Origin of the sequence: Pseudomonas sp. 20P_3.2_Bac5 (assembly GCF_025466035.1) — a bacterium.
In the GTDB taxonomy this organism is placed as follows: domain Bacteria; phylum Pseudomonadota; class Gammaproteobacteria; order Pseudomonadales; family Pseudomonadaceae; genus Aquipseudomonas.
The window spans coordinates 1-57,671 of record NZ_JANLOA010000026.1 but is presented as its reverse complement, the minus strand read 5'-3'; the positions used below and the strand labels follow the sequence as shown (position 1 = coordinate 57,671).

Below are 57,671 nucleotides of genomic sequence, written 5' to 3'. Positions count from 1 at the left end.
CATGCTGTGCTCGGCTTCCGAACTGCAGATCAGCGACGACAATGACGGTTTGCTGGAACTGGCGGCTGATGCTCCGGTTGGTCAGGACATTCGTGAATACCTGGACCTGGATGACGCCAGCATCGAGGTCGACCTGACCCCGAACCGCGGCGATTGTCTTTCCCTGGCGGGTCTGGCACGTGAAGTTGGCGCGCTGTATGCCGCTCCGGTCACCCGTCCAGTCGTTCCTGTTGTGGCGGCGGTCCATGATGAGGTCCGTCCGGTCGACGTGCTGGCGCCAGCCGCTTGCCCACGTTACCTGGGGCGAGTGATTCGCAACGTCGACCTGTCGCGTCCGACCCCGCTGTGGATGGTTGAACGCCTGCGTCGCGCCGACGTTCGCAGCATCGACGCCGCTGTCGACATCACCAACTACGTGATGCTTGAGCTGGGTCAGCCGCTGCACGCTTTCGATCTCGCCGAAATCAACGGTGGCATTCGCGTGCGCATGGCTGAAGAGGGTGAGAAGCTGGTTCTGCTGGATGGTCAGGAAGTCACCTTGCGTGCCGACACCCTGGTCATCGCAGACCACAGCCGTGCCCTGGCCATCGCGGGTGTGATGGGTGGCGAGCACAGCGGCGTGTCCGCTACAACGCATGACATTTTCCTGGAAAGTGCGTTCTTCGAGCCGATTTCGGTTGCTGGCAAGGCTCGTTCCTACGGCCTGCACACCGATGCCTCGCACCGTTACGAGCGCGGCGTTGACTCGCAACTGGCTCGCGAAGCCATGGAGCGTGCGACTGGCCTGCTGCTTGAAATCGTCGGTGGTGAAGCCGGCCCGGTCATCGAGACACTGAGCGAGCAGCACCTGCCACAGGTTGCGCCGATCACTCTGCGTGCCGAGCGGGTGACCCAGATGCTGGGCATGGAAATGCCTGATGCTGAAGTTGAGCAACTGCTCAACGCGCTGGGCCTGAAAACCACCGCCGGAGAAGGGCAGTGGCAGGTCGAAGTGCCAAGTCACCGCTTTGATATCAGCCTGGAAGTCGACCTGATCGAAGAGCTGGGTCGCCTGTACGGTTACAACCGCCTGCCGGTTCGCTACCCGCAAGCGCGTCTTGCTCCGCAGGCTCGCGCGGAGTCCCGCAGCGAGCTGCCAATCTTGCGCCGTCTGTTGGTTGCCCGTGGCTATCAAGAAGCGATCACCTATAGCTTCATCGATCCGAAGCTGTTCGAACTTTTCAGCCCTGGCGTCGAGCCGCTGCTGCTGGCCAACCCGATCTCCAACGACATGGCGGCCATGCGTGCGTCCCTGTGGCCGGGTCTGGTCAAGGCGTTGCAGCACAACCTGAACCGCCAGCAGGATCGCGTGCGTCTGTTCGAGAGCGGTCTGCGTTTCGTTGGTCAGCTCGACGGTCTGCAACAGCAGCCGATGCTGGCAGGTGTGGTGTGCGGTAGTCGCCTGCCGGAAGGTTGGGCAAATGGTCGCGATGGCATCGATTTCTTCGACGTGAAAGCGGATGTGGAAGCGCTGCTGAGCTCGTCGGGTTCGTTGGGTGACTTCACCTTCGTTGCCGGCAAGCATCCTGCGCTGCACCCTGGCCAGACCGCACGCATCGAGCGCAATGGTCATGAAGTGGGTTATCTGGGTGCGCTGCATCCTGAGCTGGTCAAGACTCTCGGCCTGGACCGTACTGTCTACGTCTTCGAACTGGTGCTGGATGAAGTAGTGGAAGGGCGCCTGCCGAAATTCCACGAACTGTCCAAGTTCCCGGAAGTGCGTCGTGACCTGGCCCTGGTGGCAGGTCGTGATGTGGCGTCGAACACCGTCCTGGAAGTTATCCGTGATAACGCGGGTGAGTGGCTCACGGACCTCAGGCTGTTTGATGTCTATCAGGGTAAAGGCATTGATCCTGATAGAAAAAGCCTGGCCGTCGGCTTGACCTGGCAGCATCCATCGCGCACTCTTAACGACGATGAGGTGAATGCCACTACCCAGAATATCCTCACCTCGCTCGAACAAAGGTTGAACACCACGTTAAGGAAATAGCGGATGGGTGCTCTGACGAAAGCTGAGATGGCAGAACGGCTGTACGAGGAGCTGGGCCTGAACAAGCGAGAGGCCAAGGAATTGGTCGAGCTGTTCTTTGAGGAAATCAGGCACGCTCTTGAAGACAACGAGCAGGTCAAATTGTCCGGTTTCGGCAATTTCGACCTGCGCGACAAGCGCCAGCGTCCGGGACGCAACCCGAAAACGGGTGAAGAAATCCCGATCACTGCACGTCGCGTCGTCACCTTTCGTCCAGGGCAGAAACTGAAGGCCCGGGTTGAGGCTTATGCTGGAACCAAGCCATAACGACGAACTCCCGCCTATCCCGGGAAAACGCTACTTCACCATTGGTGAAGTGAGTGAGCTTTGTGCGGTAAAACCGCACGTGCTGCGTTACTGGGAGCAGGAGTTTCCTCAGCTCAACCCGGTCAAGCGCCGTGGAAACCGTCGCTATTATCAGCGCCAGGATGTGCTGATGATCCGTCAGATCCGCGCCTTGCTGTACGACCAGGGCTTCACCATCGGCGGCGCGCGCTTGCGGCTGTCCAGTGATGAGGCCAAGGACGACACCACTCAATACAAACAACTGATCCGGCAGATGATTGCCGAGCTGGAAGATGTACTGGTGGTTCTGAAGAAGTAATCCTGAGTTGAATGCGGAAGGTGTTGTGAAAAATAATCCTTCCAAAATTCAAAAGCTTAAGGTAGATTCTTCAACGTTCTCAGCAATATCGAGAGCATCGTCGGGGCGTAGCGCAGCCCGGTAGCGCACTTGCATGGGGTGCAAGGGGTCGAGTGTTCGAATCACTCCGTCCCGACCAAAATACCTCAAGAAATCCAGTCACTTAACGGTGACTGGATTTTTTTATGCCTTGTGGTTTTTGAGCACCTCCCAATTTTGCCCCACTTTTTGCCCCACCGGGGATTTTTGCCGCAATCTAGCGTTGAGAGAAGAGGTCATCAATCAGTTATTTCTGTAAAGCTTTGATTCTGCTGAGAGGTGTCTCAGCAGGGGCTGAGAATGCTTGTCTGCAAAACTGCGCCTTTACCATCCGACGCCGCATTCACTTCCAGTGCTCTCGACCGCAGGTTGCCCGCTTTTCAAACTCTACCGGCGACAGCTGATTGTTGAAACCATGACGACGTTTCGCGTTGTAGAACATCTCGATGTATCAAACACATCACTACGTGCACCTTCCCGTGTGGGGTAGATTTTCCGCTTGATCCGTTCCCGTTTCAGAAGCTGGAAAAAGCTCTCGGCCACGGCATTGTCATGACAGTTGCCTCGACGACTCATGCTGGCAACCAAATTGTTCGCCTTCAAAAAGCTGCGCCAATCGGAGCTGCAGTATTGGCTGCCCTGGTCGGAGTGAACCATCACCTCCTGTTTCGGTTTCCGCCTCCAAACCGCCATCAATAACGCATCAATGGCCAAATCACTGGTCATCTGCGACTTCATTGACCAGCCAACGACCTGACGAGAAAACAGATCCAGCACCACTGCCAAATACAGCCAGCCTTCATACGTACGAATGTAGGTGATGTCGGTGACCCAAACCCTGTTGGGTTCTACGACATCGAACTGGCGCTTCAGCAAGTTGGGTGAGGCTACCGCTGGCTTACCCCCGTACTTTCCAGGGCGACGTCGATACCCTGTCTGAGAGCGCAGCCCTTCAAGACGCATCAGCCTCGCCACACGATGGCGACCACAGTCTTCTCCGACCTCGCGCAGATCATCATGGATTTTTCGATACCCATAAACGCCGCCGCTCTCCAGCCATGAGTGCTTGATCAAACCCAGCAGTCGCTGATCGTCTTTAGCTCGTGCAGATTGCGGCTCAGACAGCCAGGCGTAATAACCGCTGGGATGGACTTTCAGCGTCAGGCAAAGCCGTCGAATCGAATAGTCGCCCGCGCGCTGTTTGATAAAGGCGTACTTCAGCCGCACTCCTTGGCAAGGTACGCGGCGGCCTTTTTTAATATGTCTCGCTCTTCAGTCACCCGCTTGAGTTCCGCTCGAAGACGACGCAGCTCAGCGTGCTGATCATCATCCTGCTGCCGCTCTTCTTGAGGTTTACTGTAGCGCTTTATCCAGGCATAGAGGCTATGCGTCGACACGCCGAGACGAGCCGCTACATCAGCGACAGGCAGCTTCTTTTCGGTCACTTGATTGACCGCTTGGATTTTGAATTCTTCGGGGTAACGCGGGTTGCTCATGGCACCTCCTAATTGGCCTCAGTTTAAGGCAAAGAGGTGTCTACGAAACCCGGGGCGATTCAAACATGTCACTTACTCGTCGGGATGAGGATGTGAGACGATCCCGCACCCGGATTTCGGGGTTGCACACGACAGTCAATTCACTTCAAGGAAGAAACATGCTCCGTCACACCCTGCTCGCAGCAGCAACCCTCTCACTTTGTGCCTGTGCAGGTATTGCCCACGACACGCCAGAAGCAAGACAGCAAATCAAACACGATCTGAAACTTCAGCAAATCGATGCCACGGCCACGATGAGCTACTGCCTATTCCCAATCGGTAGCATCGCCTTTTGCAAGGCTACGCCTGGTATTGGGGTACTGACCGCGAACAAGCTCCTCATGGTCGATTACGCCAAGGGGGCTTACAAACAGGATGGTGTCCTCACAACCCAAGATGTCCGCTGTATTTCGGACAGCGACGGCCACTGGTTTTATGTCTTCACTGAAAACCAGGCGATTGCACTTATTCCCTATACCAATACAGGCGCAAAAAAGAACCCGGCGTTCCGCAACCGCGCCATTAAAACGTTGCTTGCCAACGGTCAGCCCATGCTCACGGGAGCAGAAAGCAATTTCATACGTGAAACAGATCGGCGCCATTACAGCGTGTCGACCTTGAATGTGAGTGGTACGCCGGTGCCGATTGTCAGCTCGGCATCGTACGGAGAGATATTCAGCCCCTGCGCAGAAAGCAAACAGTGAACCGACACCGACGAATGACGGGCCACGCTGGCGGCCCGCCAATCATCGCTTCAGCCAGTCGTTGAGGATCTCCCGGGCCTGCGGCGTAAACCGGTAGCTCTTGTCCGGATAGAGCAAGAGCACCTGCTCGTCACACAGGCGCTTCAACACTTCACGCACGCTGATAAACAACAGCCCTTCAGACCGGGACTGCACGTAACCATGAACTGCCCGGGCAGTAAGCATCCACCCAACTCAAATTGTGTAAGTCAGACCGGCATCCACTGATGTGGTAGCAGTAGCCGATCTCGCTGGCCCGCTGCGTTGGCAGCCGCGCCAGCACATCCTTGAGATAGACATACGGATCATGCCCATTCATGCGTGCCGACTGGATCAAACTCATGATTGCCGCAGCCCGTTTACTGCTGCACAGGGATCTAGCAAACAGCCAGTTCGAGCGACCGAGAGCCCATGGCCGTATCTCGATCTCAACCTGATTGTTGTCGATAGGCACAGCGCCATCGTCCAGGTAGCTCGTCAGCGCTACCCAGCGTTTCAGGCTGTAATCGAAGACGGCCCATCTTGCTCACCCTGCTCACCTAGGTTCTGTACGAAATCCCGAGAAACCCAATCGGCGCTCCTCGGAAGCTGAAGTTTTGTGGAGTTTCCAGCCATCTACGGAATGGAATCCTATGATGGCAAAGCGTTACGAACTCTCGGATGAGGCTTGGGCTGTGGTTATTGATCTCTTCACCGAACCCATGGCCGGGGGGGGGCCCGCCTGAGCGACCGCCTGATGCTCGATGGCGTGCTCTGGGTACTCTGTTCGGGCGCTGCGTGGCGAGATATGCCGGAACGCTTCGGCCCATGGTCAACGGTGTATCAACGGTTCCGGGGTTGGCGAAACCAGGGCACCTTCGATCAGATGCTCAAACGCTTGCACCTGAGATTGAATGAGCAAGGCTTGATCGATGTGCAAACCTGGATGATCGACTCAACCGCAGTACGTGCAACCCGAGCCTCTTCTGGCGCCGGGAAAAAAGGGGGCCTGACGAGCCTGCCGATCACGCTCTAGGCCGCAGTCGCGGTGGCCTGACAACCAAAATCCACATGCTCTGCGACGCCAACGGGACACCGTTGCGCTTCCTCCTCTCTGGCGGTCAAGCCAGTGACATTAGTTACGCCCAACCACTGCTGGACGACGTCAGCATTCCATCAGGCCAACGAGGTCGCCCACGCAAGCGCTGCAAATGGCTGCTTGCCGACAAAGGCTATGACGCCGAAGCGCTTCGCCGCTACTGCGACCAATATCGAATGCAGCCCGTCATCCCGCTACGCTCAATGAAACGCAAACCCAAGCCCGGCTTACCCAGACTGTTTGATCGGCCCAAGTACCGACAGCGCAACATCATCGAGCGCATGTTTGGCTGGCTGAAAGACAACCGACGCATCGTGACGCGCTTCGACAAGCTCGCGAAAGGCTATGCCGCCATGGTCTCGCTGGCTTGTTCCATGCGGTGTTTGCGACATCTCTTTTCGTACAGAGCCTAGTGTGGTGTTTCAGAAATAACGCTCATATTTTTCTATTCAATACCTCGGCCGCCCGGCCAACACATCGCCAAGATGCCCTCGGCCTTTCGATACCAGCGGAAGGGTCGAGGGTTGGCATTGTGGGTGGTCAGGTAGTACTCGATAGACTCTTCCAGATCTTTCACGCTGGTGTGCGCCTGGTGCTTGATCCACTTCTCACTCTTGCTCGTCGGGATGCAGACGTCGTCCAGTAATGGCTGTGCGTAGCTGATATCGCTGGCCTGACCGCCAGAAAGAAGAAAGCGCAATGGCACGCCGTTGGCGTCGCAGAGCATATGAATTTTGGTGGGGAGGCCACCGCGACTGCGACCTAGAGCAGGGTCGGCGGGTTCATCAGGCCCCCTTTTTTACCTGCGCCTGATGAAGCGCGGGTAGCACGAACAGCAGTTGAATCTATCATCGAAGTCTGCAGATCAATGAGCCCTTGATCGTTGAGCTTGAGATGTAGTCGCTTGAGCATCTGATCAAATGTTCCCCGGTTCCGCCAAACCCGGAAGCGGTGATAAACCGTCCGTCAAGGCGCGAAACACTCGGGCATGTCCCGCCATGCAGCACCTGAACCCAACAACCAAAGCACGCCATCGAGCATCAGGCGATCACTTGATGGCGGCCTACCCCTTGTGTGGGGTGGGGTGAAGAGATCCGCGACCACATCCCATGCTTCATCTGAAAGTTCGTATCGCTTAGTCATCATAGGATTTCTTTCCATAGATGGCTGAAAACCTTACAAAATCTCAGCGCTCGCGGTACTGGAGTCCGGTTTCTCCGAATTTCAGACAGAGCCTAGTTGGGGCTGGTCGCACCCGGCACCAGAATCTCCTGAATGGCCGGCCCGATGATCGACACCAGTTCCTCGGTCTGCGCTGCAACCAACAGCGGTACACCGATGATCCGGCGGCTGACGATCACGCCCACCAGCAACGCCGAAGCGATACCCGCCCGCAACGAGGCATCCGGGCCGAGTTCTTCACGGAAACCCGCCAGCAGTCTGGACTGAATGAAGTCGCGCAGTTGCTCGCGAGCCTGTTCGTTCACCACCGCACCGCGGAGTGTGGCCATCAGCGGGGCCGATTGCGCCTCGTCACCCTCCCAGGCATTGAGAAACGTGCGTACAACGCGCTCGCCAAGCTGAGCGTCACGGACCTCGAACACCGTGCCGAGCTGATCCAGTGCCTCCTGGGGAATGTGCATCACTGCGGCGAACAGGTCGTTCTTGGAGCCAAAAAACTGCATCACCTGCGAGACGTCGACGTTGGCATCGGCGGCCACCAGGCGAATCGTCGTGGCAGCAAATCCATCGGTGGAAAAACGCTCGCGCGCCGCGTCGAGTACAGCCTGGCGCGTGCTGCCAGGGCCAGGGCGGCGACCGCGGCGTGGCGGGGGAGTGGTGGGCTCTTTCACAGCGTGTCCTTTTGCATTGGTCGTAAATATATCAACGTCTATTGAGTTTATGATTGCGAAACCCTACGCTTCAACCGTCAAGTTCGCGTGCCACAACAATAAAAAGGTCACAAGACATGAAGCGTTGGTCCGTATTGGTTGGCTGTTTTCTTGGGATGAGCATCGCGTCGCCAGCGATTCTACTGATCCCGCTTGGGCTGTTCATGAAGTCGGTGACCGGTGAGTTCGGTTGGTCGCGGACCGAGTTTTCCATCGTCATTGCTACCGCGTCGGTGTGTAACGCGCTGGTCCTGCCGCTGGCAGGTTGTCTGGTTGACCGCTTTGGCGCCCGTCGGGTTGCTCTGGTTGGCACGCTGCTGGGGTGTGGCAGCTACATGTGTCTGTCGCTGACCCACTCATTTTCCGCCTTCGTCACAATGACGGCGCTGAGTGTAGCCTTGGGTAATTTGGCCAGCTACCCCGCATTCCTGTTCCTGACTCAGCGTTGGTTCGACAAGCACCTCGGTCTGGCATTCGCCATCACCTCTTCGGGTCTGGCGGTGGGCACCGGTGGTTTCTCCTATCTCATTTCGCAAAGTATCGAATTGCACGGCTGGCGGGAGGCGTTCCTGGTGGCGGGTGGTGTGGCGATGGCCATCGGCCTGGTCAACCTCGCGGTGTTTGTTCGCGACAACAAGGGACCGATCCCTGAGGCCGAGCGCCGCAGCGAGCACGTAGAGGCGAGCCAGCAAGGCTTGACCCTGCGAAGCGCCATGGCCACGCGTGACTTCTGGCTGTATGCATTGGCATTTGCCGTGGTGCTTTTCGGCGCGGTGGGGTGCAACGTGCATCTGCCGGCGATGCTTTCGGACTGGGGCGCCAGTGGCCCTCAGATCGCCGGAATCGTCGCGGCGGCTTCCGCCGGGTCGCTGTTTGGTCGTCTTGCGGGTGGGGCGTTGCTGGACCATCTGCACACACGCACCGTCACCGGCGTCTTCCTCCTCTGCCAACTGCTGGGTTTCCTGCTGTTGCTGGAAGGCTTGAAGTGGGCGCTGCCCGCCAGTTTTCTGATTGGCGCGATGCAGGGCGCAGAGATCGACATTCTGGGTTATCTGATATCCCGCCGCTTTGGGCGTCTGGCCTATGCGCGGATCTTTGGCTGTGCGTTTTCCGTCACCTTGCTGGGGGCCATCCTCGGCCCGATCGTGCTCGGCCTGGCGTTCGATAAAAGTGGCGCATACAACGTCGGCTTGATGATTTTCCCGATCCTGCCGGTGATTGCGTTCGGGATGTTTTGTCTGACCGCCAAGTCGCCGCAGCCGGCCCCAACGGTTGCAGTTGTGAACCTTGCGTGACGTTGCTCTGAGCTACTGCTGAAAAACAAAAATAAAAGGAAAGACCATGCAATCCAACCCTGCCGGTTCGACCCCGAACCGTAAGCGTGCGCCTGAATTTCTTCGTGTAACCCTCGCGGCGGCCGTGGCCATCTGGGCAGCCCAGGCTTTGAATGCGCGTGCCGATACGCCGCCTCCCGACAGCGCCTTGCTCGGCCATATCATCGAACGTAAACAGCAGTTCGCCAAAATCGACGCCCTGGTTGAGCGCGGTCAACTGACCGAGTTGCCTCCGCCCTCGGAGAGCATCGTCGGTGACGCAGGCGGGCTGCGCTCTGACCTGGCCGAGCATGGCATCGGGTTCAGCCTTCTGAACATGAGCACGTTTACCAACAACTACCTCTCTCATGACCGCCACAAGCCGCAGGCCTATGCCGGCGAAAGGCCAACATATTCGTCCAACTTGATGGCGGGTTTGACTTATGACCTCGGCCAGGTAGGGCTGGATAACGGGCAGTTCATTTTCGGCGTCGGCAGTTATTACTCCAGTTGGGATGAGGTGAATCCGTCGTCCCGCTTCAGTTTCACCCGCATCGCTTATTACCAGAGCCTGTGGAACAAGGCGGTCGAACTCAAGATCGGCGTGCTTCCCAACGATCTGGAGTTCATCGGTCCCTTTACCGGCGGCACATTGGTCGGTGGCACCCAGGGCCTGCAGGCCGTTATTCCGTTTCAAGTGGGCTTGAGCCATGCGCCGGTTTCCAGCCCGGCTGCCAACGTGACGGTGAACCTGGGCAATTTCTATAACAAGTTCGGTGTCCAGCGCAGCATCAGCCCGGATGGGATGGGGCCAGAAATCGATCGCCATTTAGGCGAACTCGACCTGCACGGTGAGCACACCGGCCCGCTGTATATCGATGAATTGGGCTACAAGCGCGATGCCAAACCGGGCCGCCCGTATGCCTGGTTGCGAGCGGGTTACATCTACAACACCTCGGACTACACGCAGTTCCTGAGTAACGAGCGCAGCGACGACAACTATGCCGCGTATGTACTGGGCGATTACCAGTTCTATCAGTTCGACAGCGCCATCGCTTCGCGCGGGCTATATGCCGGCTTGACCTGGATGTCAGCGCCGGAAGATCGCAACCTCTTCGACCTGTATTACGGCGTGCGGGTGTTCGCCAAAGGGCTGCTGGACTCGCGCCCATTCGACATGCTGATGCTGGAGTACGGCTACACCAGCTACAGCGATGACGCCAACAAGAAACTCGATCAGTTGCATGTCTCGAACGCCGACGACTCCCGCTCGACAACCCTCGCTTACAACATGCGCGTGGCCGCCGGGACTTACTTCCGGACAGGGCTGAGCTACGTGGAAAAGCCGGCCTTCAGCCCGGATGTCAAAGATGCGCTGAACCTTCAAGCCAGTCTCACGCTGTTCTTCTGATAGGGAAACCCAACCATGAACACCCGACCGATCATCCTGGTGACCTCAGCCAATGGCAACCAGGGCAAACGGCTTGTTCCCCGCTTGTTGGCGGGCGGTCATCGCGTTCGTGCCTGCGTGCGCAGCAGTGCCTCCGCCGAGGCGCTGCGCAACCAGGGCGTACAGGAAGTACTGGTGGGTGACCTTGCCGACCCGGCCTTTATTCATGAGGCTGTTCGGGGCGTTTCAAGCCTCTACCACATCGGTCCGACGCTGCATCCGGCCGAGCGCGCGATGGGCTTCAACATCATCGATGCGGCGCGTGAGGCGGGGGTCGGGCACTTCGTTTTCAGCTCGGTCCTGCATGCCATCACCACCGATCTGGTGCAGCACGAAATCAAGCGCGATATCGAAGAACACCTACTGTCCTCCGGCCTCGAATTCACCATTCTGCAACCGGCCAACTACATGCTGCCGCCGCGCTTGAAACCGGTTTTCGAGGAGCACGTATTCCGCTTGTCGTGGGCATTGGAGCGTTATCAGTCGATGGTGGACCTGGACGATGTCACCGAGGTGGCGTTCAGCGTTCTCACCGATCCAGCCCGCCATTTGGCGGCCACCTACGAGTTGGTGGGGCCTGGGCGCTTCACGGCGTACGACATAGGCCAGGTGCTGACGAAGGTCCTCGGTAGCGAGATTCGCGTTGAAAGGATTGATATGGCCGCCTTTATCCGCGCCCGCTTTGGCGAAGGCGATCCCGTCACCTTCGCGCACCAGTCACAGGTGAGCGCCTCCATCGAGAAGCGCTACAGCAACCACGATTTCCTCGGTAACCCGAACGTGCTTGGTTGGCTGCTGGGCCGCGAAGCGACCAGCTTCGAAGCCTTTGTGCGCAAGGAATACGAGGCCTATCAAGCACTGAAATAACGCTCGGGGTTTGCCCATCAACAGTTCAGCTAGCCCCCATCAGTATTGGCCATTGGCCGGGCCGCGCGTAGTCGGGATAGGCTTTGATTGCAATCGACGCCAACGTCGAAAATCGAAGAACAATAAGAAGATCCCCTATGCGCAGCTTGCCTCCGTATTCCATGCCTTATCCGTTCTTGACCCCTTTTGCCTGCGCGCAAACAGTGCCGCGCAACGGGTGGCCTCAGTGATTGCCCGGGTGCTGGGCAACCTGTCGGTCGGCGCCAAGCTGTCGCTGGGTTTTGGCGTGGTGCTGTTATCGACCTTGGGTGTTGCCGCCACGGCGTTCTATGCCTTCGGCTTGCTCGAAGCGCGTGCCGAGAAGATGAACGACGTCGCGGCGGTGGAATCCTTGATGTTGCGCGCACAGGTTGCGGTCAAGGCGTTCGGCCTGGAGTTGGCGGAGGACGAAGCGAGCAAGGTTGCCAGCCTCACCGGGGAGCTTGTGGCGAAATTGGGGCAGTCCCAGGCGCAAACTGGCCAGGGCGACGCCATCGAGGCGGCGAATATTTTCCTCACCCAGTTCCAGCGTTACGCCCAGGCCCAGCGGGAAGCGCGGGAAGCGCGCCTGCGCATGCAGCAACTGGCCCAGGTGGTGGGCGAGCGCTTCACCGTGGTGATGCTCGATCAACTCGATGCCGTCAACCTGCTCTCCGCGCAGGCGCAGCCGGCGGATTCGGTGCGCATGCTGCAACTCGAGCAGGCTTCCACCCTGCGCGACAAGCTGGCGAACCTGCGCGACAGCGAGCTCTATTTCACCCTGGAGGGCAGTACCGAGGTGCATAACGCCTGGGAGGCCCGGGTCGTCGAATTGCGCTCGTATATGGAAAACCTCGAGCTTCGCCTGGAAGGCGCGGAGCGCGACTCGCTCGCCCAGGCAAGGGCGGCGCTGGCGGAATACAGTGCCGCGTTCAATGGCTACGCGGCGAGTCGCGAGCAAGCCAGCGACAGTCAGGCGGCGATGACGAGCGCGGCGCAAAAGGTCAGTGCATTGCTCGCAGACGTTCGCTCCGCTCAGGTGCAAGCCTCGCAGTCGATGAGCCAACGGGTAACGTTCCTGCTGGCGGCCATCATGCTCTTGGCATTGGGCTTGGGTACCGGTGCCGGATTGCTGATTCGCCACCTGATTCTGCAGCCGCTGCGCCAGGCCGTTGACCTGACCCGACGGGTGGCCTCGGGTGATCTCAGCGCCCAGATCGATGCCGACGGGCGACGGGACGAGCTCGGCCAGTTGCTCGGCAGCGTCGGGATGATGCTCGACAGCCTGCGTGGGCTGATCGGCCGTATCGGTCACGGTGTCGGGCAACTGAACCAGGCGGCTGATGGCCTGGTGCAGGTGACCGATCGCACGCGTCAGGGTGTCGGCTCACAGTGTGAAGAAACGGAATTGGCCGCCACCGCGATGCAGCAGATGGCCGCCACCGCACAAGACGTTGCGCGCAGTACCAGCCAGACCCGCGATGCCGTCGAACAGGCCAACACCCAGGCGCGCAAAGGCGAGGAATTGGTGCGCCAGGCGACGTCCAAGATCGACCACCTGGAACGTGAGATGAGTGGCTGCTCCGAAGCCATGGGCTTGCTGCTGGATGAGAGCGCGGCGATCGGCAAGGTTCTCGATGTGATCAGTGCCCTGGCCGGCCAGACCAACCTGTTGGCGCTCAACGCGGCGATAGAAGCAGCACGTGCCGGCGAAAATGGTCGCGGCTTCGCGGTGGTCGCGGACGAGGTCCGTAACCTGGCGCGGCGCACCCAGGCGTCAACCGATGACATTGCCACGATCATCCAGCAGTTGCGCACGGTCGCCGAGCAGGCAGCCAGCCGCTTGCGCGGCAGCCAGGCGCTGACGGGCGAAAGCGTGGTCCTGGCCGCCCAGGCGTCCAGTGCGCTGCAGGAAATTGCCGCAGCGGTATCGACCGTGGAACAGATGAGTCAGCAGATCGCCGCGGCAGCCGAGCAGCAAAGCACGGTGGCTGAGCAGGTCGGTCAAAGCATGCAGCGAGTGCGTTTGGTGGCTGAGCAAAGTACGGCTGCAAGTGGCTTGCTGGAATCATCGGTACGCGGACTGGAACAGGTGGGTGGCGCACTTAACGCAGCCGTTGGAGGTTTTCGCACTGCCAGTTGAAGTTGGCCAGTCTCTAAGTTACGGAACTTCAAAGTTGTCTGGTTGACGCCATTCAAGTTCAAGTCTGACGCATAAGAATTCATGACGGCATTCTATGCCGAAACAGCAATGATGAAGCTTAGTACGGCGGCAAGTTCTGTCGGTTTATCTCTAAGCTAAGCGCACTAAGAGTGGAGGCAGATATGAGTTCGCTAAACGATAACGCCGTGGCCGGATCAATAGTGTCTGTGGACAGTGACCGGAATGAAACACAGGAATGGCTGGAGTCGTTGGAGGCTGTCGTGCGCGAGGGCGGTTCCGAGCGCGGTCAGTTCCTGCTTAAACAATTAGAGCAACACGCAAGAGCACTTGGCATTACCTCGCACGTGCACCCGTACTCGGCCTACCGGAACACAATTCCGATTGAAAGACAGGGCGCCTATCCCGGTGACCTTGCTGTCGAGGAACGGATTACTTCGATAATCCGTTGGAATGCATTGGCCATGGTAGTGCGCGCAAACCAGGCCTACGGTGACCTGGGCGGGCATATTGCAAGTTATGCATCTGCCGCCGAAATATTCGAAGTCGGCTTTAACCACTTTTTCCGCGCACGTGATGAGAAACATGGCGGCGATCTGGTGTTTTACCAACCGCATTCGGCGCCCGGCGTTTATGCCCGCGCGTTTCTTGAAGGGCGCTTGTCGCAAGAGCAATTGGCCAACTATCGGCAAGAGGTCAGCGGCAATGGACTGAGTTCCTACCCGCACCCATGGTTGATGCCGGACTTCTGGCAGTTCCCGACCGGCTCCATGGGTATTGGCCCGATCAGTGCGGTTTACCAGGCGCGTTATATGCGCTACCTCGAGAACCGCAACCTGGCCGATACCGCCGAGCGCCATGTCTGGGGCGTATTCGGTGACGGTGAAATGGATGAGCCAGAGTCGATTGCCGGCCTCACCCTGGCCGCCCGGGAAAAGCTCGATAACCTCACGTTTATCGTCAACTGCAACTTGCAGCGCCTGGACGGGCCGGTTCGCGGCAACGGGCAGGTCATCCAGGAACTGGAGGCGCTATTTACCGGCGCCGGCTGGAATGTGATCAAGGTGATCTGGGGCTCCGATTGGGACCCGCTGTTCGCCCGCGACAGTAACAACGCCCTGCTGCAACGCTTCGCGCAAACCGTCGATGGCCAATACCAGACCCTCGGTTCCAAGGACGGCGCTTACAACCTGCTGCACTTCTTCCAGCAGGACCCGGAGATCCAGGCGCTGGTCTCGCACATGTCCGATGCCGACATCGATGCCCTCAAGCGTGGCGGGCACGACTTCCGCAAGCTGTATGCCGCGTTCGCGGCGGCCAAGGCGCACAAGGGCCGGCCGACCGTGATCCTGGCGAAAACCAAGAAGGGCTACGGCATGGGCGGCGCCGGCGAGTCGCGGATGACCTCGCACCAGGCCAAGAAGCTGGATATCGATGCGCTCAAGGCGTTCCGCGATCGCTTTGCCTTGCCGTTGTCGGACGACGACGTGGCGCAGTTGCGCTTCTATCGCCCGGCCGAGGACAGCCAGGAAATGCGCTACCTGCAATCGCGCCGGACGGCGTTGGGCGGCTACATGCCGGCGCGGCAGAAAGGCGATGAGCCGATCGCCGTGCCGGCCCTGGCCGATTACGCGCGGTTTGCCTTCGAAGCCGACGGCAAGGAAATGTCCACCACCATGGCGGTGGTCCGCATGCTCGGCGGCCTGCTCAAGGACAAGGCCCTGGGCCCACGCATCGTGCCGATCGTTGCTGACGAAGCACGCACCTTCGGCATGGCCAACCTGTTCCGCCAGATCGGTATCTACTCGCCGCAGGGGCAACTGTACGAACCGGAAGATGCGGGTTCCATGCTGTATTACCGCGAAGCCAAGGACGGTCAGTTGCTGGAGGAGGGCATTACCGAGGCCGGTGCCCTGTCTTCCTGGGTCGCGGCGGCGACGTCTTACAGCGCCCACGGCAAACCGATGCTGCCGTTCTACATCTACTACTCGATGTTCGGTTTCCAGCGGGTCGGCGACCTGATCTGGGCCGCGGCCGACCAGCGTGCCCGCGGCTTCCTGCTGGGCGCAACGGCCGGGCGGACCACCCTCGGCGGCGAAGGGCTGCAACACCAGGACGGCAGCAGTCATGTGGTGGCGGCCACGGTACCCAACTGCCGCGCCTATGACCCGGCGTTCGCCGGCGAGCTGGCGGTGATCGTCGACCACGGCATGCGCCAGATGATGGAGCGCGGTGTCGACGAGTTCTACTACATCACCGTGATGAACGAAAACTACGCCCAGCCTTCGCTACCGGCGGGCGTCGAGGATCAGGTCATTCGCGGCATGTACCGCTGTGCAACGACCGACGCAGCGTCGTCGCGCGGCATTGTGCGGCTACTGGGCAGCGGCACGATCCTGCGTGAAGTGATCGCCGCCGCCGAGTTGCTGGCGACGGACTGGCAGGTGTCCAGCGAGGTGTGGAGCGTGACCAGTTTCAGCGAGCTGGCCCGTGAAGCGCGGAGCGTCGAGCGGCACAACCGGCTCAACCCCGCTGAACCCGAGCAGGTCAGCCACCTGTGTGCCTCCCTCGCTGGCAACGCCCCGGTGGTTGCGGCCACCGACTATGTGCGCGCCTGGCCGCAACTGATCGCCGGTTACGTCGATGCGCGCTTCGTCGTGTTGGGCACCGACGGTTTTGGCCGTAGCGATACCCGCGCCGCCCTGCGCCGCTTCTTCGAAGTGGATCGGCATCAGGTGGTGCTCGCCGCGCTGGACGGGCTGGTGCGTGACGGCACGCTGCCGCGCCAGGTGTTGGCCGAGGCCGTTGAGCGCTACGGCTTGAGCGATCGTCCGGCGCCGTGGACTTGCTGACGGCTTCGCTCTTCGCATGCGCTCGATGAGCGCTCCCTCCGTTCCATGCAGGTGGAACGGACCCCTTTCCTGACGGCGTTTAGTCATGAGTGAAATCAGAGAAATTCAGGTCCCTGACATCGGGGACTTCAAAGACCTCCCGGTGATCGATGTATTGGTGAAACCGGGCGATACCGTGGCGTTCGATGACCCCTTGCTGACCCTGGAGTCGGACAAGGCATCCATGGACGTACCGAGCCCGGCTGCCGGCACCGTGGTGTCGATCAGCCTCAAGGTGGGTGATCGGGTATCCAGGGGCAGTGCCATGCTCACCTTGCAGATGGCCGCAAATGAAGCGCCAGTTGCGCCGGCAAGCAGTGCCCCGGCTGTGCCTGCGCCGGCACCTGTAGCCGCAATACCCGCTGCGCCCGTAGCGCCCGTTGCCGCCGTGCCTGCGCCGGCAGTGACCACCCTCGGCGTGAAGCCTCATGCCAGTCCATCGGTTCGCGGTTATGCGCGCAAATTGGGTGTGGATGTCACGCGGGTAGCGGCTACCGGCAAGGGCGGGCGAATCCTGCGCGAGGATGTCGAGCGCTTCATCAAGGACGCTCTGGTTCGCCTGGAAAGCGCTGTTGCCTCGGGTTCGAGCGGCGGCGGGAGCGGGCTCGACCTGTTGCCATGGCCGAACGTCGACTTCTCCAGGTTCGGCGCCATCGAGAAGGTCGCGCTGTCGCGGATCAAGAAGATCTCCGGCGCCAACCTGGCGCGCAACTGGGTAATGATCCCCCACGTCACCAACAACGAAGAGGCCGACATCACCGGGCTCGAAGCGTTTCGTGTGCAGCTCAACGCGGAAGGCGGCAAGGAGGCGATCAAGTACACCTTGCTGGCGTTCCTCATCAAGGCCGCGGTCGCAACGCTGAAAGCCTTCCCGCAGTTCAACAGTTCACTGGGTAATGAAGACGGTGAGCCGGTCCTGGTGCTCAAGCACTACTACCACATCGGTTTTGCGGCCGACACGCCGAACGGGCTGGTGGTGCCGGTGATTCGCGATGCCGACCAGAAAGGCATTGGCCAGATCGCCGTCGAATGCGGCGAGCTGGCTAGAAAAGCCCGCGACGGCAAGTTGGGCCCCGCCGACATGACCGGCGGCACCTTTACCGTTTCCAGCCTCGGCGGCATTGGCGGCACCGGCTTCAGCCCGATCATCAACGCGCCGGAAGTGGCCATTCTCGGAGTCACCCGCTCGCAAATGAAGCCGGTCTGGGATGGCAGCGGTTTTGCGCCGCGGCTGATCTTGCCGATGGCGTTGTCCTGGGATCACCGCGTGGTGGATGGCGCTGCCGCGGCACGTTTCCTTCAGCACCTGGCGGCTCTGCTGGCTGATTTTCGTCGGATTACGCTTTGAGGGGCTGCTCATGAGTCAGGTGATAGAAGTACTGATGCCGGCTATCGGTGATGCGGCCGCCATGCCGGTGATCGAGGTGTTGGTCAAGGTTGGCGATGTGCTGAACGTCAACGATCCGGTCTGTGTGCTGGAGTCCGACAAGGCAACGATGGATGTGCCGGCGTCGGCGGCCGGTGTGGTCAAGGACGTGCGAATAGCGGTCGGCGACAAGGTGGCCGAGGGCACGTTGTTGTTGATACTGGAAACCGAACAACGCGCCGCGCCGCTTGCGCCGGTCGCGGCTCCGTCGCCAGCCCGTGCGGGTGGGGCAGACCTGGAATGCGATGTGCTGGTCCTCGGCGGCGGGCCCGGCGGTTACTCCGCCGCGTTCCGTTCGGCGGATCTTGGGCAGAAAACCATCGTGGTCGAGCGCTATGCCTCGCTGGGCGGGGTATGCCTGAATGTCGGCTGCATTCCCTCCAAGGCCTTGCTGCATATCGCGTCGGTGATGGAGGAGGTCCCCCACCTAAAAGCCCTGGGTGTCGGCTTTGCCGATCCGGCCGTCGATCTCGACAAGCTGCGGGCGCACAAGGAATCGGTGGTCAACAAGCTCACCTCCGGGCTCGCGGGCATGGCCAAGGCGCGCAAGGTCGAGGTGGTGCGTGGCGTGGGGCGCTTCCTCGATCCACACCATCTTGAGGTTGCAGTTGTTTCCGGCGCCGGCCGTGAGCAGACCGGCGAAAAGCGGGTCATCCGCTTCAAGCAGTGCGTGATCGCCGCCGGCAGCCAGCCGGTGAAGCTGCCGTTCATGCCTGACGATCCGCGCATCGTCGACTCCACCGGGGCGCTGCAACTGCGGGCCGTGCCCAAGCGCATGCTGGTGGTGGGCGGCGGGATTATCGGGCTGGAGATGGCGACGGTCTACTCGGCACTGGGCGCGCGTATCGACGTGGTCGAAATGCTCGACGGCCTGATGCAAGGGCCTGATCGCGATCTGGTGAAGGTCTGGGAAAAGTACAACAGCCACCGTTTCGACAACGTCATGTTGAACACCCGCACGGCCAGCGCCGAGGCGACCGAGCAGGGCATCCGGGTCAGCTTCGAAGGTGAAAAGGCCCCCGCGCAAGCCCAGTGCTACGACCTGGTCCTGGTGGCCGTGGGACGCAGGCCCAATGGCGACCAGATCGATGCCGACAAGGCGGGTGTCGTCGTCGGCGAGCGCGGCTTCATCGCCGTGGACAAGCAACTGCGCACCAACGTGCCGCATATCTTCGCGATTGGCGACATCGTTGGCCAACCGATGCTGGCGCACAAAGCGGTTCACGAGGGCCATGTCGCTGCTGAAGTGGCGGCAGGCGAGGCGCAAAACAACCCTGACCTTGCACGCAGCGTCTTCGATGCCTTGCAGATTCCGGGCGTTGCCTACACCAATCCGGAAGTAGCCTGGGCCGGCATCACCCAGCAGGAAGCCAAGGCCAAAGGCCTCAGCGTTGAAACGGCGGTGTTCCCGTGGGCCGCGTCAGGACGGGCGATTGCCAACGGCCGCGATGAAGGCTTCACCAAGTTGCTGTTCGACACCGAGACGCGCCGTGTGGTGGGCGGCGGCATCGTCGGCACCGGGGCGGGCGACCTGATCAGCGAGGTGTGCCTGGCCATCGAGATGGGCGCCGATGCCGTGGATATCGGCAAGACCATCCACCCCCATCCGACCCTCGGCGAGACCGTCGGCATGGCGGCGGAAGTCGCCCATGGCACGTGTACCGACCTGCCCGCTGCGCGGCGCTGAAGGCTGGATCACGCATAACAAGACACGCGACGGAGGAGACAACCATGAATGGCTGCACTGAAGCGACTCGCGACGAGCAACCTGCGCTGAATCTGACCCAATGGCTGGGCCGCGAGGAGCGGCGCACCGATCGTATCGATGAGCGCATTGCCCAGGCGTTGGCCGCCACACTGGACCTCGATCCCGACGGCTTTGCAACCGGTGCCGAGTTACCGCCGCTGTGGCACTGGGTGTATTTCACGCCCAAGGCCCGACGCAGCGAAATCGGTGTCGATGGCCACCCGCAGCGGGGCGGCTTCCTGCCGCCGATAGCACTGCCCAACCGCATGTGGGCGGGCGGCCGCCTGACGTTCATTCAGCCTCTGTGGGTTGGCGAGGCGGTCGAGCGGACTTCGCGTATCGCCCGCTGCGAGCGCAAGAGCGGGCGCAATGGCGAGCTGGTGTTTGTCACCGTGGAGCACTCGATCACCGGCGAGCGCGGCCTGTGCCTGGTTGAAGAACAAGACATCGTCTATCGCCAGCCGACCGTGGGCACCACGCCACTTGCCGGGGCACCGGTCGAAGGTTGCGCGGAGTTTGGCGGGCGTATCCAGCCCGATCCGGTGTTGCTGTTCCGCTATTCGGCGCTGACGTTCAACGGCCATCGCATCCACTACGACCAGCCCTATACGACCGCGGAAGAAGGCTATCCCGGCCTGGTCGTGCATGGTCCGCTGGCCGCCACCCTGCTGCTCGAAGCGTTCCGCGCCGCCCATCCCGCCAAGCGCGTGCGCCAGTTTGCGTTCAGGGCGGTCGGCCCGCTGTTCGCGACCACGGCGTTCGATCTGTGCGGTGAACTCACCGGCCCGGACAGCGCAGCATTGTGGACCGACTGCGATGGCCGCCTTTCGATGAAGGCTGACCTCAGCTTCGACTGATCCGCCAAACCCACCCCGAATTTCAAGCCGGCGCCCTGTACAGGAGCGCCAAGGGCTTCGCCTTGCCGCGATCCCTCAAAACACGACAGGAAACCACCATGACCATGCTCTATGCCCCCGACGAACATCAGGAAATCCGTGACGCCGTACGCGCCCTGTGCCGCGAGTTTCCGGACGAGTACTTTCGCAAGATCGACGAACAGCGCGACTACCCGGAAGCCTTTGTCGATGCGCTGATCGGCGCCGGCTGGCTCGCCGCGATGATCCCCGAAGAGTACGGCGGTTCCGGCCTGGGCCTGACCGAAGCGTCGGTGATCATGGAAGAGATCAACCGCTCGGGCGGCAACTCCGGCGCGGTACACGGGCAGATGTACAACATGAGCACGCTGCTGCGTAACGGCAGCCGGGCGCAGAAGGAGAAATACCTGCCGAAGATCGCGGCGGGGGAGTTGCGTATCCAGTCGATGGCGGTGACCGAGCCCACGACCGGTACCGACACCACCAAGATCAAGACCAACGCGGTGAAGAAGGACGGGCGCTACGTCGTCAGTGGCCAGAAAGTCTGGATCTCGCGGGTGCAGCACTCCGACCTGATGATCCTGCTGGCGCGGACCACGCCGCTCACTGAGGTGAAGAAGAAATCCGAGGGCATGTCGATTTTCATCGTCGACCTCAAGGACGCGATCGGCAAGGGCCTCACCGTGCAGCCGATCCCCAACATGGTCAACCACGAGACCAACGAGCTGTTCTTCGACAGCCTGGAGATTCCCGAAGAGAACCTGATCGGCGAGGAGGGCAAGGGCTTCAAGTACATCCTCGACGGGCTCAATGCCGAGCGCACGCTGATTGCCGCTGAATGCATCGGCGACGGTTACTGGTTCATGGAGCGCGCGGTGAAGTACGCCAACGAGCGCGTGGTGTTCGACCGTCCGATCGGACAGAACCAGGGGGTGCAGTTCCCGATTGCCGATGCCTTCATCGAGATCGAAGCCGCCAACCTGATGCGCTTCAAGGCCTGCCAGTTGTTCGATGCCAATCAGCCCTGCGGTGCCCAGGCCAACATGGCCAAGTACCTGGCGGCGAAAGCCTCCTGGGAAGCTGCCAACGTTTGCCTGCAGACCCACGGCGGCTTCGGCTTCGCCAACGAATACGACATCGAGCGCAAGTTCCGCGAGACCCGCCTTTATCAGGTCGCGCCGATCTCCACCAACCTGATCTACGCCTACGTCGCCGAGCACCTGCTCGGGCTGCCGCGTTCTTTCTGAGGAAGCTGCCATGGCTACCGAAAAACCGCCTCTTGCGCTAGAAGGCGTCACCGTGGTGTCGCTCGAACACGCCATCGCCGCACCGTTGGCCACGCGCCACCTGGCCGATCTGGGCGCCCGCGTGATCAAGGTCGAACGCCCCGGCAGCGGCGACTTCGCCCGCGCCTATGACGACCGCGTCGAGGGCCTGGCCTCGCATTTCGTCTGGGTCAACCGCTCCAAGGAAAGCCTGACCCTGGACCTCAAGCAGCCCGAGGCCATGGATATCCTGATGACGTTGCTGGCCGACGCCGATGTGCTGGTGCAGAACCTCGCCCCCGGCGCTGCGGCGCGCATGGGGCTGTCGTTCGAGGCGTTGGCACCGACTCATCCGCAACTGATCGTCTGCGATATCTCCGGTTACGGCGAGGGCGGGCCGTACACCCACAAAAAGGCCTACGACCTGTTGATCCAGAGCGAGGCGGGTTTTCTGTCGATCACCGGCACGCCGGATGAACCGGTCAAGGCCGGCATCTCGATTGCCGACATCGCCGCCGGCATGTACGCCTACACCAATATTCTCGGCGCGCTGATCGAGCGCGGCAAAACCGGGCGGGGCCGGCGCATCGAGATCGCGATGATCGACGCGATGGTCGAGTGGATGAACTTTCCGATGTACTACGCCTACCAGGGCCAGGAGCCGCCGCGGCGCACCGGTGCCTCGCACGCGACGATCTATCCCTACGGGCCATTCCGCGCCGGCGATGGCCGCACGGTGATGCTGGGCCTGCAGAACGAACGCGAGTGGGCGTTGTTCTGCGACAAGGTACTGGGCGACGCCGCGATTGCCAGTGACGAACGGTTTTCCAGCAATGCCCGGCGCACCGCCAACCGCGAGCTGGTGCGTGCCCTGATCGAGGACACCTTCGCCGACCTGACCGCCGACGAGGTCATGGCGCGGCTGGATGGCGCCGATATCGCCAATGCCAATGTCAGCACCATGGCTGACCTGTGGAAGCACCCGCAGCTTGAGGCCCGCCAGCGCTGGACCCAGGTGGATACGCCGGCCGGGCCTGTGCCCGCGCTGCAACCACCGGGCATGGGTGGCGACCATCCCGCGCGCATGGGACCGGTGCCGGCGCTGGGTGAACACACGACGGCGATCCTGCATGAACTGGGCTATGCGGACAGCGCCGCCGACCTGCGCGAAAGGAAGGTGGTGTGATGGCGACCCGGCAATTGAACCTCGGGCGGGCGCGGACCTTCCTGTTCGTCCCGGCCAACCGCCCTGAGCGCATCGGCAAGGCCCTGGCTAGCGGGGCGGACGTGATCATCGTCGACTTCGAAGACGCCGTTGCACCCGCTGAAAAACCGGCCGCACGCCTGGCCTTGCTGGCGTGGCTCGATGCCAACCGCGATGAGCGCGTCACCGTCAGGGTCAATGCTGCCGGTACCCAATGGCACGAGGAGGATTTGCAGACCTGCCGCCACCCTGGCGTCGCCGGGGTGATGCTGCCCAAGGCGGAAAGCGCCGAGCAGGTGGAGCACGTCCATGACACCAGTGGCAAACCGGTGTTGTGCATCGTCGAGACCGCACTCGGCATCGATGCCCTGGCGCAGGTGGCCGAAGCCCCGGGCTGCGCCCGTCTGACGTTCGGCAAGCTGGACCTGGCCGTGGAGCTTGATCTGATTCCGGACGAATCAGATCCCGACGAACTGGTGTTCCTGCCCTGGCGCGCACTGCTGGTGCTCGCCAGCCAGCGGGCGGGTTTGCCTGCCCCGGTCGATGGGGTGTTCACGGCGATCGGCGACGCCGCAGGCCTGGATCGCTACGCCAGGCGTGCGCGCCAACACGGTTTCAGCGGTCAGTTGCTGATCCACCCGAGCCAGGTGACCACGGCCGCTGCGGCCTTTACCCCCTCGGCGGTGGACATCGCCTGGGCGCAATCCGTCAGCCGTCTGGCGCAAGCGGCGGGCGGTGGGGTGGTGGTGCTCGACGGGCGGATGATCGATGCGCCGGTGATGGCTCGTGCGCAACGCATCCTCGCACTGGCTGTTGAATTCGGTCTCTGAATCCAGCGGCGATTGCGGACGCTTGGGGCTGTGTCTTTTCCGTTTTGGAACAGCTCCTGGTCCAAATCACAAATTCTTAAATCCGGCCCGGCTCAATACCATTGAGGCTCGAAACCCGGTAGCTGATGCAGGAGCAAAACCCATGGATTACAACACCAACAAAAATCCGATTGCCATGCGTGGGGCACGAAAAGGCGTCCGTAACGGTGCCGACTATATCGACTCGCTCCGCGATGGTCGTTCCGTATGGATCGACGGCGAGCGCATCAAGGACGTGACGGTCGATCGTCGTTTCCGTGGCGCCGTTCAGTCCATCTCCGATCTGTATGACATCCAGTGCGACCCGGCCCAGCAGGACAAGATGACCTTCGTCTCGCCAACCTCCGGGGCGCGGGTCGGCCGGTCGTTCATGCTGCCGCGTTCCGCCGACGATCTGCGTCTGCGCCGCGAAATGATGAAGACCTGGATGGACGCCGTAGGCGGGATGATGGGCCGTACCCCGGACTTCCTCAACGTGATGGTCAGTGCTCACGCCTCGGCCCACGAACTGTTCGCGGCGGGTGGCGAACGATTTGGCCGCAACATTCTCGACTACCACGAATTCATCCGCGAGAACGACCTGGCGCTGACCCACTCGCTGGTGTCGCCGGATATCGACAAACGCCTGCAGATGTTCGAACAGCCCGGTGACATGGTGATGCGCGTGGTGCGCGAATCCGATGCCGGTATCTACGTCTCCGGGGCTCGCTCGGTGGCTACTTTGGGCCCTCTGGCCAACGAAGTGCTGATCATGCCGGCGGCCGCCAAATTCCCCCTGGTGGACGATGCCGAGGCCTACGCAGTCGGGTTCGCCTGCGCCATCGACACCCCCGGGATGAAAATGATCTGCCGTCCCGGTTTCCCCACCAACGGCCACTTCGCCAATGACCCGCTGACCGCGCGGATGGACGAGATGGACGCCGTGCTGTGGTTCGACGAAGCGTTCATCCCGTGGGAGCGGGTGTTCATGTACCGCAGCATCAAGGCCGTCGAGTCGGCGATGAAGTCGCCTTCCGGTCCCCACGGTTCGCACCAGTCCGCCACCCGCTCCCTGGCCAAGATGGAGTTCCTGCTGGGCATCGCCTACAACCTGACGGAGGTGAACCACAGCCGCTTCCCGAACGTGATGGTGCAACTGTCCGAACTGGTGGCCTACGTCGAGACCCTGCGTGCGTTGATCCGCGTGGCGGAAATCGACTGCATCAAAGGCCCGGGCGACACCGTCGTGCCCTACGAGCAGCCGCTCAACGTAATCCGTGCGCAGTACCCGGCGATGCATGCCCGTGCGCTGGAAATCCTTCAGCTTCTCGGTGCGGGCAACGTGGTCGTCGCGCCGACCGTCGAAGACCTTCGCAGCGAAAACGGCCCGATCATCGACCGTTACTGCGCCGGTGCCGACATTCCCGCCGAGCGCAAGATGGAGCTGTTGCGGCTGGCCTGGGATGCGTCCTGCTCGTCCTTCGCCGGGCGGCAGAACCTCTACGAAAAATTCTTCTCTGGCGACCCATGGCGCAATGCCCAGATGCGCGGCGAGCGCTATCCGGGCGCACGCGAGGCGCAAGACCGCGTCTGGGCGTTCCTCGATCGCAATGGCGAATGGGACCAGCGCATCAACGGCAGATAAGTCGACGTAATGCCCGGGATGCCGCAGCCAGGCTGCGGCATTGGAAAAACAACAAGAACAACGTGCGGAGTTCCACATGCCCCGTATTCACCTGCCGACCCCGGCCGAAGAGCCCGAAGCATTTGCCCTGCTTCAGGCCAAGCGCGGCCATGCACCCAACGCCCAGATCTTCCGGACCCTGGCCATCTGCCCGGAGATCCTCGACGTCTTCATCCCCATGGCCGACGCCGTCCGCCAAGGCTATGGCCTCGACCCTCGACTGCGTGAAATGGCCATCGTGATGGCGTGCCAGACCATGGGCACCCACTACGAACACGATCCCCACTGGAACCGCGCCATCAAGGAAGGCGTGAGCAAGGAACAGATGCTCGCCCTGTGGGACTTCGAAAAGAGCCCGCTGTTTTCCGAACTGGAGAAAGCCGTACTGCGCCTGGCGCGGGATGCGACCCGTGCGCCGGCGCAGGTCGCCACTTCGGTCTGGGAAGGGGTTTTCCACCGCCTTGGCCCCAAGCAGAGCGTGGCGCTGCTGTTCAATATCGGTTGGTACAACATGACCGGCCGGTTGACTGGCCCCCTTGAGTTAAGCAACGAAGCCGATTTCACCCGGCTCTGAACAGACACCAGGAGACTTACCATGCCATTGCCAACACCGGTCTATTACCCACCATTCAACGTCACCCGCTCCAGCCACGCCATCATCACCTCCCGTGACCTGGAAGCCAGCCGCGATTTCTACGAGCAGGTCATTGGCCTGGTCCTCACCGAGCGCGATGCCGATACCCTGTATTTCCGCGGCCTGGAAGAGGTGTGCCACCACAGCCTGGTGATCAAGCGTCACGACGGTACGCCAGAGGCCGAAGCGATCGGCTTTCGCGTCTACACCGAAGAAGAGCTGGACAAGGCCGAGCACTTCTACCGCAACAAGGGCCTGCCGGCGCGCTGGATCGAAGTTCCGCACCAGGGGCGCACGCTGCTGGTCAACGACCCGGCCGGCACCCCGGTGCAACTCTGCGCCACCATGCCGACCACGCCGCGCCTGTACACCCAGTTCCAGGACTTCAAGGGCGGCGCGGCGATGCGCTTCGACCACTACCAGATCCAGGTGCCGAATGTGCAGGAGCAAACCGATTTCTACGCAGAAATGGGTTTCCGCATTTCCGAGTACATGGCCCTCGATGAAAAGCTGATCGCGACCTTCATGTTCCGCAAACCGGGCACCCAGGACATCGTGTTCCTGGAAAACCCGGGCCCGCGTCTGCACCATTTCGCCTACACCGTGACCGATTCCCACAGCATCCTGCGGGCTTGCGATGTCGCCGGCAACCTGGGCATGGGTGATGTGGTCGAGCGTGGTCCGGGCCGTCATGGCCCGGCCGGGGTGTTGTTCGTGTACCTGCGTGATCCAGATGGTCATCGCGTGGAGCTGTTCTGTGATCACTACCTGCTGATCGATATCGAGGTTGAGCCCGTTGCGTGGGACGTGCGCAAGCCGGGTCTGTCGCTGCGCTGGGGCTTGCCACCGCAAGAGGCCTGGTTCAACGAGACCACCGCGTTCGGCGGCGTCGCCACCCAGCAGCTCGCCCACGAGCGAGGACCGCTGTCGACGCTTGAAACCTACCTGGCAGAAAAGGCCCGCGTCAGGGCTGCCGCCAAGAAGTAGCGTAGCAAGGGGCCACTTATGCGGTGGTCCCGTGCGGCGTGCAGCGTCGATAACAACAAGAGTGGAGTATCACCGTGACGACACAGACAGCAGTGCAGACAGCCCCGGCCAAGGCCGGCGCCAGCTTCGACGGCCGCGCCTTGCGCGACGCGTTCGGCTCATTCGCCACCGGAGTGACCATCGTCACCACCGCCGGGCCGGACAACGTCGATATCGGCTTGACCGCCAACAGCTTCTCTTCGGTATCGCTGGACCCGCCGATGGTGCTCTGGAGCCTGGCGCGGACCTCCTTGAACATGGATGCCTTCCGCAGCAGCGGGCATTTCGCCGTTCATATCCTCTCGGCCGATCAGGAGGCGCTTTCCGGGCGCTTCGCCAGCAAAGGCATCGACCGCTTCGAAGGGCTTGCGCCTGAGCGCGGGCCGGACGGTATTCCGCTGTTGCAGGACTGCATGGCGCGCTTTACCTGCAAACTGGCGTACCAGTATGAGGGCGGTGATCACGTCATCTTCGTTGGCGAGATCGTCGAATTCAGTCACTCCGCGCGCAAGCCGCTGGTGTTCCATGGCGGGCGCTATGGCATGTTGTTGCCCAAGCAGGCCGCCCGCTCTGATGCCCTGGATGAGTTCAGCAACCTGTCCTCCGACGACCTGCTCTACCAGGTCTCCAATGCCTACTTCCAGACCCGGCAGAAAGTCATCGAAAAGCTCGAAGACAATCGCTGGACGGCAGAGGAATATGCCGTGCTGAGCATCATTGGCCGGGAAGACGGGCTGTGTGTGCCGGAGATCGTCGCGCGCAGCGAGAAGGTCCGTGGCCAGGGTGTTTCCGCCGCCATCGTGCAGAAGCTGATCGGCCGTGGCCTGCTGCACGAAGTCGATAGCGACGACGGCCAGGTCGCTGTTCGGCTGACCCCGGCAGGGCGTGCTGCGGTGCTGGAGCTGATCGCCATTCGCAAGTCGAGCGAAGCCGATGTTCAAGGCGATCTGGACCCCAGCGAGGTGCAACTGCTGAAGCACCTGCTGGCTCGGCTTGTCTCATGAAAATCGCACGCTACCGCTCCATGGACGGGGCCGAGCGGCTCGGTATCGTTTCCAGAGCCTCGGGCCTCGAGTTGCTGGTGGATGTTGCCAAGGCCGCCGCGGTACGAGGCGGCGCGGCGACGCCGGGTTCGGTCATGGGCTTGATCGAGGGCGGCGCAGCGGCAATGGACGCCACCCGCGAACTGCTCGCTTGGGCCGAGACGCGCCAGGACCCGCTCTGGATCGACGACCCGGACACCGTCGACTGGCTGACGCCCGTTCCCGAGAAGTCGATGTTCTGCGCGGGGCGCAACTTCGGGCGGCACCTGCTGGAGTCGAAGCAAGGCAACAGTGCCAGCAAACTGCACAGTGACTTTCCCACCGGCTTTATCAAGCTCGGGCGCACGCTGGTTCCGCACAAGAGCCAGGTCAAGCGGCCTGCCGATGTGCAGAGCCTGGACTACGAGGTCGAGATTGCCCTGGTGCTGGGCAAGGCCATCGATGCCCAGAGCGATATCGATCCTGCCAGCGCCATCTTCGGCTACACGATTTTCAACGACCTGTCCGCGCGGGAGTGCCAACTGCGCGAGATGCAGAACGGCATGATCATGCTCGGCAAGAACTACCCCGGTTTCGGCCCGATCGGCCCGTACATCCTCACCGCCGACGAGGTGCCGGACCCCACCGCGCTGGTGCTGTGGCTGAAGGTCAACGGCGAGCTTCGCCAGCAGTCCGATTGCCGCGACCTGATCTTCGATTTTCCGCACCTGGTCGCCTTCTGGTCACGCTTCGGCCTGGTGCCCGGCGACCTGATCAGCACCGGTACGCCGGAGGGCGTGGCCTTGCACCACAAGCCCGATCCGCAGGCCTGGTACCTCAAGCCTGGCGACTACGTGGAAGCCGGCGTGCAGGGCATCGGCGTGCTGGAAACCTTCATCGTCTAGTGACCATTACGGCCCGTCTCTCTTGTTTATGGAGTGAACCATGAAACTGTATTTTCTTCCCGGCGCCTGCCAGATCGGCATCCATGCCTTGCTCGCGGAAATCGGCAAGCCGTTCGAAATCGAAAAGGCCGCTCGGCCAGGCACCCCGGAATTCGAGGCGTACACCCGGATCAATCCAAAGGGCAAAGTCCCCGCGCTGATCCGCGATGACGGCTCGCTGCTCACCGAGTTCCCGGTGATCGCGCTGTATCTGGCGCGCACGAACCCGGAGCGGAATTTGATTCCGACGGATATCGAAGGCGAGATTCGCGTACTGGAAATGGCCGAATACCTGGTATCTACCGTGCACATGCAAGGCTACACTCGCGCTCGCCGGCCGGAGAAGTTCGCGCCGAGCGAAGCAGACCACCCGGCGGTCAAAGCCCAGGGCCTGAAGATTTTCCAGGCCGGGCTCGACCGGGCAGAACGACAGATCAACGGCAAGGACTGGCTCTTCGACCACCTGAGCATCGCGGATTTTGCGCTTTTCTACCTTGAGCACTGGTGTGTGCTCAACGGCATCGGTTCATTGGGGCCAGGATGCCAGGCGCACCATGATCGCCTGTGGTCGAAAGCCGAAATCCGTCGCGCCGTTGAGTCTGAACTCAACCTTTGAATCCGAGCGCTGCGCCATGGACATGCTGTTGAAGTTGAAGGCTTTGGTCGTTACCGCCGATACCGGCAATTTCTCGGCTGCCGCGCGCACGCTGCACACCTCGCCCTCGGTCATCATGAAACGCGTCGATGAGCTGGAGTGGGATTTCAAGACGACCTTCTTCGACCGCTCGACCCGGCGCCTGACGCTGACCGATACCGGGCAAAGCTACCTGACCCACGCGCGGCACCTGCTGCGCGCCTACCAGGACATGGCCAGCGGGGCGATCCTCAGCCCTGGCGCCATCGAGGGACCGATCAGGGTCAAGGCTCCGGCCGTTCTGATCCGCCAGGGCCTGGGTGAACTGTTCACCTCCTTTCGCAGCGAAAACCCGCTGGTGCAGTTGGAGATCATCGCCTCGGATCGGGGCGGCAATCCGGCGGAAGAAGGCTTCGATATCTCGGTGGGCATGGACCAGATGGCCTACGCCGACGTGGTGGAACAGGTCATCCGGCCGTTTCCCCGGTTGCTGTGCGCGGCCCCGGCGTACCTTGAGCGCTGTGAGGCGCCGCGGCACCCGCGCGATCTTGTCGATCACCCTTGCCTGACGTTCTCCATCGCCGGTTCGATCTGGTGCTTCAACTCGCCTGAGGGCAGGGTGGAGGTGGACGTGCGCCCCGTCCTGATCACCAATGACGAAGGCTATTTGTGCACCGCCGCAAGGGATGGCCACGGCATTGTGCAACTGGCCCTGCCGGTGGTGGCTGAGGCGTTGCAGGCCGGGCATCTGGTGCCGGTGCTGGAGCCGTTTTCGCTGGTCGAACGCTGGGTGAAAATCATGGTGCCCGCCGCGCGCCTGGAGCTGACCCGGGTCAAGCTGCTGTTCGACAGAATGGCGATGCACCTGGCGAGCGCGGGTACTGCCGAACAGCCTTGAGCCTGTTCGTTTCACGCTGATCCCGCTGATCATTTCCTGCCGCTTCCCGGGCCTCCTGCAGGGGGGGCGGGCGCGCTCGTGCGCGCCATCCTCGACTCGACCAACGCCATCCTTGCCATCAGAAATTCGGCTGCGCTCCAGCGGGATTAATCATTGTTCGTGTCGGAAAGTGCCTGCTTATACTCGGTCCCACACAGAGACCACGGGTCTGTGTTGTTTGAACTTGCAACTGCCCATGTAATTAACCAACGCCGGATATCACACCCCACCCAAGAGGAACTTTCTGAAAGTTGCTGTGGCTGCCTGCTGCTGCGAGTTAATGAATATCGGTAGTTAGAAGTTAATGCGTCAAACAATCTCTCCAGGTGAATACCATGCAAATAATAAAAATAAGATTTGCAGTGCCGCAAGACGATGTGTACCGCCAAAGCCTTCGTTGCATGGTGGTCGCCACCAGCCTGCTGGCGGCTGGCAACTCACTGGCTGCGGCCATCGATGTCGGCAACCCGGACATCAAGCTGCGCTGGGACAACACGATCAAATATTCCTCCGCCCTGCGGGTTCACAGCCCGTCTGACCGACTGACCCAATTCGCCCCGGCACCGGCTGACGGTAGCGGTGGCCCGGCGGCGCTCAACGGCGACGACGGCGATCGCAACTTCAAGGCTGGCCGCCTGATCTCCAACCGCCTCGACGTGCTGTCCGAGATGGACCTGGTGTTCCGCGACAATTTCGGTTTCCGGGTGAGCGGTGCGGCCTGGTACGACGACGTCTACAACCACAAGAATGACAACGACTCGCCTGCCACCGCCAACGCACTGTCGGCGCGCCACAACGAGTTCACCGATGACACGGCCGAGCTGCACGGCAAGAAGGCCGAGATTCTCGACGCCTTCCTGTTCGGTGGCGCCGACATCGGCTCGGCACGCGTCAGCGGCCGCCTGGGGCAGCACTCGGTGCTGTGGGGGGAAAGCCTGTTCTTCGGCGCCAACGCCATTGCCGGCACCCAGTCGCCGGTCGATGCGGTGAAGGCGGCGTCGGTCCCGGGTTCGACCACCAAGGAAATCATCCGCCCGGTCGGCCAGTTCTCTGGCCAGATCCAGTTCTCGCCGCAACTGACCGTGATGGGTTACTACCAGTACGACTGGGAAGCGACCCGTCTTCCGGGCTCCGGCAGCTACTTCTCGGTCAACGACTTCTTCGGTGACGGTGGTGAGCGCATCCGCTTTGGTCCGGGCCTGCCCGGTGTTGGCTTGTCGCGCCGCCAGGACCTCAAAGCCAGCGACAGCGGCCAGTACGGCCTCGGCTTGCGCTCGCAGTTGGGCGAGTGGGAGTTTGGCGTTTATGCGACCCGCTACCACGCCAAGACGCCGGTACTGTATTCCCGGGCAGGCTTCACCGGGATTCCGGGTGCCGGGTTCGGGACCTTCCAGTGGGTTTATCCGGAAGACATCAAGGCCTACGGCATCAGTGCCACCACCACCGTGGACTCGGTCAACTTCGCCGGTGAAGTCTCGGTGCGTCGCGATACGCCGTTGACCAGCTTGCCGCAAGAGGTGGGAACCAAACAGGCGGACAACAACAACCATGCGTTTTACGCCATCGGCAACACGGCCCATGCCAACGTGTCGATGATCTGGACCATGCCGCGCAACTTCATGTCCAGCGAGCCCAGCCTTTCGATGGAAGTTGCGTACAACCAGCTGACCAGTTGCACCAGCAACTGCAATGCCATGGACCCGGAACTGGATCGGCGTGCGATGGCTGTTCGCGCCCTGTATTCAATCCCGCAGCGCAACGTGCTGGACGGCCTGGACCTGACGCCTTCCTTCACCGTCGGTTACAACCACGGCAAGTCGCCGGTGGCGATCATGGGCCCCGACGACGGTGGCGACATGACCTTCACGCTGGCCGCCAACTACCTGACGGTATGGGACTTCTCGCTGGCCTACACCCACTACTACGGGGCCGAGAACACCGCCACGTATTCGTCAACTGATCCCGCCGTCAACAGCACCTACACCTTCGAGCAAACCCTGAAAGATCGGGATTTCGTCTCCGTGTCGCTGCGTCGCACTTTCTAAGGGAACATTCCATGACCATTTTCACCCGCATGACCGTGCTGGCGCTCGCCTGCGCCGCAATGGCAGCCCCCACCGTGCACGCCGCTGTATCGGCTGAAGAAGCGGCCCGGCTGAAATCTTCGCTGACGCCGCTGGGCGCCGAGCGCGCCGGCAACCAGGACGGCTCGATCCCGGCCTGGGATGGCGGCTACCCGGTGGACGCGTCGGCGACTTCGGCGGCGATTCCGGACCTGTTCGCCAAGGACAAACCGCTGATCACCATCACCGGACAGAACGCCGAGCAGTACAAGGACAAGCTCACCGAAGGCACCCTGGGCCTGTTGAAACGCTTCCCGAGCTTCAACGTTCAGGTGTTCCCGACCCGGCGCACCGCCGCGGCGCCGCAGTGGGTGTATGACAACACCTTCGCCAACGCCACCCGGGCCACCATGGACCCCAGCGGCGAGTTGGGGCCGTACCCGAAAGGCACATTTGGCGGCGTCCCGTTCCCCATTCCGAAGAATGGCGAAGAGGCGATCTGGAACCATCTGCTGCGCTGGACCAGCCCCGGCTACCAGACCACGCCGAGCCTGGCGCGGGTCACCCCCGAAGGCAAGGTGATTCCGGTGTCGCAGAACGTGGCCAAAAGCTCGTTCCCGTACTACGACCCGAACAGCAACCTGGAGAAATGGCAGGCCGCCGGTTCCAACATCGTCGTGCGCCGCGTAGACACCTCGGGCCCGCCCATCCGTGCCGGCGAGATTCTTCTGCAGCGCGTGAACATCAATGACATGGACTCCAAGACCTGGGTCTATCTGACCGGCCAGCGCCGCGTCCGTCGCCTGCCGCTGACCTGCTGCGACGTGCCGAGCCCGGTAGCCGGCGGCATCCTCAACTTCGACGAGGTCGAGGTGTATTCCTCGTCTATCGGCCGCTACGACTGGAAGCTGGTGGGCAAGAAAGAGATGTACGTGCCCTACAACACCAACAGCTACCACCAGGCCGAATCGATCGACAAGTTGATGTCGCCGCAAACCGTCAACCCTGATTTCGTGCGCTTCGAACAGCACCGTGTCTGGGTTGTGGAAGGCACGCTCAAGGCCGGCCAGCGCCATGTGATTCCGCGCCTGCGGGTGTACCTCGACGAAGACACCTGGATCGCTGTCGCCGGCGAGCGCTGGGATGCCCAGGGGCAACTGTGGAAGGTGACCTACAACCTGCCGACCGTGTTCCCGGCCGCGCCAGGCACCATCGTCGCGGGCTATATGTCCTACGACCTCATCGGTGGTGGCTACTTCGCATCCGCGTACTTCCCGCGTAACCAGCAGGTGGACCTCAAGGCCTCCATGCCGGACCGCCTCTTCACGCCTGAGTCGCTGGCTGGAGAAGGCGTGCGCTGAAGCGGTAGCAAGCGTGAACACCAAACCCTGATGAGATAAGCAGTATGAATAACAATAACGAAGGCATCGACGGCTCGCGCCGGGCGCTAGTGCTGTTGGGGATGGGCGTGGGGCTGCAGGCGTTGTTGGCGCCTGTCCTGGCGTCCACCACCGTAACAGTGGGCTCGGCAATCCTGGGCGGCCCCTTGCAGCAAGCCGCCAGCATGACCCCGCGAGCAGCACAAGGCATGTTGACCCGGGTGGTTACGGCCGGTAACCGGCTGGTGGCCATGGGGGAGCGCGGGCTGGTCGTGCTGTCTGACGACGGTGGTCGTCAGTGGCGCCAGGCACAGGTGCCGGTCAGCGTCACGCTGACCGCAGCGAGCTTCGTCGATGCTCATCAGGGTTGGATCGCCGGTCACAGCGGTGTGGTGCTGCACACCACCGACGGTGGCGAAAGCTGGGCTGTGCAGACCGACGGTGTGGGGCTTGCCGAGGCAACCCTGGTTCAGGCCAGGGGCTTGCCTGCCAGTGATTCCGGGCGTGATCGCCATATTGCGGAGGCAGAGCGGCTGGTGGCCGACGGTGCCGACAAACCCTTGCTGTCGATCTGCTTTGCCGACGCGCTGCACGGCATGGTCGTCGGTGCCTTCGGTTTGGCCGCCAGCACCACCGATGGCGGCAAAACCTGGACGCCTTGTCGGGAACGGCTGGTCAATCCCATGGGGATGCACCTCTACGCCGTCGCCCGCCATGACAAGACCTGGGTGATTAGCGGAGAGCAGGGCGTGCTGATGCGCAGCCTCGACGACGGTGCCAGCTTCCAGGCGCTGACTTCACCTGCCGGGCGCACCTTGTTCGCCGTCACCTCGACGCGCAAGGGTGGTTTTGTCTGCGCCGGGTTGCTCGGCGCCGCGTGCCGAATCGATCCGGACAGCCTGGCGGTTGCCCCGGTCGAGTTGCCCGCGCAGTTGACGCTCCTCTCGGCCCTGCAACTGCACGATGGCCGCGTGGCGTTACTGGGGCAGGGCGGGCGATTGCTGGTCAGCGCTGACGGTGGCGGCAGTTTCGCCGAGCAGCCACTTGCGCGGCGCGACCCGCTGACCTCCCTCGTCGAAGCAAGCGACGGTGGTCTGGTTGCCACCAGCCTTGCCGGGGTTGCCCGGCTTGGCTGACGACACCGACTTCCATGATCACGCGACGCGCCCTAACGAGTCTTACGCCATGACTACAGTGACCTCACCCGAGCCCGCAGCTTGCCGGCTCGAAGACTTCGACCCGCGCTCGGGTTCCGCACTCGAACGTGCTGTTTTCAACCATCGCAAGCTGGTGCTGCTGCTGTGCGTGCTGGTTACGGTGATGCTCGGCATCAGTGCCTTGAGCCTCAAGCTCAATGCCAGTTTCGAGAAGACGATTCCCACCAACCACCCGTACATCACCAACTACCTGGATAACAAGAAAGAACTCACCGGCCTCGGCAACTCGATCCGCATCGCCGTCGAGGCGCGCCAGGGCAACATCTACAACGCCGCCTATATCGACACCCTTCGCCAGATCAACGACGCGGTGTTCATGCTGCCGGGCGTGGACCGGCCGTTCATGAAGTCGCTGTGGACCCCCAACGTCCGCTGGACTGCGGTGACCGAGGATGGCCTCGACGGTGGCCAGGTGATTCCCGACCATTACGACGGCTCGCCCGCCAAGCTCGAGGCGCTGCGCATGAACGTGCAGCGCTCCGGCGAGATTGGCCAGTTGGTCGCGGCCGATGGCGGCTCCACGGTGTTGCAGGTGCCGCTGCTGGAGCGTGATGCGTCCGGCCAGCCACTGGACTATGCGGCGCTGTCCGCGCAACTCGAAGAACTGCGCGCCAGGTTCGGCAGCGACCAGGTGGCCCTGCATATCACCGGCTTTGCCAAGCTGTCGGGCGACCTCATGGATGGCATGCAGGAGGTGATCGGGTTCTTCTTCATCGCCCTGATCATTTGTGCCGGGATGGTGTTCCTGTACAACCGCGACGCGATCAGCACCGCGCTGGTGGTGATCACTTCGCTGACGGGCGTGCTCTGGCAACTGGGGCTGCTGCCGCTGCTGGGGTATTCGCTGAACCCGTATTCGATGCTGGTGCCTTTCCTGATTTTCGCGATCGGCATCAGCCATGGCGCGCAGAAAATGAACGGTATCCTCCAGGACATCGGCCGCGGTACCCACCGCTACGTTGCCGCACGCTACACCTTCCGGCGCCTGTTCCTGGCCGGCCTGACTGCGCTGCTGGCTGACGCCGTGGGCTTCGCCGTGTTGCTGATGATCGATATCCCGGTGATCCGCGAACTGGCCACCGCTGCCAGCCTGGGCGTGCTGGTCCTGGTGATCTCCAACCTGATCCTGCTGCCGGTGCTGTTGAGCTACGTCGGCGTCAGCCGCAAAGCCGCCGAGCGTGCTGTGCGCAGTGAAGCGGCCACGGCGGCGGGGGAGAGCAACGGGTTCTTCGTCTGGCTGGTGCGCTTCACCGAAACCCGCCGGGCCACGCTGGCCATCGCGGTGGCGGCCGTTCTGGCGGTGGCGGGGATCGCGGTCGGCACCCAACTGAAAGTCGGCGACCTCGACCCCGGCGCGCCGGAACTGCAGGCCGACTCGCGCTACAACCGCGATGTGAGCTACCTGACCACCCACTACGGCGCCAGCAACGACCTGTTCGCGGTCATGGTCAAGACCCCCGACGGCGCGTGCAGCCAGTACGGCGTGCTGCGCCGAGTCGACCAGCTCGAATGGGCCTTGATGGACCTGCCGGGCGTGGAGTCGACCCAGTCGATCGCTCGCCTGCAACGGCGCCTGATGGTCGGCATGAACGAAGGCAGCCCGCTGTGGTACGACCTGCCGGGCAACCAGAGCATGCTCAACACCATCACCGCCCGGGCGCCGCGCGAGTTGTACAACGAAGAGTGCAACCTGCTGACGGTGTACGCCTACCTGCGCGACCACCGCGCCGAGACGCTGCAGCAAGTGGTCGACCGGGTCGAGCGCTTTGCGGCGGAAAACAACGACAAGGACGCGACCTTCCTGCTCGCGGCCGGCTCGGCGGGGATTGACGCCACCACCAACATCGTCGTGCACAAGGCCTGGTACCAGATGCTGTTCCTGGTCTACGGGGCGGTGGCGCTGCTGTGCTTCATCACTTTCCGCTCCTGGCGCGCGGTGCTGGTGGCCATGCTGCCGCTGATGCTCACCTCCGTTCTGGCCGAGGCGTTGATGGTGGTGCTGGGCATGGGCGTGAAAGTCGCGACCCTGCCGGTGATCGCCCTTGGCGTGGGCATCGGCGTTGACTACGCGCTGTATGTCCTGAGCGTGACCCTGGCCCGGATGCGCGCCGGCGCCAGCTTGAAACAGGCCTACGCCACGGCGCTGCAATTCACCGGTCGGGTAGTGCTGTTGACCGGCGTGACGCTGGCGGCAGCGGTAGCGACCTGGCACTTCTCCAGCATCAAGTTCCAGGCCGACATGGGGCTGCTGCTGGCCTTCATGTTCCTCTGGAACATGCTCGGTGCTCTGGTGTTGATACCGGCCCTGGCGCGTTTTCTGTTGCCCGCAGCCACGCAGGCCGAGTGCGTCGAAGTGAGCGAGGTACAGCCCGACGAGCCGGCCTTGAACACTCCTGTCCAGACTGAACAATTGGTATTCGGGAAGTGCATGCCATGACTGATCTCACCACCGCGGCAATTGCCGGCAGACCTCAAGTGAACGTCACCCAGGTGATTGAAGGTGGCACCTTCAACGCGTTCAGCGTGCGGGTGGCAGTGATCTGCTTCCTGGCGATCGTCTTCGACGGCATCGACAGCGCGCTGTTCGGCACCTTGCTGCCGGCCATCATGGCGGACATGAAGATGGGCCCGGCCGAGGCGGGGATCCTCGCCAGCGTCGGGCATATGGGCGCCGTGGTTGGCGCTATCGTGTTCGGCGTGGCGGCTGATGCCGTCGGGCGCAAGCGGATGATGCTTATCGGCTTGGCGGTGTTCATCACCTTCACCGCCGCCTGCGGCCTGGCTCAGGGCATCGTCGACTTTGCCCTCTACCGTGTCATCGCCGGTTTCGGCCTGGCCGGCATTGTGCCCATCGCCGTGGCGCTGGTGTTCGAATACACACCGGGCAAGTGGAAGGCGATGGCGTCGAGTGTGTCCTATACGGGCATCTCGGTTGGCGTGCTGGTGTCTGCCGTGTTGGCGATGGCGCTGCTCGGCAACTTCGGCTGGCGCGCGATATTGCTCGGCACCTTCGTCGGGATTCTGCTGGTGCCGGTTGCGGCGGTGTGGCTGCCGGAATCGATGTCGATCCTGGTGAAGAAGGGCAACCGCCCACGCATCCGCCAGATTCTGCAAGACGCCAACCCTCGGTTCGCCCTCGCCGATAGCGACGAGTACGTGTTGAACGAGGCTCCAGCCGCCAAGGTGCCGCTGAAAAGCCTGTTTCAGGGCGGCTACGCACGGAACACGCTGTTCCTGGGCGTCGGGATGCTCTGCATCATGATGATCGCCGTCACCCTGACCACCTGGATCGCGCAACTGATGGTCCAGCGCGGCTATTCGATGACCACCGGCATCAGCTTCATCCTGGTGTTCACCTGCAGCAATTTCATCTCCACCCCGCTGGCCGGATGGATGGCCGACCGGATGGGCTACCGCACGGTGTTCTGTCTCTACATGCCGGTTCTGTTTGTGTCGATTTCACTGATCGGTGTCATCCAGAACCCGCTGGGCGCCTTGGTCTGCATGTTTTTCGCCGGCTTCGCGGCCATGGGCGCGACCTGCATTCTCCTGCCCTATGTCGGCTCGCTGTATCCCTTGAGTTTTCGTTCGACGGCCATGGGCGTGATCTACGCCATAGGCCGGGTCGGCCCGATCGTTGGCCCCGCCATTGCCGGGTTCATGCTCGCCGCGGGCGTCAGCGTCCCCCTCATTCTGGTGTGCATGGCCGCGCCGGCCTTGCTCGCGCTGGTGGCATTTCTGCTGGTTAAAGAAACGCTGGCGGAATAACCGGAACGTTACATCAACTTGCAGTACAACCTGAAAAAAAGAGGCTTTACCATGGATCGCTATATCAATCGTCTGTTCCACGTCTGTATCACCGTTGCCAATATCGATGCCGCACTGGAGTTCTATTGCGGTGTGCTTGGCCTGGAATCCATTGGCAAGTTGCGCGGTGAAAGAGCGCCGGGCGAAATTCTCGGTTTCCCAGGCCAGATCATTGAAATCCATGCCGATCACCTGGTCGGCAAGGACAAGGAAAACGCCACCGTTATCGACCTGATCGAATTTGTCGAGCCAAAGACCGTGGTCAACAAGAACCCGGCTGCGCCGCTGAACCACGCCGGTATCAACCGCATGGCCTTCGGCGTGGACGATACCGACGCGATTCACCAGAAACTCAAGGCGCGTGGCGATATCGTGTTCCTCTGCGAACCCCAAGTGGTTATTGCGCCAACCGGTGGCAAGTTCAAGATCCTGACCTTCAAGGACCCCTTCGACAACATTCTCGAAGTTATTGAATATTGCAAGTAACGACGGCCCTGTACTAGTGTCGACTGGGTGCGTTTTTCTTACTCTGGCAGACCGGAGCTTTTCAAATGAGCGTCACACAAGATAAATCCGAAATCATTGAAGTCATTAACCTCTATGGCGTCGCGCTTGATAGCCACGCCTGGGACCTGCTGGACGACGTCTTCACCGAAGACGCCCATGCCGACTTCGGTCCGGCGGGCGCGGTATGGAAGTCGGTGGGCGCGCTGAAGTTCGCCTTCAAGGACTTTCACGAAACACTGACCAACCACATGCACACCATGACCGGCTCTTGCGTTCACGTTGAAGGCGACACCGCCTACGCCCTGACCTACGGCGACTGGCTGCTCTCCCGCGACTCCGCCCAGGGCGGCCCGGACTGGGTCGGCCGTGGCTGGTACGACGATGTGCTGGTGCGCACCGACAAGGGCTGGCGCATCAGCAGCCGCGTATGCCGACTGATTTCCTGGACCGGCAACCCGCTGGTGCCAGAGCCGGCCTACGAACAGCACCCGGTGATGACCACCCACACGCTGCGTAGCCACCGCGAGCAAGGCAACATCCGTTTCTTCGAGGCGCTCACCCGGAACAAGTAAGCCAATGACAACTCCGGGCCACTTCCGTTGTTTATCGAGAAGTGGTCTGCGGTGTCCTTTTTCCAAAAATCGCGTATTGCTGGCGGTTTGTTGAATCAGCAATGTCCAGCGGGAGTTTCAATGATGAGCGGCCAGACAGTGATTTGGACGGTGGGCATCAATTGCCCGGCGGAACAGGAAGAGAAGTTTAATCGGTGGTACGACGATATTCATGTGCCCATGTTGTTGAAAGGTGATTTCGTCAAGAAAGTTACCCGCTTCAAGTTGGCACAAGAAACCTATCACGTCGGTACGGTGACTCAGCCGTGCCCGACGTACCTGACGATCTATGAATTCGAAAACCAGGCGAAGTTCGACGGCTGGATGAATAGTCCGGCGCGCACAGAAGCTGGCGAAGACAAAGAGAGCACTTGGGGCGACAAGGTGTACGACGTCCAGTGGGCAACCCGCTACAACCTCACCAACGCCTGGAATGTATAAAAGGACGCCATTGAAATGAGCGCATTGATCAAGAAACTATTGCATGTCTGCATTACCGTCCCCGATGTTGACGAGGCCCTGAAGTTCTACCGCGATGTATTGGGCTTCGTCTCGACCTTCGAAACCCGCACCGATGAAGCGGACGGCCCGCTGCTGGGGTTCGCCGAAGATGAAATCAGCATCTACGCGCACCACATCCTGACCGCAGGTGCAGACCCGCGCACAGCCACCGAAATCAACCTGATCGAGTACACCAAACCGGCCACCCTGGTGGATACCGGGCCTTATGAACTGATGAATCAGGTCGGCATCACCCGCCTGGCGCTGCTGGTCGACAGTGCACACGAAGCCTTCGGGAAGATTTCCGAATACCCCGGCGTTGAAGTGGTGTGCCCGCCGAAGGACATCATCATTCGCAAGCCTGGCGGCAACCTGAGCATGACCTGGTTCAGCTTCCGCGATCCGTTCGGCGTGTTCATCACCATTGCCGAACCACCCAAAGCCTGAAGCCGTTCAGTTCGATAGCGCGGTTCAGCGTTGCTCGGATCGCCCAATCCAGTTCAAAAGAGTCCGGGAGACACTATGCAGATCGATGTGCTGGTTGATGTAAAGACAACCATCGGTGAAGGTCCTTTGTGGGACGTGCAGGAGCAACGCTTGTACTGGATCGACGTGGTCGGCGGTCGCGTGTTTCGCTGTACCGCCGACGGCCGCGAGCTTCGCACCTGGGAGATGCCCGACAGCATAGGGTCGATGGCGCTGCGTCAGGGCGGCGGCGCGGTGGTTGCGCTGGGCTCGGGCTTGCACCTGCTCGACTTCGAGACCGGCGACACCCAACTGATCGCCCACCCCGAAGCCGACAAGCCGCATAACCGCTTGAATGACGGCAAGGTGGACGCCCGCGGCCGCTTCGTCTTCGGCAGCATGGACACCCGCGAAGGCTTTGCCGACGGCACGCTGTTCCGCCTCGACCCCGACTTGTCGGTGCACCGGCTGGACGCGGGCTTTGCGATCTCCAACGGCCCGTGCTGGAGCCCCGATGGCTCGACGTTCTATTTCTCGGACACCTTCTCCGGGGAAATCTGGGCGTATGACTACGATCTCGACACCGGCGCCATCGCCAACCGCCGCACCTTTACCAACGCAGGCTTCACGCCGACGACGGCAACCGATGGATCAACGGTCGATGCCGAGGGGTTCCTTTGGAACGCCCAGGTTTATGCCGGCAAGCTGTGCCGCTTCGCGCCGGATGGCAGCCTCGACCACGTCATCGAAATGCCGGTGAAGAAGGTCACCAGCGTTGCCTTCGGCGGGCCGGAGCTGGACATTCTGTACGTCACCTCCATGGCCAGGCCGCCTTTGCCTCGCTACCCCGGCGACAACCAGATGCGCGGAAGCCTGTTTGCCGTTCGTGGCCTGGGTGTCAGAGGCTTGCCCGAGCCGCGCTTTGCCGGTTAGGCGTATCTGGCAAGCCATTTGCGATCTGGATAGAATCGAAAATTTCTGCGTTTTGCTGATTTCATTGGCAAGAAATAATAAGAGACGACCCAGCGCATGATGCTCCCGAAGTTGATGCACATCCGCATGTTCGTAGCGGTTTACGAGGAAGGCTCCTTCACCGTGGCAGCCAGCCGCGAGGGTTTGGGCCAGTCCGGCGTTTCGGCGCATGTGCGGCAGTTGGAAACCCAACTGGGTGTGCGCCTGTTCGCCCGGGACCGGGCGATCATCCCGACGCCGGCGGGCCATGCCTACTACCAGGAATGCGTGCAGTTGCTGCGTCTGCACGAGCACGCATGCAACGCGGTCGGCCGCCGTGCGGAGCCGTCCGACGGCGTTGTCCGCGTCGGCATGATTCCGACCATGACCCGCTCGGTCTTCAGCCGCGCGCTACGAGCCTTCGAAGCGGCTTATCCGAATGTCTCTGTGCAGTTGACGGAAGGCGCTGGCAGCGTGCTGGCGACGGCCGTGCGGCGCGGCATGCTGGATTTCGCCATCACCCAGCGGATGTCCAACGATGCCGGCGGAACCGGTGGAGCGGGGGGCCTCGGGACTTCGTTGTTCACCCGGACTCCGGCGTTCCTGGTGTCTTCCCCGAACTCGGGCTTGCCGCACTGCAAACCGGTGCGTTTGCGCGAAATGAACGACCTGCACCTGGTCCTGCCCGTTGGCCGGCGGCCGCTGCTGGAACAGTATCTGGTCGATCACAAGGTGCCGATCGTGCAGCGGCTCGGCGGGTTCGAGTCCATGCTCGGCGCCATGGACCTGGTGCGTTCCAGTCACTGGTCCGCGATCATTTCCGGGTTGTTTATCGCCGATGACCTGCGCCGCCGCAGGTTCACCCTCAACCCGCTGGCCGACCCCATCCTCTGGGACGACATGCTGCTGGTGGAGCCCGCACGTAAACCGCTGTCCCGGGTGGCGCAGAACTTCATCGCGGTGTTGCGCAAGGCCACCGAGGAAATCAACGCCATCCCCATCCAGATCGCTTACGGCGTGCAGATGCCGAGTATGGGCCAGCCCTTTGTCCTTGAAGAGCGCAAAGACCATGAATGATTCGTTGCCCGGCTTGCGCGAGATACAGATGTTCGTGGCGGTGTATGAGACGCGCTCGTTCACCGCAGCGGCGGCCCGCGAATTCGCCACACAGTCAGGTATTTCCCAGCATATAAAGCAGATTGAAGAGCTGCTCGGCGTGCAGTTGTTCGACCGGCAGAAAATCGTCGAACCCACGGCGGCAGGCACGGTGTTCTATGGGCACTGCCTGCAGGTGCTGGCAGCCAACGCCAAGGCACTTCAGTCGCTGGATACCTTCGAGCGTGGCCTTGGAGGGGAAGTCCGTTTTGGCGTAACGCCTACGCTGGCGAGCCACCAGCTTGCGCCAGCCTACTTGCGCCTGATGGAACATAACCCGAACGCCTCCATCGCCGTGATCGACGCTCCGAGCAATATGCTGATCGACATGGTGCGGGCGAATGAACTGGACTTTGCCATCATCCCTTCGATTTCCGAGCCCCCTACGGATTTGGCCACGACGGTGTTTGCCGCCACGCCAGCGTTCCTGGTCTCGGCCAATAACCACAGCGGCGGCTTCGAACATGGTCAGGTCATCGACTTCGACAAGTTGGTCGGCCTCAAGCTTCTGGCCCCCGACAGCCGCGAGCATGCGCAGTGGATCGGTACGCCGGTGGATCCCGGCTCGGGACCGGGGCCTTGCTACCAGCTCGATGCGGTGTTGGCGACGCTTGACCTGATTAGGCAAAGCGAATGGATGGCGATTCTTCCGGGGTTGCTATTCGTTCACAGCTTCAATGCCAGCCCGGCAGAGCGGGATTTCAAACTCAACCCGTTTTCCGGCGCGGGCCTGACGCTGGAATTGTTGTTGGTTCAACCGCCACGCTCGACACCGTCGCCGCTGATGCTGGAAGTCATCGAGACGATCCGGGGCATTACCGAGGAGCACATACAGCGGTTGAGTGCGTTTCAGTCGGGGACCTATTGATTAGCCACAACCAGTGGGAGCGAGCTTGCTCGCTCCCACTGGGATCAGGCGTCTTTCAGTGATTTCTCCGCCATCGGGCTACCCGAAAAACCAGCGACCTTGCGCAGCACGCGGTCGGTGCCGTCACGCGGGCTGCCGGACGCATCGGGGTGATCGTCGAACCAGTTTTCCTTGTCGGGATAGCGGTACATCAAGTCGACCATCAGCCGGCGTTCGGCAATCAGCCAGACCCCGTCGCGGCGTTCGAAGCGATCGAAATAGCGCGCCCACAACTTGACCGTCTCGCCTTTCCAGTGATGCCGCTCGGAGGCGGCGTGATCGGCCTGCAGGTAGGTTTCGACAAAGGCGATTTCCGGCCCGTCGAATTCGATCAGGCTGTTTCCGAGAAAATGCTGGGTTCGATTGAAGCGGGGCATTTCGTCGGTCAGAAACTGGAAGAATCCTTCGGCGCCGCCGACATGCAGGCTCTCAGGGAAGTGGATATAGGCATCTTTATGGAAGGCGCCGCGCACCAGCGACATGTCGATGCGGTCGAGGCCGCGGCAGTAGCGCAGCAGCACATCGTGAATTTCGGTGCGCGCGGCAAGTTCTTCTAGGGTCATGGCAATCTCCTGGACTCGTTGTTATTGGTTTTGCAGGGTTTGACTGAGGGGCATGGGGCAGCAAGTAGCCGGTTTCACACGTCCTTGGCCGGAACGATCGGAAGCTGGATAAAGCCCGGGCGGTCCGGCCCGGTGTAGACCGTGTTCCACGCGCCGTCGTGGTAGCCGGCGTCATAGCCATGACGAGGGCCGTGATCGACGCCGTCGAACGGCTGGATATCCACGCGCAGGCGGTAGCCTTTGCGGAGCAACGCGGTGTTCGGAATGATCTCGATCTCGACCGGCACCACTTCATCGCTTTTCAGCGGTGCATGGTCTGCCCGGCGGTGGGTGTGCTTGACGGTGTAGTGGGTCGAGCGCGCCGTATCGATCGTGCGGTGCGACGCCTTCAGCCAGCCCTTGGCGAGGGGATAGTTGGGGACGTTCATGCCCATGGTGGTCGGCCCGGCGTAGTCGACTTCCTGGCCGTTTTCGTCGAGGACCCGCAGGCTCAGGTAGATGTCCATGTCCGCGCTGCTGGATGAGACCCACACGCGGGCTTTGCCGTAGCCGGCGAACACCATGTCCTCGGTCAATGGCTCGCTGATGAACGCGATGCCGGTTTTCCAGATTTCCAGGACCGACGGCGGCTTGACTGGCAGGAAGCAGGGCGCAATGCCCATGCGCAGGTCCAGGGGAATCTCGGCGGAGTAGCGCGCTTGGGCATCGGTCGCGGGCGGCGTCGGCAACAGGCGCAGGAAGTCAGTGCGGTAGGCATCGCCTTGCCAGTCCGAGGGCGAGGCGTCGAAGTACCAGCGCGGGTAGGTCGTCCTGGCGATCGGCCATTCCTGTTCCTCTTGCAGGTAAGAGGCGCCGTTGCCACTGCGAATCTCCAGGCGCACCGGCGGCGTGTCCATGATGCCGTTGTCGATACCCTTTAACCAATGATCGAAGAACGCGCGATGGTCGGCGATGGCGCTTCGTGAGTAGGGCTTGGTAAACCAGTCTTCCCAGAAGTCTATTTTCTTGGCCGTGGTGTTCGTCGCCAGGTACGCCTCGCTGCTGCCAAGCTGGTGGAAATGCGCCATATGGGTGGTGCAGGCCACGGTCCAGAGCGGCACCTTGACCTTGCTCATGTCCGGACTCATCAGAATCGTGGAGCGGGGGCCGAATGCGGTCGTGGTGTCGGCGTCCCTGAAGGGGGTTGCTTTGAGCAGGCCGATAAAGTCGACGGCATTGGGCTCGCCGCATACGGCCGCGAGGACGCCCGCCTTGTACCAGTGAGTGAAGAACTCTTCGTTGAGAATCCCGCCGGTGTACGCCACTTCGTCATACAGATCGACATCGGTGCCGATGGCGATCATTGCTTTCAGATGCCGCGGTTGCAGGCTCGCGGCGGCGTGTTGGCTCATCGCGTAGTACGACATACCCCACAGGCCGACGTTGCCGTTGCACCAGCTCTGCACCCCGGCCCAATCGATCGCATCGCGAAACGCCTCGGCGGTCTCGATGCCAAAAGGTGCGAGTGTGCCAGGGTTCTTGCCTGAGCCCGGGCCATCGACACGCACCAGCACGTAGTCGTGGGGCACCCAGTCCACGGTGTTTGCCGTTTCGTGGTTTTCGAACACTTGCCCCTCGGGGTTGCCGTGGAAATAGCGCTCTTCCATCTCTTCGTGGGCGGCAAAATCGGCATCGTCGGCGATCGAGTGGTGATAGAACGCACGGCCGTAAGGACCGCAGTTCATGATCACCGGGAACTGCCCGTCCTTGGCCGGGCGGAAGACATCCGCGTACACGTGCAGGCCGTTCTTCAGCGGAATCTTCACGTCCTTGAAACGCAGGATTCCGAGGATATTGCGCCGTACTTCATTTCGCGCCGTCGCCGCGGTGCACAGCTCGCGCGGTGTGCGCTCGGTAAACAAGCCCGCTGCCGAAAGTTCGGCGAGCAGGGTGGCGATCAAGGGGTCTTGTTCGAACTCGAGGGCTGGGTTCAGGGCCAGGCCGGCAAAGGAAATATCGTGGCGGAAGTTGATCCGGTGTTTGCCGATGATGTCGTGTACGGCCGGGTCGATGTTGATGCCACCGTTCAGATCACCGTCGCGGTCAAGCGAGCAGACGAATCGTGCAATGTTGGTCAACCCGGCATCGAGCAGCTTGCTGATATTGCCGTCTACGCGGCTGACGATATCTGCCAGGTTGATGTGCGGGGCGCCGATAGCCGAGCCGATTGATGTGTTGCCAACCAGAAAGGCGATGCGCTCGCCCTCACGGTATTGGAACTCGCCCTTTTCAGTAGTGATTCCGGCAAGGCTGGGGGTCTGGTATTTCAAGCCGGCAACCGGGCCGGAAAAAATACCGGTGCGTAGCGTGCGCTGAAACGTCTGCGGGGTATCGCTCATGACGAGGTCCTCTTGTTGTGCAGATCTTGGTGTTCCGTGGGAGCAGCGACGCGAGTGTAGGAGCTTGAAGAAATTAACTCAACATTCGTTGAGAAAATTATATAAGCTGCTGACCAACCAACAACCGCAGGTTGCAAGAGCGATGACAGGCGACAAGGAAACAGCACCAAGGAAGGTCGTGACGCGCGGGCCAGGACGGCGATCAGGTTCGGTCAGCAGCCGGCAGGCGGTGCTCGACGCCGCGCGCGCGCGTTTCGCCAACGATGGCTTCACCGCGACGACGATGCGTCGGGTGGCCGCAGATGCGGGGGTCGACGTGTCGATGGTGATGCAGTTTTTTCGTTCGAAAGACGGGCTTTTCGCCGCCGTGATGAACATTCCGCAATCGGCGCTGGAGAAGCTCGGCGAGGTGTTCGAGGGCGCGGACGAGCAGTTGGGCGAGCGCGTTGTTCGGGCTTTCTTCAAGGCCTGGGAGGGGGAACCCGAGGAATCGGAGCCGCTGACGGCGATGCTAAGAAACGCGATGGTGAATGTGCAGGCGCGCGATCATCTGCGCGACTACATCGAATCCAGGCTGGCAACGGGCGGCACCGAAACGCTCGGGCCGAATGCCCGGCTGCGGGCTGGTCTGGCGTTATCCATGCTGGTGGGGGTGCTGACGGGCAGGCAAATCATCGGTGTGCCGGTGCTCGCCGAGGCGCAGCGGGAGACCTTGGTCACGACGCTTGCCCCGGCGATCCAGCAGACGCTGCTGCCGACTGGCTGATCTGCGCCCGTTGCGGTGCGCAGATCAGCCAGTCGGTCAGCGTTCAAGGCACCACAGGTATCTGCAGATAGCTCGGGTGTTGCGGGCCGGTGTAGATCCGGTTCACTGCATCGACGTGATAGCTCTTGTCATAGGCGCGGACGGGAACGCCTGCGGGCGCATAAGGCTGGATATCCACCAGCAACCGATGACCTTTGCGGATCAACGCTGTACTAGGGTTGAGGCCGACTTCGATCGGCACGATTTCGTCGCTGTGCAGCGGCGCGCAGTCTTTCTCCAGGTGGGTATGAACAGGCCAGTAAGCGGTAGAGCGTTCGCTGTCGAGCTTGCGCCGCGAGACCTTCAACAGGCCGTGGCCGACCGGGTGAATGTGTACCGGGTCCACTGGAAGCACTACGGACTCGTAGCGAATCTCCTGACCCTGCTCATCCAGCACCCGCAGTGACACGAACGCGTCCATGTCCGCGCTGCTCGATGCAACCCACAGACCCACTTTCATATAACCCGCGAGCACCATGTCTTCGCTCATCGGTTCGCTGACAAACGAGACGCCGGTTGACCAGCGCGGCGTGCCGTCAGTGGAACCGCCGGGCGCGAGGGTCGGGGTGCCAAGGTCCAGGTGCGCGTCGTATTCGGCGCTGGCGTTCGCGCTGGGCACGGTCTCGATGATGCGCAGCACATCCGGGCGGCGCGGGTCTTTCTGCCAGGCCGAAGGTTGGGCGTCGAGATACCAGCGGCGGTATTGGGTTCGCGTAATCGGCCATTCCTGCTCGTGCAGGACGAAATGGGCACCGTTGCCGGTACGGACTTGCACCCGCACCGGTGCTTCGTCCATTACGCCGTTGTCGATACCCTTGAGCCAGTAATCGAAGTAACGCATGTGTTCGGCGAGCGACTTGTTGCTGTACGAGCCGGGGAACCACGCGTCGGTGAAGTCGAACTTGCGCGCCTTGGCTGCGGTGGAACGAATGAAGGTTTCGCTGCTGCCCAACTGGTGAATGATGGCGCCTACCTGAGGCCCGACGATCCAGACCGGCGCAGTGGCCTTGCTCATGTCCGGGCGCATGAAGATGCTGCCGTGCGGGCCGTAGGCGTTGATGTCGTTGAATGGCGTGGCCAGCACACGGGCCATCCAGTCGGTCTCGGGGCGCTCGCCGCAGTGGTTGTTGCCGGACCAGATCTTCCACCACCAGTTCCAGAACCCGGAACCGAAGATGCCACCGCCGTACAGCGCCTCGTTGTAGATATCGGCGTCGGTGCCTTGGGCGATCATCGCTTTCAGGTGGGACGGCTGCAGGCTGGCAACGTTGTGCTGGGCCATGGCCAGGTACGACATGCCCCACAAACCGACATTGCCGTTGGACCACGGCTGGGTGCCGGCCCATTCGATGGCGTCGTAATAGTCTTCGGCCTCCTGCACGCTGAACGGCGCTTGCAGGCCCGGGCTCTTGCACACGCCGCGGGCATCGACGCGGATACACACGTAGCCTTCCGGGACCCAGACCGAGGTGTCGACGGTCTCGTGGTTTTCATACTGGGCGCCATCCGGGTTGCCGGAGAAATAGCGGTCCTCCATCTCTTCTTTGCGGATGACGTCGGCTTCGTTGCAAATACAGTCGTGATAGAAGCTTTTGCCGTAGAAGCCTTTGCTCATGACGATCGGGTACTGGCCCTCGGCTGCCGGGCGGAAAACGTCGGCACAGACATAGGACCCATCGCGCAGCGGAATGCGCACATCGGTCATCTTCACGATGCCGCGAATGTTGCGGCGCAGCTCGTTGCGGCTGGTGGCGGCGTCGCACAGGGTGCGCGGCGTTCTGGCGGTGAATACGCCCGGGGTGGCGTTCAGCGTTTCGAGGATGTGCTGCAGGGTCGGGTCGTTGGCAAATCCGGTGGGGCCGCCTTGGCCCATGGGCATGACGGGCGGGCTGAAGTTGATCGGGGTGGCGCCGATCAGCTCATGCACCTGGGGTGCGATGGTGACTCCCGACTCGATATTGCCTTGCTGGTCCAGGGTATGGACGAAGCGGGCCATATTGGTCACCGAAGGATCCAGCAGCTTGTCGATCTTGCCGTCTACGCGGTTGGCCAGTTGGGCCAGGTTCAAGCGTGGCGCCGCCTCTACGGCGCCCAGAACGATGCCGCCAACCATGAAGCTGATGGCCTCGTCGGCGCGGTATTGAAATTCGCCCTTGTCCGAGGTCACGCCAGACAAGGTGGGCGTGCGGTATTTGAGACCGACGATCGGGCCGGCGAACACACCGGTCAAAACAGGACCCGAAATGGGTGCAGAAGACTTGGTCATGGGTAGTCCGTGAAACATGCGCGTGAGAGGAGAGGGTTGCAGTGCCGGAGTCGTCAACCCGCCAGGATCGGCAGTTGCAGATACGAGGTATAGCGCCCGCCGGTGTGGATAACGTGCTGCCCGTTGTTGGCGCCGGTGTATTCAGCAATGCCCGGCATCAGCGTACCGGAGAGGTTCCGCGAGCTGATGATGAAGCGCAGTTGTTCACCTGGGTGGAACGCCCAGCCGATCGGAAGCAGGTCGATCTCGATGGCCACGATTTCACCCGGCGAAAGCGTCTCGACGCGGTCGAAGGTATGCGCGGGCACGTCATCGGTTGTCAGCACTTCATCGAGGTGGCGAGTCGATACGCGCAGGCGGCCATCAGAGCCCTTGTAGCGCAGCACCGTGGCGCCGTGGTCGGTGAGGTCGTGAATCCTGGCGCTCTGGTTGGGCGCGGTGAATTGCTGGAGCGGGGTGCCGAATTTGTCGAGTTTCTGGATCAGCACAAAAAGATCCATGTCGTCGGCACCGCGGGCTTCGACCCACAGGTGCGCCTTGGGATAGCCCACCATCACGGTTTCCTGGTCGAAGCGGGCGATGAAGGACACCACATCCGGATTGGCGCCGACGTCATACGTTGCCGGCACCTCGGCACCGGGTGCAGTCGGGCTCAGGGTGCGTGCGCCGCCATCGAGGTACAGCTTGGTCGAAACCACTTCCTTGGGCGGGAATGCCTCTGCCGGCACATTGAGCCGGTCACCGCCCTGGAAGTCATGAACCGCGTAGCGCACCCGTGGCGTCTGTTCCCAGCCGTTATCCACGTCCTTGAGGTAGCGGTCGAAGAAGCGCCGCAGGTCTTCGACGTTCGCTTCGTCGTAGTAGTCAGGCCATTCCTGGCTGTTGTGAATGCGCAGCCATTTGTCTGCTGATGCGATGCGCCGCCAGCCGCGGAACGTGCCGGCGGTGTGCAGCGTGTTGGAGTAACTGGCCACGACGAAGGCGGGCACGGTGATGCGGTCGAATTCGGGAATCTTGTCGGCCCACAACGGGTTTATCAGCGGGTAGCGCTGCGCCTCGGACAGAATGTCTTCTTTCTGGTTCTTGCCGAAGAAGCTGCCGTTCTGAAGGAGGCCAGCGAAGCCGACGTCAGGCATGCCGCCGCGCATCACCAGATCGCGGTAAACATCGCTGACACCTTCCCAAGGGTTTATCGCTGCCAGGTGTTTGGGCTGCTCGGCGGCGGTAAACCACTGCGACACCGCCAGATACGAGGTGCCGCTCATGCCGACTTTGCCGGTGCACCAGGATTGTTCGGCGAGCCACTCGATCAGGTCGTGGCAGTCACGGCCTTCCTGGCGGTCCCACAGCACGCTGTCACCTTCGGAATCCACGCCACCACGCACGTCAGGGTTGCAGATGGCATATCCCTGGGCGCACCAGTAGGCCGGGTCCGGCGCTTCGAACTTGGCCAGCCCCGAGACAACCGAATTGCTCAGCCCGACCAGACCAAATACCCCCATGACGCTGGCGGACGTGCCCTGGCCTTTGCCATAGGGACTCCACGCCACGATCACCGGCACCTGCTCGGTGCCGGCAGGGCGGAACACATCAACATAGATAGTCACGCCGTCGCGCAAGGTGACGGCCACGTCTTTCTCGAAAACGATATCGACAGGCAAGGGCCGAAATGGCGGCGCGACCTGGAAACCCGCCTTCAGCGTTCGGGTACCAGGTTCGAATGCGGTGAACAAACCGGTTCTGGCCGCCGGTAGCGGGTGGGACGGCACGAACAGCTTCTGGCAGTCACTCATGCTTGCTCCTTTCTTGTTTTTGGTTAGGACCGACTGGCCTAAGGTACGGCGGCAAAATAAATTAATCAACATGCGTTGATATATGTGAATATGGCAAAAAAACTGAGCACCACCATGGAAGAAGAAACCACTAGCGCAGCACGACGTGGACGACGGCCTGGCCCCACCAGCAGTCGGCAAGCGGTGCTGGACGCTGCGCGAATACGCTTCGCCAGTGCCGGATATGCACGGACGACCATCCGCCTGGTCGCCGCAGACGCGGGAGTCAACGTTGCTCAGGTGATGCAGTTTTTTCGCACGAAGGACGAACTCTTCGCGGCCGTCATGGCGATCCCCCCGTCGGCCCTGGAGCGTTTCGGCGCCTTGTACGAAGGGCCAGACGATCGCTTGGGTGAACGGGTAGTGCGCGCCTTCCTCGCGGCGTGGGAAGGCATACCCGAAGAGTCCAGGCCCTTGATGGCGACGCTGCGAGGCGTCTTCGTGAATGACCACGCACGTGACCAGCTCCGTGGTTTTATCCAGTCCCGATTGCTGACAGGCACTCGCGAACGCCTCGACCCCGAGGCGAGGCTGCGGGCTGGCCTGGTAGCGTCCTTGCTCATTGGCATGGTTGTCGGCCGGCGGGTGATCGGAGTGCCCTTGCTGACGACAGCAGAACCGGAAGCGTTGGTCAGCGTGATTGCGCCAGCCATTCAACAGATCCTGGCGCCCTAGACAACAGCCTGGGTAGCCGACAACGGGAGCTTCAAGATGGGCAATTTTTCTGCCGTCAGTTTGGAATCTGTGTGCGTCGGCATCTTGCTTGGCCAGTCCGCCGCATTGAAGGACCGGCTGTTGGACCGGCATCTGATGCCGCTCAGCATCACCGCCGCTCAGTTCAAAGTGCTGAGGATCATTTCTGGCGGCGATAACACGGCGGGAGCGCTGTGCCGACATCTGTCCATCCATAGCGCCGCCATGAGCCGCATGCTCGATCGTCTCGAACGCAAGGCGCTCATCGTCCGCTCTCGGGACAACCATGACCAGCGTCAGGTTCGTTTATCGCTGACAGAAAAAGGGCAGTCAGTGAGCACTCAGCTTCCGATGCTGGCGTGTGCGGCCATGAACGAATTCACGGCCGGGATTACCCAAGAAGAGCTCGCTCAGCTCGAAAGGCTTCTGGAAAAGATGCTGTCTTCGTGGCTGATGAGAGAACGATTTTGAGCCATCTGGCATGCTTGACGCTGCCGCGTTATCAACTGGAGCCAACTTATGAAAGCCGCCATCGTTCACGCCTTCGACCAACCGCCGCGCTACGGCGAGATCGAAGCCCCGCAAGCCGCACCAGGTGAAGTCCTGGTACATGTTCGTGCCGCCGCGCTCAGTCAACTGGTGCGTGCCCAGGCCAGCGGCAAGCACTACAGCAGCGGCAAGACGCTGCCAGTCGTGCCCGGCGCCGACGGTGTTGGCCTGCTTGACGACGGCAGCCGCGTGTACTTCGCCTTTCCCCGTGCGCCTATCGGTGCGATGGCCGAGACCGTGGCCGTAGATGCCCGTTATTGTGTGGCCGTGCCGGATGACATCGACGACATCACCGCCGCTGCGATCGCCAACCCTGGCATGTCGTCCTGGGCGGCCCTGCAGGCGCGGGCGCACTTCAAGCCGGGCGAGCGGGTATTGATCAACGGCGCTGCTGGTACGTCCGGGCGGCTGGCGATTCAAGTGGCGCGGCACCTCGGCGCATCGCGGATCGTGGCGACCGCGCGTAACCCGGCGGTGGAAGCGGAACTGCGCGAACTCGGCGCCGACGACTTCATTCGCCTGGATCAACCAGTTGACCAGTTGACCGCCGCGTTTCGCGAGGAAATCCAGGGCAGGGGAATTGAGGTGGTACTCGACTACCTCTGGGGGCAACCGGCAGCCTGCATCCTCGATGCGCTGCTCGGCCACGGTGGCGGTGGGGCCGCGCCGCGCCTGCGCTTCGTCAACATCGGTGCGCTGGCTGGGGCAACCTTGCCAATGAGCCCGGGCGTGTTGCGCAGCTCCGGGTTGGAAATGCTGGGCAGTGGTTTGGGAAGTGTCTCGAATGAAGACCTTTTAAAGATCGTTGGGCAATTACTCCGGGCGATAAAGCCAGCGCACTTGCAAGTAGACGCCGAGGCCGTGCCGTTGAGCGAAGTTGAATCGACCTGGCAGCGTAGTGCCGCGGAACGGATTGTGTTCACTATTTAAGTGGGGCAGGAGGCAATGTGAGCGACGTCGTGTAGCCCACTGATACTTGCGCCAGACGCTTCCTCCACCTCGTGAGCCGAGTCGTCTGCCCACCGTTCGCGGGTACATAAATACGCATGATGCCGAATGGGATCGCTTGGATTAGAGGGTTGAAGTCCTATGCGTAGCCACGCGGAGGAAAAATCGCGGTCGATAGGGGGGGGCTCGGAAAAAATATGATGAGGTTCGGAAGCAGCATCACTATCAGCACTCGCTCCGACTCGCCAAGGGAAGAGTGGTGAACCCGGGTTGACGGTAGCTCTTCTTTCAATAGGGAGACGAATGAGTCAGGGCGGAGTGGACAGCTTGCACAGTGTCAACGAGCTCGGGCTGGCAACAGTTTGTAAAACGCCAAACCACCACTGAACGTTGATGCCGCACATGAACAAGTACACAATTAAGGCCATCCCTCGCTGAGAGGGTTGGAAAAAACCCATATTTTCAACGGGTAGGAAGCCGGATGTGAGTCTCGTTTCCCGCTCCAAACATGGCGCTACAGGATTCAATAGAGTGCTGTAGCCAAGAAAAAAGGACCTTCGGGTCCTTTTTTCGTTTCTGCCGAAACCGCTGAAAACCACCAGTATCCGCGCATTTTAAGTACACGAATTCGGTGCCTGATCCGGTGGGATGCTGAAGCGGATTGACGCTGGAGCTGCTTGGGCAATGTGACAAGCATCTGGTTCCTGACCCCGCTCAGGAGCTTGTTATGGCACTTTCTGATATGGCCGTCCGGCATGCCCGGGTCACCGGCACCACTTACTCCCTCGCTGACGCCGATGGGCTGTCCCTCTACGTCTCTTCAGGCGGCAGCAAGATCTGGCATTTCCGCTACTACTGGTTTGACAGGCAGCAACGCATGTCGCTGGGTAGTTATCCGCATGTCGGCCTCAAAGAGGCGCGCGCCAGCCGGGATGAAGCGCGTGCGCTGGTTGCGGAAGGGGGTTCAACCAGCTTTTCCGGTATGCGTTGGTCAGGGTGCCCGGCCTCGAAATCAATCCAGCATTCGACCTGGATGTCGTCGCCATCCCCAAGCCTCCGGTGGATCACAACCCTGCCTGCAAATGCACGAGCTCTCGGTGCTGTTACCCAAGATGCGCGCCTACGGCGGCACTGTCTCGACGGTGATGGGGTTGTTCTTGTTGCTGCTGACGGGGGTTCGAACGGGGGAGCTTCGGTTGGCAACACCTGACCAGTTCGATTTGAAAAAGCGCTTATGGGTCATACCGCCAGAAGTGGTGAAGCAGCTTCAGGTCCACATGCGCAAGACGCGCAGAAAGCCCACGGCTATCCCTCCTTACATCGTTCCGTTGTCCCATCAGGCAGTTGAGATCGTCCGCCTGATGTTGAGTCTGGTGCGCCCTGGGCAGCGGTATCTGTTCTCGCATCGTTCCAGGTTGAATGAACGCATCAGTGAGAACACGCTGAACAGTGCCTTGCATCGACTTGGCTATGCAGACCGGCTCACGGGGCATGGTATGAGGGCAACGATCACCACGGCGCTTACAGAGCTTGGCTACCCCCAGCAATGGATAGATGCCCAGCTCTCGCACAGTGAGCCTAATAAGGTGCGAGCGGCCTATACGCACGCTCAGTATGTCGAGCAGCGACGAGCGATGATGCAGGACTGGGCTAACCGACTGGATCAGTTGGAGGAGGGCAGGGTCGCGGTGGCGTGTGAGCGATTGACCACCAGCTTGGAAGGGGCGGTTCTGCAGTCATTGAGGGCGCGGGGGCTTGAGAAAGAGGTGGGCTTGGAGGTGAGCGAGTTGATGGATCGACCAGTGCAGGCCGGAGTTCATAGACCTGTTCGTCGCCCGCCCTGTGAGTGCTTGCCGAAGTCCGCTGTTGCAGTGGGAAGTTCTGAGCCAGTGTCTGAGTTTCAGCGCGAGCGTGCCGAGATGCTTGCCATCTACGAGGCGCCTACAAACTTGACGGTCCCGGCATTCGCAAAGCTTGCGGGTAAATCCCGTGACCAGATTAATCGTGATCTGAAAGCGAAGCGGTTGTTATCGATCGGTTTGGGGAATCGAGGGCAGCGTATTCCTGATTGGCGATTGGACCCGTTGCGTCATGAGCTTGTCTTGGCTGTTCTGAAACATGGCCAGCACACTGACTCTTGGTCGGTCTACCGAGCCTTGACAGGGCCGAGCGCGGACCTAGGTGGGATCGGTCCTATTGCGTTCGTAACACGGGACAATTTTGAACGAGTGTTGTCCGCTGTCGCCAGTCATATGCGAAGAGCATTCGCGGAGCTTCGCAGAGCCTGACTGTTTTCCGCTCCCAGTAGACCGAGGGACTTTCTTGTTTCCGGGCGGGGCCGTTGGGTATGTCTTGCAGGTGTGAGCTATTGGCCTTTAGCTCTTTGGTAGATAGCGGTCATTGATGACAGGCCGCTGTCGACCCATTGCAGACGTTCCCGAACGCCCAGGCGCGCATTCCCAGTAAGCGGAGCGAATGACTTGAGTCGTCCCAAAGCGGCCATTGGTGGAAGGCCGCGGTCGGCCAACAACGGAAGGTTATCTATGGCTTGGCAAGCTTCTCTTGTAGCTTAAGTTGGCTACCAAATCAGGGGCGACTCACGATTCAGGATTGAACTCTTGATTGCCCCTCGTGACGACAGCGCTAGCACGGAAATGACTCGCCTTAGGGGGCAACCGCTCGACGAAACTAATTGGCTGCGGTTCCGCGGGGTAGGTAGTTTCAGACATCCGCAGTGATGCAAAAAAGCAGCTTGATACCAGTAGTCCCGTTTTGTATCTCGTGCTCCTTTTGCGCCAGGCTCATGTTGGTGCTGGCCCAGATATACGTCTCTGATGAAGAAAGCGCTGAAGTATCCGTGGTGCCTTGGTGCATATCGGAATGTCCTAGGCTGCCGTCTGGGTGGCGCAACCATCCCTCCCACCCGATCAGGGTAGCGCCGGTTGCCTCCATGATTTGCAAAGCTTCAACCGCGCGGGGATAAGGAAGCACGAGTTCGCTTTGTGATGCGGATAACCGTTGCAAGTCAGTCAGTGTCATCGGTATATCCCTATGGCGTGTGTGGGTTGTTGAGTGTGGAACCTGACTATTTCATCTGCCTGAGTCGCCCCAGAACTATAGTCACTTTCAC

At 61.4% G+C, this 57,671-nt stretch carries 45 protein-coding genes, 1 tRNA gene and 7 pseudogenes (1 of these 53 running past the window's edge); 42 read left to right on the top strand and 11 right to left on the bottom strand.

Annotated elements, in window-relative coordinates; all coding sequences use genetic code 11:
• The 4 genes from pheT to NTD88_RS04895 all read left to right on the top strand — a co-directional run.
• On the top strand, positions 1 to 2,029 hold the 3' portion of the coding sequence (pheT, locus tag NTD88_RS04910) for a phenylalanine--tRNA ligase subunit beta (RefSeq protein WP_262155593.1). The gene continues 347 nt to the left of window position 1, outside the view; the window shows 2,029 of its 2,376 coding nt (coding positions 348-2,376); the start codon falls outside the window, past its left edge; its stop codon occupies positions 2,027 to 2,029.
• 3 nt (positions 2,030 to 2,032) lie between these two features.
• Complete coding sequence (gene ihfA, locus NTD88_RS04905) at positions 2,033 to 2,335, top strand: integration host factor subunit alpha (protein WP_009394049.1); 303 nt, start codon at positions 2,033 to 2,035, stop codon at positions 2,333 to 2,335.
• The gene (locus NTD88_RS04900) at positions 2,316 to 2,672 is read left to right on the top strand and encodes a MerR family transcriptional regulator (RefSeq protein WP_043213594.1); all 357 of its coding nucleotides are present in this window, start codon (positions 2,316 to 2,318) and stop codon (positions 2,670 to 2,672) included. Before ihfA ends, NTD88_RS04900 begins: the two co-directional genes overlap by 20 nt.
• 101 nt (positions 2,673 to 2,773) lie before the next feature.
• A tRNA-Pro gene (locus NTD88_RS04895) sits at positions 2,774 to 2,850 on the top strand.
• A gap of 243 nt (positions 2,851 to 3,093) precedes the next feature.
• Here NTD88_RS04895 and NTD88_RS04890 read toward each other — a convergent pair.
• Positions 3,094 to 4,246, bottom strand: a pseudogene (locus tag NTD88_RS04890) (IS3 family transposase).
• Positions 4,247 to 4,404: 158 nt separating this feature from the next.
• On the opposite strand from NTD88_RS04890, the gene NTD88_RS04885 reads away from it, so the two are divergent.
• Complete coding sequence (locus NTD88_RS04885; protein WP_262155594.1) at positions 4,405 to 4,989, top strand: hypothetical protein; 585 nt, start codon at positions 4,405 to 4,407, stop codon at positions 4,987 to 4,989.
• Between the two features lie 42 nt (positions 4,990 to 5,031).
• Here the strand turns inward: NTD88_RS04885 and NTD88_RS04880 are convergent, their stop codons facing one another.
• Positions 5,032 to 5,184, bottom strand: coding sequence for a hypothetical protein (locus NTD88_RS04880; protein WP_410017250.1), 153 nt, complete (start codon positions 5,182 to 5,184; stop codon positions 5,032 to 5,034).
• A 53-nt stretch (positions 5,185 to 5,237) separates the two neighbouring features.
• Positions 5,238 to 5,536, bottom strand: a pseudogene (locus NTD88_RS04875) (transposase); the annotation flags it as partial.
• Positions 5,537 to 5,663: 127 nt separating this feature from the next.
• Here NTD88_RS04875 and NTD88_RS04870 point away from each other — a divergent pair.
• Positions 5,664 to 6,519 (top strand): annotated as a pseudogene (locus NTD88_RS04870) (IS5 family transposase).
• A gap of 32 nt (positions 6,520 to 6,551) precedes the next feature.
• On the opposite strand, the pseudogene NTD88_RS04865 reads toward NTD88_RS04870, so the two are convergent.
• The 3 genes and pseudogenes from NTD88_RS04865 to NTD88_RS04855 form a co-directional block, all read right to left on the bottom strand.
• Positions 6,552 to 6,719 (bottom strand): annotated as a pseudogene (locus tag NTD88_RS04865) (IS630 family transposase); the annotation flags it as partial.
• A gap of 9 nt (positions 6,720 to 6,728) precedes the next feature.
• Positions 6,729 to 7,249 (bottom strand): annotated as a pseudogene (locus NTD88_RS04860) (IS5 family transposase); the annotation flags it as partial.
• A 92-nt stretch (positions 7,250 to 7,341) separates the two neighbouring features.
• Positions 7,342 to 7,959: a TetR family transcriptional regulator gene (locus NTD88_RS04855; RefSeq protein WP_262155596.1), complete on the bottom strand. Its 618-nt coding sequence runs from the start codon at positions 7,957 to 7,959 to the stop codon at positions 7,342 to 7,344.
• Positions 7,960 to 8,075: 116 nt separating this feature from the next.
• Between NTD88_RS04855 and NTD88_RS04850 the strand changes: the two genes are divergently transcribed.
• The 31 genes and pseudogenes from NTD88_RS04850 (at position 8,076) to NTD88_RS04705 (ending at position 44,468) form a co-directional block, all read left to right on the top strand.
• Complete coding sequence (locus tag NTD88_RS04850) at positions 8,076 to 9,293, top strand: MFS transporter (protein ID WP_095156562.1); 1,218 nt, start codon at positions 8,076 to 8,078, stop codon at positions 9,291 to 9,293.
• A gap of 46 nt (positions 9,294 to 9,339) precedes the next feature.
• Positions 9,340 to 10,722, top strand: coding sequence for a carbohydrate porin (locus tag NTD88_RS04845; protein ID WP_262155598.1), 1,383 nt, complete (start codon positions 9,340 to 9,342; stop codon positions 10,720 to 10,722).
• A gap of 15 nt (positions 10,723 to 10,737) precedes the next feature.
• Positions 10,738 to 11,628: an SDR family oxidoreductase gene (locus NTD88_RS04840; protein ID WP_256587763.1), complete on the top strand. Its 891-nt coding sequence runs from the start codon at positions 10,738 to 10,740 to the stop codon at positions 11,626 to 11,628.
• Between the two features lie 364 nt (positions 11,629 to 11,992).
• Positions 11,993 to 12,925: pseudogene (locus NTD88_RS29090) on the top strand (HAMP domain-containing protein); the annotation flags it as partial.
• On the top strand, positions 12,917 to 13,789 hold the full coding sequence (locus NTD88_RS29085; protein ID WP_410017251.1) for a methyl-accepting chemotaxis protein: 873 nt from the start codon (positions 12,917 to 12,919) through the stop codon (positions 13,787 to 13,789). The pseudogene NTD88_RS29090 and the gene NTD88_RS29085, both read left to right, overlap by 9 nt.
• Positions 13,790 to 13,971: 182 nt before the next feature.
• Positions 13,972 to 16,659, top strand: coding sequence for an alpha-ketoglutarate dehydrogenase (gene mdeB, locus NTD88_RS04830; protein WP_262155599.1), 2,688 nt, complete (start codon positions 13,972 to 13,974; stop codon positions 16,657 to 16,659).
• An 85-nt stretch (positions 16,660 to 16,744) separates the two neighbouring features.
• Positions 16,745 to 18,046: a dihydrolipoyllysine-residue acetyltransferase gene (gene aceF / locus NTD88_RS04825; protein ID WP_095156566.1), complete on the top strand. Its 1,302-nt coding sequence runs from the start codon at positions 16,745 to 16,747 to the stop codon at positions 18,044 to 18,046.
• A gap of 10 nt (positions 18,047 to 18,056) precedes the next feature.
• Complete coding sequence (lpdA, locus tag NTD88_RS04820; RefSeq protein ID WP_262155600.1) at positions 18,057 to 19,811, top strand: dihydrolipoyl dehydrogenase; 1,755 nt, start codon at positions 18,057 to 18,059, stop codon at positions 19,809 to 19,811.
• 44 nt (positions 19,812 to 19,855) lie between these two features.
• Positions 19,856 to 20,728: a MaoC family dehydratase N-terminal domain-containing protein gene (locus tag NTD88_RS04815; protein ID WP_262155601.1), complete on the top strand. Its 873-nt coding sequence runs from the start codon at positions 19,856 to 19,858 to the stop codon at positions 20,726 to 20,728.
• A 104-nt stretch (positions 20,729 to 20,832) separates the two neighbouring features.
• Positions 20,833 to 21,993 (top strand): acyl-CoA dehydrogenase family protein, encoded by a 1,161-nt coding sequence (locus tag NTD88_RS04810; RefSeq protein ID WP_262155616.1) that lies wholly within the window; start codon positions 20,833 to 20,835, stop codon positions 21,991 to 21,993.
• Between the two features lie 10 nt (positions 21,994 to 22,003).
• Positions 22,004 to 23,197 (top strand): CaiB/BaiF CoA transferase family protein, encoded by a 1,194-nt coding sequence (locus NTD88_RS04805; RefSeq protein WP_262155602.1) that lies wholly within the window; start codon positions 22,004 to 22,006, stop codon positions 23,195 to 23,197.
• Complete coding sequence (locus NTD88_RS04800; protein WP_262155603.1) at positions 23,197 to 24,045, top strand: HpcH/HpaI aldolase/citrate lyase family protein; 849 nt, start codon at positions 23,197 to 23,199, stop codon at positions 24,043 to 24,045. The genes NTD88_RS04805 and NTD88_RS04800 overlap by 1 nt, the downstream gene beginning before the upstream one ends.
• 142 nt (positions 24,046 to 24,187) lie before the next feature.
• On the top strand, positions 24,188 to 25,708 hold the full coding sequence (locus tag NTD88_RS04795) for a 4-hydroxyphenylacetate 3-hydroxylase family protein (protein ID WP_095156571.1): 1,521 nt from the start codon (positions 24,188 to 24,190) through the stop codon (positions 25,706 to 25,708).
• A 76-nt stretch (positions 25,709 to 25,784) separates the two neighbouring features.
• Positions 25,785 to 26,321, top strand: a complete 537-nt coding sequence (locus NTD88_RS04790) for a carboxymuconolactone decarboxylase family protein (RefSeq protein WP_095156572.1) — start codon at positions 25,785 to 25,787, stop codon at positions 26,319 to 26,321.
• Positions 26,322 to 26,342: 21 nt separating this feature from the next.
• Entirely contained in the window at positions 26,343 to 27,368 is a 1,026-nt protein-coding gene (locus tag NTD88_RS04785) for a VOC family protein (RefSeq protein WP_095156573.1), read from the top strand.
• A 74-nt stretch (positions 27,369 to 27,442) separates the two neighbouring features.
• The gene (locus NTD88_RS04780; RefSeq protein WP_095156574.1) at positions 27,443 to 28,411 is read left to right on the top strand and encodes a flavin reductase; all 969 of its coding nucleotides are present in this window, start codon (positions 27,443 to 27,445) and stop codon (positions 28,409 to 28,411) included.
• Positions 28,408 to 29,334: a fumarylacetoacetate hydrolase family protein gene (locus tag NTD88_RS04775; protein WP_262155604.1), complete on the top strand. Its 927-nt coding sequence runs from the start codon at positions 28,408 to 28,410 to the stop codon at positions 29,332 to 29,334. Before NTD88_RS04780 ends, NTD88_RS04775 begins: the two co-directional genes overlap by 4 nt.
• 40 nt (positions 29,335 to 29,374) lie before the next feature.
• The gene (locus NTD88_RS04770; RefSeq protein ID WP_262155605.1) at positions 29,375 to 29,989 is read left to right on the top strand and encodes a glutathione S-transferase family protein; all 615 of its coding nucleotides are present in this window, start codon (positions 29,375 to 29,377) and stop codon (positions 29,987 to 29,989) included.
• Between the two features lie 22 nt (positions 29,990 to 30,011).
• Entirely contained in the window at positions 30,012 to 30,905 is an 894-nt protein-coding gene (locus tag NTD88_RS04765) for a LysR family transcriptional regulator (RefSeq protein ID WP_262155617.1), read from the top strand.
• A 401-nt stretch (positions 30,906 to 31,306) separates the two neighbouring features.
• Entirely contained in the window at positions 31,307 to 32,989 is a 1,683-nt protein-coding gene (locus NTD88_RS04760) for a DUF1302 domain-containing protein (RefSeq protein WP_256587764.1), read from the top strand.
• Between the two features lie 11 nt (positions 32,990 to 33,000).
• Positions 33,001 to 34,368 carry a DUF1329 domain-containing protein gene (locus NTD88_RS04755; RefSeq protein WP_095156579.1) on the top strand — a complete coding sequence of 456 codons (1,368 nt, stop codon included), beginning with the start codon at positions 33,001 to 33,003 and terminating at the stop codon, positions 34,366 to 34,368.
• Positions 34,369 to 34,412: 44 nt separating this feature from the next.
• Positions 34,413 to 35,522: a WD40/YVTN/BNR-like repeat-containing protein gene (locus NTD88_RS04750; protein WP_262155606.1), complete on the top strand. Its 1,110-nt coding sequence runs from the start codon at positions 34,413 to 34,415 to the stop codon at positions 35,520 to 35,522.
• A gap of 49 nt (positions 35,523 to 35,571) precedes the next feature.
• The gene (locus tag NTD88_RS04745) at positions 35,572 to 38,040 is read left to right on the top strand and encodes an efflux RND transporter permease subunit (protein WP_095156581.1); all 2,469 of its coding nucleotides are present in this window, start codon (positions 35,572 to 35,574) and stop codon (positions 38,038 to 38,040) included.
• Positions 38,037 to 39,371, top strand: coding sequence for an MFS transporter (locus NTD88_RS04740; protein WP_262155607.1), 1,335 nt, complete (start codon positions 38,037 to 38,039; stop codon positions 39,369 to 39,371). Before NTD88_RS04745 ends, NTD88_RS04740 begins: the two co-directional genes overlap by 4 nt.
• A gap of 51 nt (positions 39,372 to 39,422) precedes the next feature.
• A complete protein-coding gene (locus tag NTD88_RS04735) occupies positions 39,423 to 39,896 on the top strand; it encodes a VOC family protein (RefSeq protein WP_095156583.1) in 474 nt (157 codons plus the stop codon).
• A 65-nt stretch (positions 39,897 to 39,961) separates the two neighbouring features.
• Positions 39,962 to 40,489 carry a nuclear transport factor 2 family protein gene (locus NTD88_RS04730; RefSeq protein WP_262155608.1) on the top strand — a complete coding sequence of 176 codons (528 nt, stop codon included), beginning with the start codon at positions 39,962 to 39,964 and terminating at the stop codon, positions 40,487 to 40,489.
• A gap of 123 nt (positions 40,490 to 40,612) precedes the next feature.
• Entirely contained in the window at positions 40,613 to 40,969 is a 357-nt protein-coding gene (locus NTD88_RS04725; RefSeq protein ID WP_095156585.1) for a DUF4286 family protein, read from the top strand.
• A gap of 15 nt (positions 40,970 to 40,984) precedes the next feature.
• Positions 40,985 to 41,476, top strand: coding sequence for a VOC family protein (locus tag NTD88_RS04720; protein WP_095156586.1), 492 nt, complete (start codon positions 40,985 to 40,987; stop codon positions 41,474 to 41,476).
• A 75-nt stretch (positions 41,477 to 41,551) separates the two neighbouring features.
• Positions 41,552 to 42,427, top strand: a complete 876-nt coding sequence (locus NTD88_RS04715) for an SMP-30/gluconolactonase/LRE family protein (protein WP_262155609.1) — start codon at positions 41,552 to 41,554, stop codon at positions 42,425 to 42,427.
• Between the two features lie 96 nt (positions 42,428 to 42,523).
• The gene (locus NTD88_RS04710) at positions 42,524 to 43,522 is read left to right on the top strand and encodes a LysR family transcriptional regulator (RefSeq protein ID WP_095156588.1); all 999 of its coding nucleotides are present in this window, start codon (positions 42,524 to 42,526) and stop codon (positions 43,520 to 43,522) included.
• Positions 43,515 to 44,468: a LysR family transcriptional regulator gene (locus tag NTD88_RS04705; RefSeq protein ID WP_095156589.1), complete on the top strand. Its 954-nt coding sequence runs from the start codon at positions 43,515 to 43,517 to the stop codon at positions 44,466 to 44,468. The genes NTD88_RS04710 and NTD88_RS04705 overlap by 8 nt, the downstream gene beginning before the upstream one ends.
• Before the next feature lie 44 nt (positions 44,469 to 44,512).
• On the opposite strand, the gene NTD88_RS04700 is transcribed toward NTD88_RS04705, so the two are convergent.
• Both NTD88_RS04700 and NTD88_RS04695 read right to left on the bottom strand, forming a co-directional pair.
• Positions 44,513 to 45,070, bottom strand: a complete 558-nt coding sequence (locus NTD88_RS04700) for a nuclear transport factor 2 family protein (RefSeq protein WP_095156590.1) — start codon at positions 45,068 to 45,070, stop codon at positions 44,513 to 44,515.
• Between the two features lie 74 nt (positions 45,071 to 45,144).
• Positions 45,145 to 47,448, bottom strand: a complete 2,304-nt coding sequence (locus NTD88_RS04695) for a CocE/NonD family hydrolase (RefSeq protein ID WP_095156591.1) — start codon at positions 47,446 to 47,448, stop codon at positions 45,145 to 45,147.
• Between the two features lie 64 nt (positions 47,449 to 47,512).
• On the opposite strand from NTD88_RS04695, the gene NTD88_RS04690 reads away from it, so the two are divergent.
• On the top strand, positions 47,513 to 48,214 hold the full coding sequence (locus NTD88_RS04690) for a TetR family transcriptional regulator (RefSeq protein WP_262155610.1): 702 nt from the start codon (positions 47,513 to 47,515) through the stop codon (positions 48,212 to 48,214).
• 43 nt (positions 48,215 to 48,257) lie between these two features.
• Here the strand turns inward: NTD88_RS04690 and NTD88_RS04685 are convergent, their stop codons facing one another.
• Positions 48,258 to 50,519: a CocE/NonD family hydrolase gene (locus NTD88_RS04685; RefSeq protein ID WP_262155611.1), complete on the bottom strand. Its 2,262-nt coding sequence runs from the start codon at positions 50,517 to 50,519 to the stop codon at positions 48,258 to 48,260.
• 53 nt (positions 50,520 to 50,572) lie between these two features.
• Positions 50,573 to 52,312: a CocE/NonD family hydrolase gene (locus tag NTD88_RS04680; RefSeq protein WP_262155612.1), complete on the bottom strand. Its 1,740-nt coding sequence runs from the start codon at positions 52,310 to 52,312 to the stop codon at positions 50,573 to 50,575.
• A 114-nt stretch (positions 52,313 to 52,426) separates the two neighbouring features.
• Here NTD88_RS04680 and NTD88_RS04675 point away from each other — a divergent pair, with 114 nt between their 5' ends.
• From NTD88_RS04675 to NTD88_RS04660, 4 genes and pseudogenes are all read left to right on the top strand, one after another.
• A complete protein-coding gene (locus NTD88_RS04675; RefSeq protein ID WP_262155613.1) occupies positions 52,427 to 53,026 on the top strand; it encodes a TetR family transcriptional regulator in 600 nt (199 codons plus the stop codon).
• A gap of 36 nt (positions 53,027 to 53,062) precedes the next feature.
• On the top strand, positions 53,063 to 53,515 hold the full coding sequence (locus NTD88_RS04670; RefSeq protein ID WP_095156596.1) for a MarR family winged helix-turn-helix transcriptional regulator: 453 nt from the start codon (positions 53,063 to 53,065) through the stop codon (positions 53,513 to 53,515).
• Positions 53,516 to 53,563: 48 nt separating this feature from the next.
• Positions 53,564 to 54,523 (top strand): zinc-binding alcohol dehydrogenase family protein, encoded by a 960-nt coding sequence (locus NTD88_RS04665; protein ID WP_095156597.1) that lies wholly within the window; start codon positions 53,564 to 53,566, stop codon positions 54,521 to 54,523.
• A 745-nt stretch (positions 54,524 to 55,268) separates the two neighbouring features.
• Positions 55,269 to 56,829, top strand: a pseudogene (locus NTD88_RS04660) (tyrosine-type recombinase/integrase).
• A 433-nt stretch (positions 56,830 to 57,262) separates the two neighbouring features.
• On the opposite strand, the gene NTD88_RS04655 reads toward NTD88_RS04660, so the two are convergent.
• Positions 57,263 to 57,580, bottom strand: a complete 318-nt coding sequence (locus tag NTD88_RS04655) for a hypothetical protein (protein ID WP_262155614.1) — start codon at positions 57,578 to 57,580, stop codon at positions 57,263 to 57,265.
• Positions 57,581 to 57,671: the final 91 nt, after the last annotated feature.

Coding starts and splice junctions, on each gene's coding strand:
- ihfA (WP_009394049.1), top strand. CDS start 2,033: ATGGGTGCTCTGACGAAAGCTGAGATGGCAGAACGGCTGTACGAGGAG.
- NTD88_RS04900 (WP_043213594.1), top strand. CDS start 2,316: ATGCTGGAACCAAGCCATAACGACGAACTCCCGCCTATCCCGGGAAAA.
- NTD88_RS04885 (WP_262155594.1), top strand. CDS start 4,405: ATGCTCCGTCACACCCTGCTCGCAGCAGCAACCCTCTCACTTTGTGCC.
- NTD88_RS04850 (WP_095156562.1), top strand. CDS start 8,076: ATGAAGCGTTGGTCCGTATTGGTTGGCTGTTTTCTTGGGATGAGCATC.
- NTD88_RS04845 (WP_262155598.1), top strand. CDS start 9,340: ATGCAATCCAACCCTGCCGGTTCGACCCCGAACCGTAAGCGTGCGCCT.
- NTD88_RS04840 (WP_256587763.1), top strand. CDS start 10,738: ATGAACACCCGACCGATCATCCTGGTGACCTCAGCCAATGGCAACCAG.
- NTD88_RS29085 (WP_410017251.1), top strand. CDS start 12,917: ATGATGCTCGACAGCCTGCGTGGGCTGATCGGCCGTATCGGTCACGGT.
- mdeB (WP_262155599.1), top strand. CDS start 13,972: ATGAGTTCGCTAAACGATAACGCCGTGGCCGGATCAATAGTGTCTGTG.
- aceF (WP_095156566.1), top strand. CDS start 16,745: ATGAGTGAAATCAGAGAAATTCAGGTCCCTGACATCGGGGACTTCAAA.
- lpdA (WP_262155600.1), top strand. CDS start 18,057: ATGAGTCAGGTGATAGAAGTACTGATGCCGGCTATCGGTGATGCGGCC.
- NTD88_RS04815 (WP_262155601.1), top strand. CDS start 19,856: ATGAATGGCTGCACTGAAGCGACTCGCGACGAGCAACCTGCGCTGAAT.
- NTD88_RS04810 (WP_262155616.1), top strand. CDS start 20,833: ATGCTCTATGCCCCCGACGAACATCAGGAAATCCGTGACGCCGTACGC.
- NTD88_RS04805 (WP_262155602.1), top strand. CDS start 22,004: ATGGCTACCGAAAAACCGCCTCTTGCGCTAGAAGGCGTCACCGTGGTG.
- NTD88_RS04800 (WP_262155603.1), top strand. CDS start 23,197: ATGGCGACCCGGCAATTGAACCTCGGGCGGGCGCGGACCTTCCTGTTC.
- NTD88_RS04795 (WP_095156571.1), top strand. CDS start 24,188: ATGGATTACAACACCAACAAAAATCCGATTGCCATGCGTGGGGCACGA.
- NTD88_RS04790 (WP_095156572.1), top strand. CDS start 25,785: ATGCCCCGTATTCACCTGCCGACCCCGGCCGAAGAGCCCGAAGCATTT.
- NTD88_RS04785 (WP_095156573.1), top strand. CDS start 26,343: ATGCCATTGCCAACACCGGTCTATTACCCACCATTCAACGTCACCCGC.
- NTD88_RS04775 (WP_262155604.1), top strand. CDS start 28,408: ATGAAAATCGCACGCTACCGCTCCATGGACGGGGCCGAGCGGCTCGGT.
- NTD88_RS04770 (WP_262155605.1), top strand. CDS start 29,375: ATGAAACTGTATTTTCTTCCCGGCGCCTGCCAGATCGGCATCCATGCC.
- NTD88_RS04765 (WP_262155617.1), top strand. CDS start 30,012: ATGCTGTTGAAGTTGAAGGCTTTGGTCGTTACCGCCGATACCGGCAAT.
- NTD88_RS04755 (WP_095156579.1), top strand. CDS start 33,001: ATGACCATTTTCACCCGCATGACCGTGCTGGCGCTCGCCTGCGCCGCA.
- NTD88_RS04750 (WP_262155606.1), top strand. CDS start 34,413: ATGAATAACAATAACGAAGGCATCGACGGCTCGCGCCGGGCGCTAGTG.
- NTD88_RS04745 (WP_095156581.1), top strand. CDS start 35,572: ATGACTACAGTGACCTCACCCGAGCCCGCAGCTTGCCGGCTCGAAGAC.
- NTD88_RS04740 (WP_262155607.1), top strand. CDS start 38,037: ATGACTGATCTCACCACCGCGGCAATTGCCGGCAGACCTCAAGTGAAC.
- NTD88_RS04735 (WP_095156583.1), top strand. CDS start 39,423: ATGGATCGCTATATCAATCGTCTGTTCCACGTCTGTATCACCGTTGCC.
- NTD88_RS04730 (WP_262155608.1), top strand. CDS start 39,962: ATGAGCGTCACACAAGATAAATCCGAAATCATTGAAGTCATTAACCTC.
- NTD88_RS04725 (WP_095156585.1), top strand. CDS start 40,613: ATGAGCGGCCAGACAGTGATTTGGACGGTGGGCATCAATTGCCCGGCG.
- NTD88_RS04720 (WP_095156586.1), top strand. CDS start 40,985: ATGAGCGCATTGATCAAGAAACTATTGCATGTCTGCATTACCGTCCCC.
- NTD88_RS04715 (WP_262155609.1), top strand. CDS start 41,552: ATGCAGATCGATGTGCTGGTTGATGTAAAGACAACCATCGGTGAAGGT.
- NTD88_RS04710 (WP_095156588.1), top strand. CDS start 42,524: ATGATGCTCCCGAAGTTGATGCACATCCGCATGTTCGTAGCGGTTTAC.
- NTD88_RS04705 (WP_095156589.1), top strand. CDS start 43,515: ATGAATGATTCGTTGCCCGGCTTGCGCGAGATACAGATGTTCGTGGCG.
- NTD88_RS04700 (WP_095156590.1), bottom strand. CDS start 45,070: ATGACCCTAGAAGAACTTGCCGCGCGCACCGAAATTCACGATGTGCTG.
- NTD88_RS04695 (WP_095156591.1), bottom strand. CDS start 47,448: ATGAGCGATACCCCGCAGACGTTTCAGCGCACGCTACGCACCGGTATT.
- NTD88_RS04685 (WP_262155611.1), bottom strand. CDS start 50,519: ATGACCAAGTCTTCTGCACCCATTTCGGGTCCTGTTTTGACCGGTGTG.
- NTD88_RS04680 (WP_262155612.1), bottom strand. CDS start 52,312: ATGAGTGACTGCCAGAAGCTGTTCGTGCCGTCCCACCCGCTACCGGCG.
- NTD88_RS04675 (WP_262155613.1), top strand. CDS start 52,427: ATGGAAGAAGAAACCACTAGCGCAGCACGACGTGGACGACGGCCTGGC.
- NTD88_RS04670 (WP_095156596.1), top strand. CDS start 53,063: ATGGGCAATTTTTCTGCCGTCAGTTTGGAATCTGTGTGCGTCGGCATC.
- NTD88_RS04665 (WP_095156597.1), top strand. CDS start 53,564: ATGAAAGCCGCCATCGTTCACGCCTTCGACCAACCGCCGCGCTACGGC.
- NTD88_RS04655 (WP_262155614.1), bottom strand. CDS start 57,580: ATGACACTGACTGACTTGCAACGGTTATCCGCATCACAAAGCGAACTC.